The sequence below is a fragment of the Litchfieldia sinesaloumensis genome, assembly GCF_900156865.1.
GTDB classification, from domain to species: Bacteria; Bacillota; Bacilli; order Bacillales; family Bacillaceae_L; genus Ferdinandcohnia; species Ferdinandcohnia sinesaloumensis.
The window spans coordinates 4,199,506-4,257,176 of the sequence record NZ_LT732529.1; the positions used below are offsets into that span (position 1 = coordinate 4,199,506).

At 37.7% G+C, this 57,671-nt stretch carries 51 protein-coding genes and 1 pseudogene (1 of these 52 running past the window's edge); 35 read left to right on the forward strand and 17 right to left on the reverse strand.

The genetic code is table 11. The annotated features are described in order from the left end of the window. Positions 1 to 185: 185 nt before the first annotated feature. Entirely contained in the window at positions 186 to 347 is a 162-nt protein-coding gene (locus CZ490_RS22435; RefSeq protein ID WP_159439996.1) for a hypothetical protein, read from the forward strand. 388 nt (positions 348 to 735) lie between these two features. Here CZ490_RS22435 and CZ490_RS20575 read toward each other — a convergent pair whose 3' ends face one another. Then, positions 736 to 1,104, reverse strand: coding sequence for an ArsR/SmtB family transcription factor (locus CZ490_RS20575; protein WP_077620610.1), 369 nt, complete (start codon positions 1,102 to 1,104; stop codon positions 736 to 738). Beyond that, positions 1,104 to 1,520 carry an SRPBCC family protein gene (locus CZ490_RS20580; RefSeq protein ID WP_077620611.1) on the reverse strand — a complete coding sequence of 139 codons (417 nt, stop codon included), beginning with the start codon at positions 1,518 to 1,520 and terminating at the stop codon, positions 1,104 to 1,106. Before CZ490_RS20580 ends, CZ490_RS20575 begins: the two co-directional genes overlap by 1 nt. A 251-nt stretch (positions 1,521 to 1,771) precedes the next feature. On the opposite strand from CZ490_RS20580, the gene CZ490_RS20585 reads away from it, so the two are divergent. Further along, positions 1,772 to 2,494 carry a TerC family protein gene (locus CZ490_RS20585; RefSeq protein ID WP_077620612.1) on the forward strand — a complete coding sequence of 241 codons (723 nt, stop codon included), beginning with the start codon at positions 1,772 to 1,774 and terminating at the stop codon, positions 2,492 to 2,494. Between the two features lie 36 nt (positions 2,495 to 2,530). On the opposite strand, the pseudogene CZ490_RS20590 reads toward CZ490_RS20585, so the two are convergent. The 3 genes and pseudogenes from CZ490_RS20590 to CZ490_RS20600 all read right to left on the reverse strand — a co-directional run. Further along, a pseudogene (locus tag CZ490_RS20590) lies at positions 2,531 to 3,106 on the reverse strand (rod shape-determining protein); the annotation flags it as partial. 314 nt (positions 3,107 to 3,420) lie between these two features. After that, positions 3,421 to 3,789 carry an ArsR/SmtB family transcription factor gene (locus CZ490_RS20595; RefSeq protein WP_077620610.1) on the reverse strand — a complete coding sequence of 123 codons (369 nt, stop codon included), beginning with the start codon at positions 3,787 to 3,789 and terminating at the stop codon, positions 3,421 to 3,423. Beyond that, a complete protein-coding gene (locus tag CZ490_RS20600; protein ID WP_077620611.1) occupies positions 3,789 to 4,205 on the reverse strand; it encodes an SRPBCC family protein in 417 nt (138 codons plus the stop codon). Before CZ490_RS20600 ends, CZ490_RS20595 begins: the two co-directional genes overlap by 1 nt. 251 nt (positions 4,206 to 4,456) lie before the next feature. Between CZ490_RS20600 and CZ490_RS20605 the strand changes: the two genes are divergently transcribed. Continuing rightward, complete coding sequence (locus CZ490_RS20605) at positions 4,457 to 5,179, forward strand: TerC family protein (protein ID WP_077620612.1); 723 nt, start codon at positions 4,457 to 4,459, stop codon at positions 5,177 to 5,179. Positions 5,180 to 5,215: 36 nt separating this feature from the next. Here CZ490_RS20605 and mreBH read toward each other — a convergent pair whose 3' ends face one another. After that, positions 5,216 to 6,223 carry a rod-share determining protein MreBH gene (mreBH, locus tag CZ490_RS20610; protein ID WP_077620613.1) on the reverse strand — a complete coding sequence of 336 codons (1,008 nt, stop codon included), beginning with the start codon at positions 6,221 to 6,223 and terminating at the stop codon, positions 5,216 to 5,218. A 275-nt stretch (positions 6,224 to 6,498) separates the two neighbouring features. Between mreBH and CZ490_RS20615 the strand changes: the two genes are divergently transcribed. The 3 genes from CZ490_RS20615 to treC all read left to right on the forward strand — a co-directional run bounded on the left by CZ490_RS20615 (position 6,499) and on the right by treC (position 9,321). Beyond that, positions 6,499 to 6,870: a DnaJ family domain-containing protein gene (locus tag CZ490_RS20615; protein WP_077620614.1), complete on the forward strand. Its 372-nt coding sequence runs from the start codon at positions 6,499 to 6,501 to the stop codon at positions 6,868 to 6,870. Between the two features lie 61 nt (positions 6,871 to 6,931). Further along, positions 6,932 to 7,315 carry a DUF488 domain-containing protein gene (locus CZ490_RS20620; protein WP_077620615.1) on the forward strand — a complete coding sequence of 128 codons (384 nt, stop codon included), beginning with the start codon at positions 6,932 to 6,934 and terminating at the stop codon, positions 7,313 to 7,315. 314 nt (positions 7,316 to 7,629) lie between these two features. Further along, the gene (treC, locus tag CZ490_RS20625) at positions 7,630 to 9,321 is read left to right on the forward strand and encodes an alpha,alpha-phosphotrehalase (protein WP_077620616.1); all 1,692 of its coding nucleotides are present in this window, start codon (positions 7,630 to 7,632) and stop codon (positions 9,319 to 9,321) included. An 85-nt stretch (positions 9,322 to 9,406) separates the two neighbouring features. Here the strand turns inward: treC and CZ490_RS22440 are convergent, their stop codons facing one another. Further along, complete coding sequence (locus CZ490_RS22440; protein WP_159439997.1) at positions 9,407 to 9,547, reverse strand: hypothetical protein; 141 nt, start codon at positions 9,545 to 9,547, stop codon at positions 9,407 to 9,409. A gap of 186 nt (positions 9,548 to 9,733) precedes the next feature. Then, the gene (locus tag CZ490_RS20630) at positions 9,734 to 9,961 is read right to left on the reverse strand and encodes a DUF1128 domain-containing protein (RefSeq protein ID WP_077620617.1); all 228 of its coding nucleotides are present in this window, start codon (positions 9,959 to 9,961) and stop codon (positions 9,734 to 9,736) included. Positions 9,962 to 10,057: 96 nt separating this feature from the next. Here CZ490_RS20630 and CZ490_RS20635 point away from each other — a divergent pair, with 96 nt between their 5' ends. Genes CZ490_RS20635 through CZ490_RS20645 form a run of 3 tightly spaced genes read left to right on the forward strand, consistent with a single transcriptional unit; the run spans position 10,058 to position 11,737 of the window. Next, the gene (locus tag CZ490_RS20635) at positions 10,058 to 10,543 is read left to right on the forward strand and encodes a low molecular weight protein-tyrosine-phosphatase (RefSeq protein WP_077620618.1); all 486 of its coding nucleotides are present in this window, start codon (positions 10,058 to 10,060) and stop codon (positions 10,541 to 10,543) included. Next, a complete protein-coding gene (locus CZ490_RS20640; RefSeq protein ID WP_077620619.1) occupies positions 10,543 to 10,896 on the forward strand; it encodes a YtxH domain-containing protein in 354 nt (117 codons plus the stop codon). Before CZ490_RS20635 ends, CZ490_RS20640 begins: the two co-directional genes overlap by 1 nt. A gap of 4 nt (positions 10,897 to 10,900) precedes the next feature. Next, entirely contained in the window at positions 10,901 to 11,737 is an 837-nt protein-coding gene (locus tag CZ490_RS20645; RefSeq protein WP_077620620.1) for a YihY/virulence factor BrkB family protein, read from the forward strand. A gap of 274 nt (positions 11,738 to 12,011) precedes the next feature. Here CZ490_RS20645 and CZ490_RS20650 read toward each other — a convergent pair whose 3' ends face one another. From CZ490_RS20650 to CZ490_RS20660, 3 genes are all read right to left on the reverse strand, one after another. Next, positions 12,012 to 13,946, reverse strand: a complete 1,935-nt coding sequence (locus CZ490_RS20650; protein ID WP_077620621.1) for a heavy metal translocating P-type ATPase — start codon at positions 13,944 to 13,946, stop codon at positions 12,012 to 12,014. Positions 13,947 to 14,240: 294 nt separating this feature from the next. Next, positions 14,241 to 14,387, reverse strand: a complete 147-nt coding sequence (locus CZ490_RS20655) for a BH0509 family protein (protein ID WP_077620622.1) — start codon at positions 14,385 to 14,387, stop codon at positions 14,241 to 14,243. A 145-nt stretch (positions 14,388 to 14,532) separates the two neighbouring features. Continuing rightward, positions 14,533 to 15,696 carry an MFS transporter gene (locus CZ490_RS20660; RefSeq protein WP_077620623.1) on the reverse strand — a complete coding sequence of 388 codons (1,164 nt, stop codon included), beginning with the start codon at positions 15,694 to 15,696 and terminating at the stop codon, positions 14,533 to 14,535. A gap of 98 nt (positions 15,697 to 15,794) precedes the next feature. Between CZ490_RS20660 and CZ490_RS20665 the strand changes: the two genes are divergently transcribed. The 3 genes from CZ490_RS20665 to CZ490_RS20675 all read left to right on the forward strand — a co-directional run bounded on the left by CZ490_RS20665 (position 15,795) and on the right by CZ490_RS20675 (position 18,147). Next, positions 15,795 to 16,220: an OsmC family protein gene (locus CZ490_RS20665; RefSeq protein WP_472924290.1), complete on the forward strand. Its 426-nt coding sequence runs from the start codon at positions 15,795 to 15,797 to the stop codon at positions 16,218 to 16,220. Between the two features lie 334 nt (positions 16,221 to 16,554). After that, on the forward strand, positions 16,555 to 17,175 hold the full coding sequence (locus CZ490_RS20670; protein ID WP_077620625.1) for a YczE/YyaS/YitT family protein: 621 nt from the start codon (positions 16,555 to 16,557) through the stop codon (positions 17,173 to 17,175). 153 nt (positions 17,176 to 17,328) lie between these two features. Continuing rightward, the gene (locus tag CZ490_RS20675) at positions 17,329 to 18,147 is read left to right on the forward strand and encodes a YfkD famly protein (protein WP_077620626.1); all 819 of its coding nucleotides are present in this window, start codon (positions 17,329 to 17,331) and stop codon (positions 18,145 to 18,147) included. 43 nt (positions 18,148 to 18,190) lie between these two features. On the opposite strand, the gene yfkAB is transcribed toward CZ490_RS20675, so the two are convergent. Further along, positions 18,191 to 19,312 (reverse strand): radical SAM/CxCxxxxC motif protein YfkAB, encoded by a 1,122-nt coding sequence (yfkAB, locus tag CZ490_RS20680; RefSeq protein ID WP_077620627.1) that lies wholly within the window; start codon positions 19,310 to 19,312, stop codon positions 18,191 to 18,193. Between the two features lie 133 nt (positions 19,313 to 19,445). Here yfkAB and CZ490_RS20685 point away from each other — a divergent pair, with 133 nt between their 5' ends. Continuing rightward, a complete protein-coding gene (locus CZ490_RS20685) occupies positions 19,446 to 19,634 on the forward strand; it encodes an SE1561 family protein (protein WP_077620628.1) in 189 nt (62 codons plus the stop codon). A gap of 108 nt (positions 19,635 to 19,742) precedes the next feature. Here CZ490_RS20685 and CZ490_RS20690 read toward each other — a convergent pair whose 3' ends face one another. After that, complete coding sequence (locus CZ490_RS20690; protein WP_077620629.1) at positions 19,743 to 20,942, reverse strand: DUF4317 domain-containing protein; 1,200 nt, start codon at positions 20,940 to 20,942, stop codon at positions 19,743 to 19,745. A gap of 136 nt (positions 20,943 to 21,078) precedes the next feature. On the opposite strand from CZ490_RS20690, the gene CZ490_RS20695 reads away from it, so the two are divergent. The 3 genes from CZ490_RS20695 to pdaA all read left to right on the forward strand — a co-directional run bounded on the left by CZ490_RS20695 (position 21,079) and on the right by pdaA (position 25,104). After that, complete coding sequence (locus tag CZ490_RS20695; RefSeq protein ID WP_077620630.1) at positions 21,079 to 22,317, forward strand: MFS transporter; 1,239 nt, start codon at positions 21,079 to 21,081, stop codon at positions 22,315 to 22,317. A 108-nt stretch (positions 22,318 to 22,425) separates the two neighbouring features. Beyond that, a complete protein-coding gene (locus CZ490_RS20700; protein WP_077621126.1) occupies positions 22,426 to 23,958 on the forward strand; it encodes a fumarate hydratase in 1,533 nt (510 codons plus the stop codon). A gap of 354 nt (positions 23,959 to 24,312) precedes the next feature. Continuing rightward, positions 24,313 to 25,104, forward strand: a complete 792-nt coding sequence (pdaA, locus tag CZ490_RS20705) for a delta-lactam-biosynthetic de-N-acetylase (protein WP_077621127.1) — start codon at positions 24,313 to 24,315, stop codon at positions 25,102 to 25,104. Between the two features lie 37 nt (positions 25,105 to 25,141). Here the strand turns inward: pdaA and CZ490_RS20710 are convergent, their stop codons facing one another. Then, a complete protein-coding gene (locus tag CZ490_RS20710; RefSeq protein ID WP_077620631.1) occupies positions 25,142 to 25,744 on the reverse strand; it encodes a lysozyme inhibitor LprI family protein in 603 nt (200 codons plus the stop codon). Positions 25,745 to 25,901: 157 nt separating this feature from the next. Between CZ490_RS20710 and CZ490_RS20715 the strand changes: the two genes are divergently transcribed. The 4 genes from CZ490_RS20715 to rlmD all read left to right on the forward strand — a co-directional run bounded on the left by CZ490_RS20715 (position 25,902) and on the right by rlmD (position 28,444). Further along, positions 25,902 to 26,225: a DMT family transporter gene (locus CZ490_RS20715; RefSeq protein WP_077620632.1), complete on the forward strand. Its 324-nt coding sequence runs from the start codon at positions 25,902 to 25,904 to the stop codon at positions 26,223 to 26,225. Next, positions 26,225 to 26,584 (forward strand): DMT family transporter, encoded by a 360-nt coding sequence (locus tag CZ490_RS20720; protein ID WP_077620633.1) that lies wholly within the window; start codon positions 26,225 to 26,227, stop codon positions 26,582 to 26,584. Before CZ490_RS20715 ends, CZ490_RS20720 begins: the two co-directional genes overlap by 1 nt. Positions 26,585 to 26,639: 55 nt before the next feature. Next, a complete protein-coding gene (locus tag CZ490_RS20725) occupies positions 26,640 to 26,951 on the forward strand; it encodes a cupin domain-containing protein (RefSeq protein WP_077620634.1) in 312 nt (103 codons plus the stop codon). A 95-nt stretch (positions 26,952 to 27,046) separates the two neighbouring features. Beyond that, the gene (gene rlmD / locus CZ490_RS20730) at positions 27,047 to 28,444 is read left to right on the forward strand and encodes a 23S rRNA (uracil(1939)-C(5))-methyltransferase RlmD (protein ID WP_077621128.1); all 1,398 of its coding nucleotides are present in this window, start codon (positions 27,047 to 27,049) and stop codon (positions 28,442 to 28,444) included. A 26-nt stretch (positions 28,445 to 28,470) separates the two neighbouring features. On the opposite strand, the gene CZ490_RS22205 is transcribed toward rlmD, so the two are convergent. Further along, entirely contained in the window at positions 28,471 to 28,650 is a 180-nt protein-coding gene (locus CZ490_RS22205) for a hypothetical protein (protein ID WP_142255408.1), read from the reverse strand. Positions 28,651 to 29,367: 717 nt separating this feature from the next. On the opposite strand from CZ490_RS22205, the gene CZ490_RS20735 reads away from it, so the two are divergent. From CZ490_RS20735 to CZ490_RS20745, 3 genes are all read left to right on the forward strand, one after another. Continuing rightward, complete coding sequence (locus CZ490_RS20735) at positions 29,368 to 30,531, forward strand: serine hydrolase domain-containing protein (protein ID WP_234987269.1); 1,164 nt, start codon at positions 29,368 to 29,370, stop codon at positions 30,529 to 30,531. Between the two features lie 573 nt (positions 30,532 to 31,104). Beyond that, positions 31,105 to 31,341, forward strand: a complete 237-nt coding sequence (locus tag CZ490_RS20740; RefSeq protein WP_077620635.1) for a hypothetical protein — start codon at positions 31,105 to 31,107, stop codon at positions 31,339 to 31,341. Between the two features lie 292 nt (positions 31,342 to 31,633). Then, entirely contained in the window at positions 31,634 to 32,677 is a 1,044-nt protein-coding gene (locus CZ490_RS20745; RefSeq protein WP_159439998.1) for a GGDEF domain-containing protein, read from the forward strand. 56 nt (positions 32,678 to 32,733) lie between these two features. Here CZ490_RS20745 and CZ490_RS20750 read toward each other — a convergent pair whose 3' ends face one another. Beyond that, complete coding sequence (locus CZ490_RS20750) at positions 32,734 to 33,972, reverse strand: helix-turn-helix domain-containing protein (protein WP_077620637.1); 1,239 nt, start codon at positions 33,970 to 33,972, stop codon at positions 32,734 to 32,736. A 192-nt stretch (positions 33,973 to 34,164) separates the two neighbouring features. On the opposite strand from CZ490_RS20750, the gene CZ490_RS20755 reads away from it, so the two are divergent. The 5 genes from CZ490_RS20755 (at position 34,165) to CZ490_RS20775 (ending at position 43,912) form a co-directional block, all read left to right on the forward strand. Next, the gene (locus CZ490_RS20755; RefSeq protein ID WP_200801612.1) at positions 34,165 to 36,945 is read left to right on the forward strand and encodes a glycoside hydrolase family 78 protein; all 2,781 of its coding nucleotides are present in this window, start codon (positions 34,165 to 34,167) and stop codon (positions 36,943 to 36,945) included. Between the two features lie 78 nt (positions 36,946 to 37,023). Continuing rightward, the gene (locus CZ490_RS20760; RefSeq protein ID WP_077620639.1) at positions 37,024 to 38,460 is read left to right on the forward strand and encodes an MFS transporter; all 1,437 of its coding nucleotides are present in this window, start codon (positions 37,024 to 37,026) and stop codon (positions 38,458 to 38,460) included. A 35-nt stretch (positions 38,461 to 38,495) separates the two neighbouring features. After that, a complete protein-coding gene (locus CZ490_RS20765; protein ID WP_077620640.1) occupies positions 38,496 to 40,763 on the forward strand; it encodes a glycoside hydrolase family 3 C-terminal domain-containing protein in 2,268 nt (755 codons plus the stop codon). 494 nt (positions 40,764 to 41,257) lie between these two features. Next, a complete protein-coding gene (locus CZ490_RS20770; protein WP_077620641.1) occupies positions 41,258 to 43,192 on the forward strand; it encodes a fructose-1,6-bisphosphatase in 1,935 nt (644 codons plus the stop codon). 117 nt (positions 43,193 to 43,309) lie between these two features. Next, entirely contained in the window at positions 43,310 to 43,912 is a 603-nt protein-coding gene (locus CZ490_RS20775; RefSeq protein ID WP_077620642.1) for a histidine phosphatase family protein, read from the forward strand. A 584-nt stretch (positions 43,913 to 44,496) separates the two neighbouring features. Here the strand turns inward: CZ490_RS20775 and CZ490_RS20780 are convergent. Further along, a complete protein-coding gene (locus tag CZ490_RS20780) occupies positions 44,497 to 45,735 on the reverse strand; it encodes a helix-turn-helix domain-containing protein (protein ID WP_077620643.1) in 1,239 nt (412 codons plus the stop codon). 391 nt (positions 45,736 to 46,126) lie between these two features. On the opposite strand from CZ490_RS20780, the gene CZ490_RS20785 reads away from it, so the two are divergent. From CZ490_RS20785 to CZ490_RS20815, 7 genes are all read left to right on the forward strand, one after another. After that, the gene (locus CZ490_RS20785) at positions 46,127 to 47,923 is read left to right on the forward strand and encodes a family 43 glycosylhydrolase (RefSeq protein ID WP_077620644.1); all 1,797 of its coding nucleotides are present in this window, start codon (positions 46,127 to 46,129) and stop codon (positions 47,921 to 47,923) included. Between the two features lie 111 nt (positions 47,924 to 48,034). After that, positions 48,035 to 49,759, forward strand: a complete 1,725-nt coding sequence (locus tag CZ490_RS20790; protein ID WP_077620645.1) for an ABC transporter ATP-binding protein — start codon at positions 48,035 to 48,037, stop codon at positions 49,757 to 49,759. Next, a complete protein-coding gene (locus tag CZ490_RS20795) occupies positions 49,756 to 51,576 on the forward strand; it encodes an ABC transporter ATP-binding protein (RefSeq protein WP_077620646.1) in 1,821 nt (606 codons plus the stop codon). The genes CZ490_RS20790 and CZ490_RS20795 overlap by 4 nt, the downstream gene beginning before the upstream one ends. A 422-nt stretch (positions 51,577 to 51,998) precedes the next feature. After that, on the forward strand, positions 51,999 to 53,294 hold the full coding sequence (locus CZ490_RS20800) for a glycoside hydrolase family 1 protein (protein ID WP_077620647.1): 1,296 nt from the start codon (positions 51,999 to 52,001) through the stop codon (positions 53,292 to 53,294). Positions 53,295 to 53,378: 84 nt separating this feature from the next. Continuing rightward, positions 53,379 to 54,167 (forward strand): SDR family NAD(P)-dependent oxidoreductase, encoded by a 789-nt coding sequence (locus tag CZ490_RS20805; RefSeq protein ID WP_268762199.1) that lies wholly within the window; start codon positions 53,379 to 53,381, stop codon positions 54,165 to 54,167. 78 nt (positions 54,168 to 54,245) lie between these two features. Further along, positions 54,246 to 55,055: an SDR family NAD(P)-dependent oxidoreductase gene (locus CZ490_RS20810; protein WP_077620649.1), complete on the forward strand. Its 810-nt coding sequence runs from the start codon at positions 54,246 to 54,248 to the stop codon at positions 55,053 to 55,055. A gap of 73 nt (positions 55,056 to 55,128) precedes the next feature. Beyond that, positions 55,129 to 57,671: the 5' portion of a glycosylhydrolase-like jelly roll fold domain-containing protein gene (locus CZ490_RS20815; protein ID WP_077620650.1), read on the forward strand. Its footprint extends 94 nt past the window's final position; only the first 2,543 of its 2,637 coding nucleotides appear in the window; the start codon lies at positions 55,129 to 55,131; its stop codon lies off the right edge, out of view.

A 57,671-nucleotide genomic window follows, 5' to 3' on the forward strand; every position in this document is an offset into this window, starting at 1 on the left:
TGAGCAAAGAACATGTCATCATCGAAAGGATGAAGGCATGAATAGAAGTGTAGGAGTAAAGAACATGTCATCATCGAGCGGATGAAGACACGAATAGAGGTGTAGGAGCAAAGAACATGTCATCATCGATAGGATGAAGACATGAATAGAAGTGTAGGAGCAAAGAACCTGTCATCATCGAGCGGATGAAGACACGAATAGAGGTGTCTGAGCAAAGAACATGTCATCATCGAAACGATGAAGACACGAATAGAGGTGTAGGAGCAAAGAACACATGTCATCATCGTCCGGATGAAGACATGAATAGAAGTGTAGGAGCAAAGAACCTGTCATCATCGAGCGGATGAAGACACGAATAGAAGTGTAGGAGCAAAGAACATGTCATCATCGAAACGATGAAGACACGAATAGAGGTGTAGGAGCAAAGAACATGTCATCATCGAAAGGATGAAGACATGAATAGAAGTGTAGGAGCAAAGAACATGTCATCATCGAGCGGATGAAGACACGAATAGAGGTGTCTGAGCAAAGAACATGTCATCATCGAAAGGATGAAGACACGAATAGAGGTGTAGGAGCAAAGAACATGTCATCATCGAAAGGATGAAGACATGAATAGAAGTGTAGGAGCAAAGAACATGTCGTCATCGAAAGGATGAAGACATGAATAAAGACGTGAGAGCCAAAATAGGGTCTTCATCAACTTGATGAAGACCTTCTCTCAAATAAACGAAACTACTTGTCATTAGGTTCAGATAACTTAACCGTTTTAAGCTCATCACCTGAGCCGTTCTCAGCAATATACTTCAACACTGAAAGCTTGTTGTTCCAGAACTGATCGAAATATGAGAGCCATTCGTGCAACTCTGAAAAGGACTCTGGTTGTAGACGATAGCGTTTTTCTCTCCCCACTTTTTTGCCACTAATTAATTTCGCTTCTGCAAGGATTTGAAGATGCTTCGCCACAGCTGTACGACTCATGGGAAATTGTTTCGATATTTCCGAAATAGGTAATTCCTCTTTTGATAACAGCCGAAGCAATTCTCTGCGCGTCGGGTCAGCAATTGCCTGAAAGACATCATACTTCTGAGCAGGATTTGCCACTAGCTGACTGCCACCTGACTAAGTTTCTCAATGATGCTTGTCCAACCGTTATTCATTGTTTCACGAATCTCTGCAGCTGTACGATTTGCTTTTCCGATGATTTCCTCCGAATCCTTCCAACCACCATGAATGAGTGTGAATTCTGTTTTTCCATCAATTTCTTTTAATAGGAACTCAACGATCCATCCATCTGTATCCCAAGAAAACGTTAGGCGGTGGGGCGGGTCAACCTCGAGCACTCTACAAGGTGAAGGTCCGAATGGGGACTGGATATGGAACTCGTGTCCTTCTGAAGGGACGAGATTATTTGGCATGAACCAAGAACCTATACCCTCCCCGGTTGATACAAGGTCCCAAACCTTTTGGATGGGTGCTTCGATTAATATAGTTTGTTTTATATCTGGTACATTTGCCATGACATCAATCTCCTTTTTATTTTTAAAATAAAACCATTTGGTTTCACTTTCGTTATTATATGAAACCAAAAGGTGTTATGTCAACGAATAACATTCGTAGTATTAACTTGATACTGCTGGTTAATTCTGGCTAAGTTTCATAAAAGATTCATGGAGCAAATATTGAATATGAAAAAAAATAGGAGTATGCTAATTTATGAGATGAAAAATTTACTATATTAATATACTTTTATTCGAGGGGGAATTCCCATATGGATATGTTAACGATTCTTGGATTAGCGATATCTTCGGGGGCAACACTTGCTTTATTAAAAATCGTTGCGATTGATATTATTCTATCTGGTGATAATGCTGTCGTGATTGCGATGGCAACTAGAAATCTACCAAAAGAACAACAAAATAAGGCAATCTTTTGGGGCACAGGTGGAGCTGTTATATTACGTATCTTATTCGCAGCGATCATTGTGTACTTATTAAAAATTCCTTTTGTGAACCTTATCGGTGGTGCTTTGCTTCTTTACATTGCTTACAAGGTATTGGTTCAGGGGGAAGAAGAAGGACATGTTAAGTCTTCAACCGGTTTTATGGCAGCGATTGGTACAATTATCATGGCAGATGTGGTGATGAGTCTTGATAATGTTGTTGCAGTGGCTGGGGCAGCAGATGGTCATATAGGTATGGTGGCACTGGGTGTCGCGATTAGTATCCCAATTATGATTTTTGGTTCTAAGTTTATTGTAAAAGCTATGAATAGATATTCTTGGATAGCTTACGTTGGTGCTGGTATCCTCGCGTGGACAGCTGGAGAAATGTTAATGAAGGACAAAGGATTAACAAATTTTCTACACCTTGAACATGGTCCAGTAACGTACTTAATCACTATTGTTTTAGTAATTCTTGTATTAGGATTAGGTTACATGCAAAACAAAAAAACGACAACGGTAAAAGAAACTCAACAACAAAAATCAGCATAAAAGATGGCCAAATCGAAACTCGATTTGGCCTTTTTTCTACTTAGCGATTTTATGCAATTTATTAATAATACTTAAAGAGCGTCCTGTTCCTATTGCAACTGCTTCAAGTGGGTTAGGGGCAAGATGAACCGGAACAAAAATCTCCTCGCTTAACCAATCTTGCATGCCATTTAATAGAGCTCCACCACCTGTTAAGATAACCCCGCGGTCAACAATATCACCACTTAGTTCAGGAGGGCAGTCCTCTAAGGTAGCGCGAATTGCTTCTAAAATATGAAGAAGAGACTCTTTTAATGTTTCTTGAACTTCAATTGAACGTAAGGTAATCGTCTTTGGAAGTCCAGTGACAAGGTCACGCCCACGAATCTCCATGGTTTTTACGTCATGCTTAATAAGGGCATATCCAATTTCTATTTTAACTTGCTCAGCGGTGTGCTCACCAATCAGCACATTATATTTTTTACGAACATATTGAATGATGTCCTCGTCGAACTGGTCCCCGCCAATTCGAACGGAGTTGCATGTTACAACGCCGCCAAAGGAAATAATCGCAACTTCGGTATTACCCCCGCCGATATCAACAACAACGTTTGCGACAGGTTCGTCAACAGGNCAAAGAACATGTCATCATCGAAAGGATGAAGACATGAATAGAAGTGTAGGAGCAAAGAACATGTCATCATCGAGCGGATGAAGACACGAATAGAGGTGTCTGAGCAAAGAACATGTCATCATCGAAAGGATGAAGACACGAATAGAGGTGTAGGAGCAAAGAACATGTCATCATCGAAAGGATGAAGACATGAATAGAAGTGTAGGAGCAAAGAACATGTCGTCATCGAAAGGATGAAGACATGAATAAAGACGTGAGAGCCAAAATAGGGTCTTCATCAACTTGATGAAGACCTTCTCTCAAATAAACGAAACTACTTGTCATTAGGTTCAGATAACTTAACCGTTTTAAGCTCATCACCTGAGCCGTTCTCAGCAATATACTTCAACACTGAAAGCTTGTTGTTCCAGAACTGATCGAAATATGAGAGCCATTCGTGCAACTCTGAAAAGGACTCTGGTTGTAGACGATAGCGTTTTTCTCTCCCCACTTTTTTGCCACTAATTAATTTCGCTTCTGCAAGGATTTGAAGATGCTTCGCCACAGCTGTACGACTCATGGGAAATTGTTTCGATATTTCCGAAATAGGTAATTCCTCTTTTGATAACAGCCGAAGCAATTCTCTGCGCGTCGGGTCAGCAATTGCCTGAAAGACATCATACTTCTGAGCAGGATTTGCCACTAGCTGACTGCCACCTGACTAAGTTTCTCAATGATGCTTGTCCAACCGTTATTCATTGTTTCACGAATCTCTGCAGCTGTACGATTTGCTTTTCCGATGATTTCCTCCGAATCCTTCCAACCACCATGAATGAGTGTGAATTCTGTTTTTCCATCAATTTCTTTTAATAGGAACTCAACGATCCATCCATCTGTATCCCAAGAAAACGTTAGGCGGTGGGGCGGGTCAACCTCGAGCACTCTACAAGGTGAAGGTCCGAATGGGGACTGGATATGGAACTCGTGTCCTTCTGAAGGGACGAGATTATTTGGCATGAACCAAGAACCTATACCCTCCCCGGTTGATACAAGGTCCCAAACCTTTTGGATGGGTGCTTCGATTAATATAGTTTGTTTTATATCTGGTACATTTGCCATGACATCAATCTCCTTTTTATTTTTAAAATAAAACCATTTGGTTTCACTTTCGTTATTATATGAAACCAAAAGGTGTTATGTCAACGAATAACATTCGTAGTATTAACTTGATACTGCTGGTTAATTCTGGCTAAGTTTCATAAAAGATTCATGGAGCAAATATTGAATATGAAAAAAAATAGGAGTATGCTAATTTATGAGATGAAAAATTTACTATATTAATATACTTTTATTCGAGGGGGAATTCCCATATGGATATGTTAACGATTCTTGGATTAGCGATATCTTCGGGGGCAACACTTGCTTTATTAAAAATCGTTGCGATTGATATTATTCTATCTGGTGATAATGCTGTCGTGATTGCGATGGCAACTAGAAATCTACCAAAAGAACAACAAAATAAGGCAATCTTTTGGGGCACAGGTGGAGCTGTTATATTACGTATCTTATTCGCAGCGATCATTGTGTACTTATTAAAAATTCCTTTTGTGAACCTTATCGGTGGTGCTTTGCTTCTTTACATTGCTTACAAGGTATTGGTTCAGGGGGAAGAAGAAGGACATGTTAAGTCTTCAACCGGTTTTATGGCAGCGATTGGTACAATTATCATGGCAGATGTGGTGATGAGTCTTGATAATGTTGTTGCAGTGGCTGGGGCAGCAGATGGTCATATAGGTATGGTGGCACTGGGTGTCGCGATTAGTATCCCAATTATGATTTTTGGTTCTAAGTTTATTGTAAAAGCTATGAATAGATATTCTTGGATAGCTTACGTTGGTGCTGGTATCCTCGCGTGGACAGCTGGAGAAATGTTAATGAAGGACAAAGGATTAACAAATTTTCTACACCTTGAACATGGTCCAGTAACGTACTTAATCACTATTGTTTTAGTAATTCTTGTATTAGGATTAGGTTACATGCAAAACAAAAAAACGACAACGGTAAAAGAAACTCAACAACAAAAATCAGCATAAAAGATGGCCAAATCGAAACTCGATTTGGCCTTTTTTCTACTTAGCGATTTTATGCAATTTATTAATAATACTTAAAGAGCGTCCTGTTCCTATTGCAACTGCTTCAAGTGGGTTAGGGGCAAGATGAACCGGAACAAAAATCTCCTCGCTTAACCAATCTTGCATGCCATTTAATAGAGCTCCACCACCTGTTAAGATAACCCCGCGGTCAACAATATCACCACTTAGTTCAGGAGGGCAGTCCTCTAAGGTAGCGCGAATTGCTTCTAAAATATGAAGAAGAGACTCTTTTAATGTTTCTTGAACTTCAATTGAACGTAAGGTAATCGTCTTTGGAAGTCCAGTGACAAGGTCACGCCCACGAATCTCCATGGTTTTTACGTCATGCTTAATAAGGGCATATCCAATTTCTATTTTAACTTGCTCAGCGGTGTGCTCACCAATCAGCACATTATATTTTTTACGAACATATTGAATGATGTCCTCGTCGAACTGGTCCCCGCCAATTCGAACGGAGTTGCATGTTACAACGCCGCCAAAGGAAATAATCGCAACTTCGGTATTACCCCCGCCGATATCAACAACAACGTTTGCGACAGGTTCGTCAACAGGTAAATCAGAGCCGACAGCGGCAGCAACTGGTTCTTCTATTAAATAAACCTGTTTTGCGCCACAATTTCTAACAGCATCCTGAATTGCACGACGTTCTACCGAGGTCGAACCTGTAGGTGTACAAACAACGACATTCGGTTTTCGTAACGAATACCCAAGCTTTTGGCTAACCTTCTTCATGATATAGCGAAGCATATCGGAAGTAACGTTAAAGTCCGCGATGACTCCTTTATGAAGAGGTCGGATTGCAACTATTTTTCCAGGTGTTTTCCCAATCATTCTTTTTGCATCCGATCCAACAGCCACGACTTTATTTGTCTCAGTATCAATGGCAACAACTGATGGCTCATTAATAATAATCCCTTTATTCTTACTGTATACTAATATATTTGCAGTTCCTAGATCGATTCCGATTTCTACATTTGAAAACATTGTATCTCCATCCTTCTCAGAGTTTGATGTTATATGTCTAATAGCCTAATAATGCTTGTCCAGAACATTTTTCATTACTAACTATCGCGTAGTAAGAGTAGTCAATTTACCCCACTTCACCCTATAGTCATTCACGATTGCATGTCGATTTTTGGGGGTTGTTGTCAGATTGTAAAAAATGAAATATAGGAGAAATATATGAGGAGAATGGAAATAAGTTCAAAAAACACGTAAAATAGTAATAGAAGGTACACTCCAAAAGGGAGGGCGTTATTATGGATTTTTCTAGTATTGTTTCTGAGGATAAGATTCGCAAAGCCTATAGGGATGGAGAGTTTGATAATTTACCAGGATACGGGAAACCACTTAAACTCGATGATGATTCTTCAATTCCAGAGGATCTTCGGATGGCGTATCGTGTGATGAAGAATTCCGGTTTTATTAATGAAGAAACTGAAATTAAAAAAGAATTACTCACAATTGAGAATTTGCTGGATCAATGTGAGAACGAAGAACAACGCGTCATATACCAGCAAAAACTAAATGAAAAACAATTTCGTCTAAACCAAATCCTAAAAAATAGAAAGACATCACATTCAGCGGTATTTAAGGATTATCAAATGCAATTGTACAACAAATTTAAATAAAACGGTGTAAGGGGACAAAACACTTCTGTTTTTGTCCTTTTCTATTGGAGGAAAGAGAGAAATGATTGAGAATTTGGTGTTGAAACGTATTTATGAAGAAGTAGATGCGAATGATGGCAACCGAATATTAGTTGATCGGATTTGGCCACGAGGTATTTCAAAGGATGTAGCACGGCTGGATTTGTGGATGAAGGAAATCGCCCCAAGCACGGCGCTACGTAAAGAATTTAATCACAGACCTGAAAGGTTTGAAGAATTTAAAGGGCTTTACATAAATGAATTAATGGTAGATGAAGAGAAGATGGCTGCGATTGAGGAGCTACTGGGAAAAATAGAGATAGGGAAAGTTACGCTTCTATACGGTGCAAGGGACGAGGTGCATAACCATGCTGTGGTTTTAATGGAAGTGTTAAAGAGGGAATTGGACAAGCGCCAAAACGACTAGTGATAGTAGTTATTAAAAAATAGTGACGTAAATTTGGTTAGTGACAGTATTTTTGATATAGCGATAGTATTTTTAGAATAGTGACAGTATTTCCGATTTAGTGACAGTATTTCCAAATTAGCGACAGTATTTCAGAAAAAGCACCGATCTTATTGGACATTTTCGATACACCACAACAAGGAGATTCTACTCACCGATTCAGCAGGGGCAATCATTTGACTAACTTGTATATACAAGTTAAACTACAACTACAAATAAGTTTGTTTTACTTAAGAAATACTACAAACATAATGACATAAATGGTGGTGTAGCAGTTGAAGAAACAGCCTTGGTGGAAAAAGTCTGTCGTTTATCAAATTTATCCGAAGAGTTTTAATGATACAACTGGAAATGGTGTAGGTGATATACAAGGTATTATCGAGAAGCTGGATTACTTAAAGACATTAGGTGTCGATGTTATATGGTTAACACCTATCTACAAATCTCCGCAGCGCGATAATGGATACGATATTAGTGATTATTTTTCAATTCAAGAAGAATACGGTACGATGGAGGATTTTGACCGCTTGCTTGAAGAAGCCCATACCCGCGGCATCAAAATCATTATGGATATCGTAGTCAATCACACCTCTACTGAAAATGAATGGTTTAAGCAATCGAGACAATCTAAGGACAATCCTTACCGAGATTTTTATATCTGGAAAGATCCAAAAAATGGTCATGAGCCAACGAATTGGGAATCAAAATTTGGCGGGAATGCCTGGGAGTATGATGAAAAAACTGGTCAGTACTACCTTCACCTTTTTGATGTGACCCAAGCAGACCTCAATTGGGAAAATGAAGAAGTTCGTAAAAAGGTCTACGACATGATGACATTTTGGTTCGAAAAAGGGGTAGACGGTTTCCGTTTAGATGTTATCAATCTTATCTCAAAAGACCAGCGCTTTCCTGATGATGACGGATCAGTCCCTCCGGGGGATGGCCGTAAATTTTATACAGATGGCCCAAGAGTCCATGAGTTCATGCACGAAATGAATCAAAATGTCTTTTCAAAATACGACAGTATGACGGTTGGGGAAATGTCATCTACAACAATTGAGGATTGTATCAAATATTCAAATCCTGATCGTGAAGAACTTAGTATGACGTTCAACTTTCATCATTTAAAGGTTGATTATCCGAACGGCGATAAGTGGACGGTGGCTGATTTTGATTTCCAAGAGTTAAAAAGGATCCTCTCAACCTGGCAGGTGAAAATGCATGAGGGTGGAGGCTGGAATGCGTTGTTCTGGTGTAACCATGACCAACCGCGTATTGTTTCTAGGTATGGTGACGATGAAAAATATCCAATTGAATCCGCGAAAATGCTAGCAACTACGATTCATATGATGCAAGGCACGCCTTATATCTACCAAGGTGAAGAGTTTGGAATGACCAATCCGAAGTTTGATGATATCTCTGAATACCGTGATGTCGAATCACTGAATATCTATAAAATAAAAAAAGAGCAGGGTATGAGTAACGACGAAATTATTGAGATTTTAAAACATAAATCACGTGATAATTCCCGTACTCCTGTGCAGTGGGACGATAGTGAACATGCAGGTTTCACAAGTGGAACCCCGTGGATTAATGTCGCTCGTAACTACCCAACAATAAATGCAGAACGTGCATTAAAAGAGAAAGACTCAGTTTTTTATCATTATCAAAAGTTAATTAAGCTTCGTAAGGAATACGATATTATTACGTATGGTGATTACGAGCTATTACTTGAGGAAGACCCTCAACTTTTTGCATATGTTCGAAATGGTGATAATGAGAAACTACTTGTCGTTAATAACTTTTATGGGAAGGAAGCTAGCTTTGAAGTTCCTACAACTGTTGGGATTGAAAACTACACTTCGGATTTACTTATTTCAAACTATGGTGATGCTGAAACGGATCTTTCGAAAGAGGTCAAGTTACGACCTTATGAATCGGTTGTGTATCATTTAACCAAAAAATAAAAAAGTGCAGGCATTGAGCCTACACTGTCTGAGCCATACCTGTATAGGGTGTGGCTTTTTAATCTTATGTTTCAATAAATTTGAGTTAGTCTCGATCTGTGGGTAGCGGGTCAATTTTTTTGGAATCGTCGTTGTCCATTGCTGTTTTGACAAAATAAAACCAGAATCCAGTGGAGATAAAATATAAGACAGAAATACCAATTAGCGTCAGCCATAGTCCTAGCAACTGTATTCCCCCCTTAGATTGGGCATCGCACGAATAGGAATGAACAATGAAGTCCGCTGGGACAATGTACCTGTCCCTCTGTCTAAAAATTTGCCCTTTCTATACGTATATGCGAGGTGCAGGAGTTATTGACTGAATTTACAAAAAAAGGTGACCGTATTCGGCCACCTTCAGGTTATTATGTATTTATCTATTTTTGCGCAAACTCCCAAGCTCTTCAACAAGTGCTTGCATTTCGTTTGGGCTGAATGAATTCTTTTTCATGGTGAGGTCGTAGATGTCTTTTAATTCCTCGTACATTTCTTCATCGAAATGGGAAGGCTTGATAGCACCTAAGTTTAGAACCTTAAGTTTTTCTTTGATTTTTTCTATCATAAACTCAACATTCTCGACCGACTTTTGTGTGAGATCCATGTTTTCACCCTTTCGTTTTTCAGTGTATTCTTATTGTAACACGTTTCTGCTATTATTTAACTAATATGAAAAATTAACACTAAGGAGAACGTACATATGATAAAAGTTTTATTTGTTTGTTTAGGCAATATTTGCAGGTCACCTATGGCAGAAGCCATTTTTCGTGACCTCGTAAAAAAGGAAGGTCTTGTTGATCAAATCGAGGTTGATTCTGCTGGAACGGGTGATTGGCATATTGGAAGACCGCCACACGAAGGTACCCAAAAAATTCTTACAAAAAATAATATATCATTTGAAGGAATGAAGGCACGCCAAGTAATTGCTAATGACCTTGAGAACTTTGATTATATTATTGCAATGGATTCCAGTAACGTAGGGAATTTAAATAAGATATTTATGAATGAAAAAACGGGGAAAGTTCAAAGGCTACTTGATCTTGTTGATGGAAGCAAGATTTTGGATGTGCCCGACCCTTATTACACAGGGAATTTTGATGAAGTGTACGAGCTTGTGAGTAACGGTTGTCAACGTCTATTAGACGTCATAAAAAAGGAAAATCTACTTGTAAAGGGTGAGATTTAATGGCAAAACGTAATAAGATGGTCGAAGGTATGGTTATAGGTGCTGTTGTTGGTGCAGCGATTTCTTTAATAGATAAGGAAACAAGAGAACAATTTTTACATACTAGTAAAAGAGTTAGTAAAAAAGCATTAGATGTGATGAAAAATCCACAGGGCTACACAGAACTAGTAAAGGACCAGTTCAACGCGGTTCGTACAACTGTAGAGCAGGTGGCAGAAGACGTTCGCATTGTAACCTCGAAGGTGAATGAAATTGTTGAAACAACCCCAGAAATCGTCGAAGCAGTTAAGGAAACAAAGGACGTAATTACTAATAAAACGAAAGGTTTAAGGGACGATAATATAGAGAGGTGAAAAGATGGTCCAAAATCGAACGCTTGATTTGCGGTTATTAAAGGAATTATTTTTACGATATAAGGAAGATGAAGTAGGTAGTCTCTCAGCAGAGCTTGCTTACTTTTTCTTACTTTCTCTATTCCCATTTTTAATCTTCTTAGTAACCCTTATTGGGTATTTACCAATTTCCCAAATAGATGTGTTGGACTTCGTGAGACAGTACGCACCAGAAGGTACTGTTGATATGATTGAAACAAACCTGAATGTCATTGTTGGATCACAAAAAGGTGGTCTGTTATCAGTAGGTATTATTGGTACGATTTGGTCTGCTTCGAATGGAATTAATGCTGTTGTTCGTGCTTTTAACAAGGCATATGATGTGAAGGAAACCAGAAATTTCTTTATCACAAGAGGAATTTCAGTCCTATTAACATTTGGGATGATTTTCGTTATCATCATCGCGTTGTTATTACCTGTGTTTGGAAAGCAAATTGGGATTTTTATGTTTTCTTCCTTTGGCTTGTCTGATGAATTTTTAGATATATGGAATGGGATTCGGTGGATATTAAGTGCTGCGATACTCTTTATCGTGTTTACCTTTTTATACTGGGTCGCACCAAACCGCCGGTTAAAGTTTAGAGAAATCATTTCTGGAGCATTTTTTGCGACATTTGGATGGATGTTCGTATCTCTTGCCTTTTCCTATTATGTAAATAGCTTTGGCCATTATTCTACAACATATGGCAGTTTAGGGGCCATTATTGTTCTGATGATTTGGTTCTATTTATCAGCGATGATCATCATCATCGGTGGAGAAATTAATGCCATCTTAAATTGCAAACGGATAAGACAAAGGTGAACTTTTACCGTAAGTTACCTTCATGGAAAGTCTTCTAGCGAGAAATAATAGTACATGTAAGTACAATCCAAGGAGGTTTATTTATATGTCTAAAAAAGACGGCGGTACAAAGCAAAAGGGAAAGAAAAATAGCCCGAAACAAAAAACGAGCGGTTCTGCAAACGGCAGTAACGGCTATCATTAGAACCGATAAATTAGATTGGCTTGTGACATGAGCCTATAATTTCTTTATATTAATAAAGGACTTGACCGATGGGGGTCAAGTCCTTTCCTTTTATGACTTCAACAATCGAAGTCCGTTAAGTATAACAAGAATGGTGCTTCCTTCGTGGCCAATCACGCCAAATGGAAGGTCGATGATTTGAAAAAAGTTAGATAGAATCAACAGGGTAATCACACTGATTGAGAACACAATATTTTGTTTGATAATTCGATTCATGCGTCTTGAAAGCTTTACGGCCTCCGCGATGCGAGGTAGGTCATTTTTCATTAAAACAACATCAGCTGTTTCAAGCGCAACATCTGTGCCTTGCCCCATAGCAATACCAACATTTGCAGTAGCTAATGCAGGGGCATCATTAATTCCATCTCCGACCATAGCCACTGTCTCATATTTTGAAATGAGTCCTTTTATATGATTGACCTTCGTTTCTGGTAAGCATTCAGCAATATGCTGATCAATATGGCTTTCTTTTGCAATGGCCTCAGCGGTTTTCTCACCGTCTCCTGTTAACATAACGGTATAAATGCCTAGATTCTTGAGGTCAGATATAGCGGAAACTGTGTCTTCACGGACAACATCCATTAGAGCAAGAATCCCAACAATATCTTCATTTGCCTTCACATAAACAATCGTTTTTCCTTCAGAAGCCAATTGTTTCGCTACACCATTTTGAAAAGCAAGTGCCTCATCTTTTCCAACAAAATCAGATTTTCCAACTAACCATTGTACATCTCCAACTGTTGCTTTTACACCAAATCCAGGCTTATCCTCAATACCATCGATTGATATGAACTCCTGTCCATTTGATTTTGCATGTGCAACGATGGACTGTGCAAGTGGATGAGTAGATTGATTTTCAATTGACGCTACAACCTGTAAAAACTGTTGAATATCAATTGAATCTGTAACAATAACATCGGTCACTACAGGTTTTCCTTTCGTCAGGGTTCCCGTTTTATCAAAGGCAATCGCTTTTAAGTTTCCGAGTTGTTCTAAGTGCACGCCGCCTTTAAAAAGGATTCCTCGTCCCGCGCCATTTGAAATCGCTGATAAAGTTGCGGGCATAATTGAAGCAACCAGTGCGCAAGGGGAAGCAACAACTAATAAGATCATTGAACGGTAAAAGGTTTCAGTCCAAGACCACCCCAGTAAGAAGTGGGGAAGGAACATCATTAAGCCGACTGCAATTAAAACAAATTTAACATAACGACCTTCAAACTTTTCAATAAATAGCTGAGATGGTGACTTTTCACTTTGTGCAGATTGAACGAGATTGATGATTTTTTGGAACAATGTATCCTCATTTAGTTTTGTAACTTCAATCGTAATAGAACCACGTAGATTCACAGTTCCGGCATAAACTTCATCGCCTAAAGTTTTATGAACAGGCATTGATTCGCCCGTAATAGCTGCTTGGTCAATGTTTGTATCACCTTTTAAAAGTTTTCCGTCTGCTGGAATTCGTTCTCCTGGTTTGACTAGGATGGTATCTCCAATTTGCAAGGAGGAAACATGGACAATTCTCTCAATCCCATGTTGGATAAGAGTTGCTTCTTCAGGTTGAAGACCCATAAGCGATGAGATTTCCTTGCGGCTTTTATTCATCGTATAGGTTTCAAGAGCTCCACTCAATGCAAAGATGAAGATTAAAATGGCCCCTTCATTCCAGTAACCGATAATGGCTGACCCAATGGCTGCAAAGATCATAAGCATTTCAACATTTAACTCTTTTTCAGCGAGTGTATCCATAATGCCTTCCTTCGCTTTTGCATATCCACCAATAATAAATGCAAGAAGGTACATCACGATGGAGGAGGTGCTGTATTCGAAGTGACCTAACCCCCACGCAACCAAAATTAATACCCCACTAGTTAAGGCTGCAATCAATTCTCCGTGTAGCTTGATTTTTTCAACGAATGGAGAAGGTTCGTTATCTTGCGTATATACATGCCGTGATTTTGGAACAGATTTAACTTCTGTACTCATTTTATTCGCCTCCAATTTCTAATTGAGAAAAATAATCATTTTTAATGTCCTAATTGAGAATCAAAATCAATGTTTATAATCTAATTGAGAAGGGTAATCACAATCAATAAGCCATTTAAACAGAAAAACTGCAATCTTTTTGATAGCAGTAGTACGTTTTATTAATTTTTACTTTATAATTATTATTAATTATAACATGTTTCCCGAAATTTAAAAGTGTTTTTTAGAATTATTTTAAATAAGCTGGATGAGGCCATAAAAAAACCCACCTTATAAAAAGGCGGGTGTCCATTCCTATTCAACAGTCTCTACATAATGAAAGTAAGTGGTGTCATAGATATGCTCGATGTCTGCATCAGTCATATACATTAGCTCCAATTTATCAATGCCTTTAACCTTTTCAATGAACTCCATCATGTTTTTACGTTCTTGTCTGCTCACCTTACTCATCTCCCTATCATTATTAAATTCATATTCTGTTTTAATACAGTTTATTTAAGTTATTTGTATTATATAACAGTTTTAGAAAATACGTCAACAAAATTCTGAAAAATAGGCCGATAAAAAAAGACTTCCATCGGGGAAGTCAGTTTTCAGCGGTTTTGGGAGCTGTTCTCGTACCAAAAACGGAGATGACAAGAAGAATTACGAATAAAATTGTTCCGATGACATTAAAAAAACTAATGTTATCAACGTATTGGATAAACAAACCTCCGACAAATGGACCGATTAGACTTCCAATACTGAAGAAAATACCACATAAAAGATTACCTGTTGGTAGTAAATTCTTTGGCATCAAGTCTGTCATATAAGAGATGCCAAGTGAAAATGTAGATCCAACAGCCATCCCTGCGAAAGTAATACAGATCCATAGTCCTACATGAGAGTGTTCAAGGAAGCTTGCGATGCTAAAGCTTAAGAAACCTAAAAACAACACAATCATTAAGATATTTCGTCGTCCAAATTTATCACTCATGATTCCTAAAGGGAGCTGAGTGATGATACTTCCAAGTGCAAATGAAGTGAGTAAGATGGAGACGAACGTGACATCAAGGTCAATCCGTAATCCGTATACAGGGAAACTTCCGTTTAGCGATGATTCTAAAAATCCATAAGCAAGGGGTGGTAAAAATGCGACCCATGCATACTTCCATGCTTTTGAAAAACGATGTAGTGTCTCTCGAAACGAATTCACACCAAGCTCTTGTTCAGGGAATTCATTTTTTAACAAGAATAAAAAGAACCAGCCAATTAAACAAAGAACTGAGGATAGAATAAAAGGTAGTGCCTCATTGATATTTACTAACGGTGTCATCATAGGACCTGTTGCAAAGCCAAGTCCAAAGAACAATCCATATAAGGAGATGTTTCGACCGCGTTTGTTTTCTGGAGAAAAAGATGTAATCCATGTTTGTGTTCCGAAATGTAATGCATGATCTCCAATCCCAATTAAAAGCCGTAAGATAAACCAAAACCAAAACGTCTTCCATAAAGGAAATAACGCGAGTGATAGTACAACGAGTAGCCCACCAAACAGTATGACGGGTTTATAACCATATTTACGCAACGGGTACTCCATAAATGGAGAAACAAATAAGATTCCAATATAGAGGGCGGTTGCATTAAGACCATTTAAGGTAGATGACAGTCCACTGTTTTCAAAGATAACAGCAATTAATGGTAACAGCATGCCTTGACTAAAACCTGATATCGAGACAATGCTTACTAAAATCCAAAAGCGCAATTTCATGTTGTTATTCCCCCACTTCAATTTCCTATCTAATCATACAAAATTACAGGTAGATTGAAAATGGAAAAGATCGAATCTCTTTTCATCTGGGGCGGAAAATGAGTAAACTAGAATTAATAATAGGAACTGGGGGAATTTCTGTGATTTTTAAAATGAAGGAAGTTGGATTTAGTACAGATTTGGAATTTGGAGAATTGCATGTTGCAGGGGATGAGGCTTATGGATTTCGCCCTTATCAGCTTTTAGTGTCATCTATTGCAGCTTGTAGTGGAGGTACGCTTCGCAAAATTCTTGAAAAAAAGAGAATGACTATCGAGGATATCACGATTAAAGCTGAAGTAGAGCGAAACGAGGCTCATGCGAATCGGGTCGAGAAAGTTTTGCTTCATTACGTAATCAAAGGCAATGATTTGGATGAGCAAAAAATTGAGCGTTCAATCGAAGTAGCTCATCGAAATTGTCCAATTGCGCAATCGGTGAAGGGGAGCATTGATATTATTGAAACGTTTGAAATCATAAAATAATGATGCCAAGATTTTGAGTTCAAGACAAAAAACAACTCTGTGCAGATGGTGATCCACACAGAGTTGTTTGTTTTTTCTTCTAAGTACTTGTTAAGGGATAATTTTCACAGGTGTACTCTCCGTCAGCCAATTCGATAGCATACCCCCTCATTTTAAAGGTATGGTCTCCTTATCCCTCCTTCAATTAAGGTATACTTTATATTATTTACCTAACATTAAAAATATTCAGGTAAATTTAAAAAATCTCGCTAATTTTTTAATAATTGATTATAATAAGCTACATTGTTTAACCTAATTGTAATAAAAATTTAGCTTGAGGGAGCTTGGGCACATCATGATTGTACGACGGATACTATTTTTCTCGATAGGACTTTTTATTTTAGCACTAGGAATTAGTTTGATGATCATTGCGAATATAGGGGCCGGTGCTTGGGATGCACTCAATGTTGGACTTTCAGAGACAATCGGTTTAACGGTTGGAAATTGGGTCATACTTGTTGGGATTCTATTAATGTTTGTAAATGCATTTTTATTGAAGGAACGTCCAGCTTTTTTAGCGATTGGGACAATCATCGTAATTGGATTCTTCGTTGATTTTTGGTTATTAATTGCGTTGGATGAGTGGACCCCTAGTGGATTAATGATTAAGATTCTCGCATTAGTAGGAGGATTAGTGATTGCATCACTTGGAATTGCGATATACCTACAAGCAAAGTTTCCACTCTCCCCAATCGATAATCTGATGCTGGCAATCAGTAAGCGATTTAAACTAAGGTACGGGGTTTCAAAAACGATTGCGGAAGCAACGGGGCTGATTTTGGCGCTATTGTTCGGAGGACCAATTGGTATCGGGACATTGGTCGTTACATTTGCGATTGGACCGTTTGTACAACTTTTCTTTCCATATTTTGAAAGGTTGATGCAAAAAGGAACAGGGGGCTATTCAGAAACCTAAACAACTCAATTTTTTTAAAACGGAATTGCTGGTCCCATGCCGGCATTTCTTTTTTTATATGCAAATACCTAATAATTTCCTGCTCAAAGGATGGATATTCTCTAAAACCTTCGAAAACACTATACACAAAGCCAATGAAAGGAGTACCGACCTATGAAACGGAATTTTCTTTTTATAGTTGCCGTCGTGTTTTTGCTTCATTTTGTAGCAGGAACCGCCATGGCGGAAGGTACCGAAAAAACGAAGGGTGAAAAAGCAGATAAATTCAAAATTCCTAGTTCCGTTTTGGACATCTCGCAGGATAACACGTATCCGAACCCAACACAGGATTTGCCGTATCTCCAGCCAAGCAAACTTACACAAGAGCTAATTGATAGTGCTGAAGTGCCCATCGAAAATCCGAATCTCATTCGTATTTTAAATGAATCAGCCATTCAAACAACACCACTTGCTGTTGGCTATCGAGCGACTATTTATTTGGGGCAATGGCCACTGAACTATGAATCATCTGAAACAAGTGCGAATTGGGAATATGAAAAAATCAATACGAATTATTATGACAATCGTGGTGGAAAAGCTCCATACAAAATCCATTACAAACAGGAAGTGCAAAAAATCGTCAGAGGTGGATTAACAGCTGAAATTCAAGATGCTGACGACGTAAAGAAAATGATGTTAATAGAAGCGGCAAATAAATCAAAGCTTCCTTTGTCATTTACAACGATTATAGGTGGAGGAACGAAAAAGGACCAAATCTATAATGTACCTCCCAAGAAGCTTGGATACTTGTATGCTTATGCGCCGGCTGTCAATGAAAAAGGGAAGGTTACATACGGTGAAGTCTACCTTGTGCTAAAAGGGAGCAAAAAATCCATCGTTGTAAAGAACGTAACTCACCAAGGTATCGGTGCTTGGATTCCAGTCCAAGACCATGTATCTTACGGATTCCTCGTATCAGACACTCCGAGATAATGATAGAAAAAAGAATTCGGGCGCTAAAGGTACGCCCGATTTTTTATATATTTGCTTGCCGTTTTGTAAAGTCGTCTTCTTTATAATAGGCATCTTTTACGAGAATATTTGGACCAAGACATTTTACAGCTGGACAATGACAGCTAATTTCTTTTGCGATTTTGGTTCCAGCCCAATTATCATAAGCATCCTGTAGCGATGTATCGAGAATATTACCAAGTGGGGGAGTATCGCCAAAATCGGTCACGATAATATCGCCATTAAAAATGTTCACATTTAGTCTTGAACGCCCATCTGGGTCATTACGGACGGTCACATTTTTACTTTTATAAAGACGCTTTAATAAAGTAAGATCCTCATCGTTGCTACTGCACGCATAAAATGGGAGTGTACCAAACAACATCCAGATATCTTCATTGCGAATATCAAGTAGATGATGAATGGCACCCCTGATGTCTTCTAGTGACAACACCTCAAGATTGCTTGCAAAATCACTTGGGTACATAGGATGCACCTCATGCCTTCCACATTCCATTTCTTCTACTATTTGTTTGTGAATTTTTTCTAAATACGGAAGCGTTCGTTTGTTCAACATGGTTTCCGCTGCAACCAAAACTCCAGCCCTTGAAAGAGCCTTACTATTTTCAATCATTCGGGTAAAATAACGTTCGCGCTGCTCGAATGTTGGCTTCTTCTCCATCATCGCAAAGCCACCCTCGACAAATTCGTCGACTGTTCCCCAGTTGTGTGAAATATGAAGCACATCCAAATAGGGAACGATTTTCTCATAACGAGCTAAATCAAGGGTGAGATTTGAGTTGATTTGAGTACGAACCCCTCTATCATGGGTATACTTAAGAAGAGGGACGACATAATTGTCAACCGATTTTGTGGAAAGCATAGGCTCGCCACCTGTAATACTTAACGAACGAAGCTTTGGGATTTCATCGAGGCGCTTAAGCAATAAATCGATTGGAAGGCCTTTAGGATCCTTTGGCTGAAGTGTGTAGCCAACTGCACAATGCTCGCATCTCATGTTACATAGATAGGTGGTTGTAAATTCTATATTGGTAAGTTGCATTGAGCCATACTGCTCAACATCTAAATAAGCCTCCCACGGATCATGAGCGGGAGAAATTCGTATAGAAGATTGTAAATTTGTCATTATGTAGCTCCTTTGTTGGATTTGGTGAACCACAAATCCCATAGGCATTGTATTGAAAAGAATAAAGGTTGTCAATGTATACAACATCAACTAAGATAAAAAAAGAATTCGAATAGGAAAGGAACGTTGTCATTTGGGAAACGCGATTCATGATAAGGACTTACAGATAACCTATTTAAAAAATCGCCTAAATATGTTTTTAGAAGTGATTGATTCAATGGACCCTGAATCAACTGATCTTGAAGATATCGACCGTCTCATCGGAATGCTCGATGACCTAGAAGGAAAGTACGAACGATTCAAGAAGGATTGGAAAGAGTAAAAGATGTGGGACGCTCAGCTGCTGTTGGGCGTTTTAGTATAAGAGTTGCTAGGTCACAGCTCGAAAAACAAAAAAAACAGTGGATTTCAATGAATCCACTGTTTTGCTTTAAAAGGAACCAGTAGAACTGTCCCCGTTATCTCCTGGGTTCTTTGTCTCTAGGGTTAGTCCCTCAACAATGACGTCTTCATCGATTTCTAGTAGGAGGCAGCGCTTGCCTTGGTACATGATGTATTTGACGTGTCGTAGGTCTTTTGGGCCAAGTGTGAGCTTGGCAACTTTGGTGTTGATTTTGATTGATTTTGGAACAAGGTTTGTTGCTTTGAATTCATGTCGTTCATCATCAACTACACTTTTAAAAGCATGCTCAACCTTTACAGTATCCACATTTTCAACGCCACTTACTTTCAAGATACGCTCAACGTCTTGGTAGTTGATCATCGGTGGTTCGCTGTCTTCCTGCTCATCTTCTTCTTTTTCCTGAACAAAGCGGTCAATTTCTTCATAGACGTTTGAAATAACATCGGACTCTACCGTGTCCCCAATTACATTTTTCAGGATCATCTCGAAGCCAATCTTATCATCTTCTGCTGTCATGATATCTTCACAGTTTAATACATCGAGAATGAACGTATAGCTTGGCTCATTTGACTTTCCAGCTGAATAAAGAACATGATTTACATCTGCCGCATTGTCATTAAAGGCTGGAAAAAGGAAACCAGTCAACGGAGCACTCAGATTTATCACTGGATCAAGTTCAGTGTTTGGTTTAAAGGTTCTTTCGATATAATCAAAAACCAACGTCTTCTTCGGTTGGTCAATTTTATTTAGGCTACAAAGAATGAGAGGACTATAATAAACCTCATCCGAGCCGCCCATTTCAGATTCAGGGTCACGTTTTCGTGTGGGTTTACGGTATTCAGCACGTATGAACGTTACCACTGTGTCAAACTCATAGACCTTAGTAGCATACATTTTCTCTACGATTTGAAGCATTTGCTCTAGCCAATCCTCGGTATCTTCCATTTGTAGCCCATCATAAAGTAGGTCTCGTGTGCTATTTTCAACGCCATGTTGGAACTTTAATTCAAAAAGCTTTATATCTAGCTGACCAGTCAGAGTCTTCTTAAAGTTATCTAAAAATAACTCCTGTGCTTCTTGTTCAAGCAACTCAAATGGCTGACATATATGATGGTAAATCTCATTGGATTCTTTTTTCACATATACATTAAAAATCTCTTTAATTTTCAAGTATTGATTATCTAATTTAAATTGTTTGCGGATGTTTGCGACGTCTTTTTTATTCATTGATCTCAACTCCCATTGTTAGATTATACATGCTGTGATGAAAAATTGTAATGATTGATTTTTTAACATATGTCTGAGCACTACTGCTGCAAAAATCCATATACATACTGTAAAAAGCAAACAGGAGTAGATAACAATGAACAAACAAAATAGTTATTTCAGATGGGTTATTTTTGCTTCTGTTTTATTTACGTATGTAGTCATGTCAAGTCAACGCACTGCCCCTGGATTAATTACAGACCAATTGATGACGGACTTTCAAGTCACTGCAACAACAATAGGACTACTAACTAGCATTCAATTTCTCGTGTATACAGGTTTGCAAATGCCGATGGGAATTTTGGCAGATCGATATGGACCTAATTTTTTTCTTATATTTGGCGCAATCCTAACGGGTGTCGGGACCATTATTTATAGCGTAGGAACCCATGAGTTCATCCTCTTTTTTGCACGGATTTTAACAGGAATAGGGGATGCGACCATTTGGGTGAATCTAGTCCTCATACTAAGTAGATGGTTTAACGAAAAGGAATTTACGCGTCTAATTGGTGTGGCAGGAATGACTGGAAGTCTCGGATTTCTATTGGCCACGGTTCCTTTTTCTGCATTAATCGTTCTTTTAGGTTGGCGAGGAGCATTCCTTTCAGGAGGAATCCTCTTATGTTTGTGTGGGACCTTTCTCTATTTTGTGCTAGTGAAAAAGCCTGGCCATTCTCTTATTGAGAGAAAAGAAGTTCAACGTGAAAAAACACAGGTTTTACTGCGTCGGACCTTTTCAAGTCGTCAAGCATGGGCCTTGTTTCTATGCCATTTTGGTCTTGTCGGTGGTTATTTAGGGTTTATCGGTTCATGGGCTGTGCCATATGGAATCGAATTTTATGGGCTCACGCGTATGGAAGCAAGTCAGTTCATTATGATTAGTTTAATCGGGGCTCTAATTGGCGCTCCCTTGATTGGTTGGATTTCTAGTCGATTAGGAAAAATCAAACGACCTTATCTCTTTTTTCATATCGTAACAGTCCTATGTTGGTCAGCTTTTCTACTATTTGTTGAAGGACCACCATTATTCTTGCTCATTTCTCTTTTCTTTATCATTGGATTTGCGTTTGGCTCTAACTCTTTAACCTTTGCTGTCGCTCGAAAAACCTTTCCAACAAGTGAAGCGGGCATGGTGACAGGGTTTGCGAATACGGGAGGATTTTTAAGCGCGGTTTTACTTCCCGCCTTTTTCGGATTCGTATTGGACCATTTCCATGCAGGCTACTATTTTGGTTTCATCATTCCCCTCGTATTTTCCATCTTTGGATTGATTGGAGTGAATCTTATCAAAGAGAAAACCCAGGTCACGAACGTTACGTTACCATCAAATGAATAAAATCTGGAATCGCTTGCAAATCCCTTTCCGAAAAAAATAGATAGGAGTATAATGAAAATTGTGATTACAATGTATAAAATCGGGGATATAAGGGAAAGGGGAATACAGATGGAAAAACTACAGCAAAGTATGTACAAACTAATTGTAGAGACATCAACAAGACTTCCAAAGGATGTACGTAGAGCAGTTGCTCGCGCAAAAGCAAGTGAAAGTGCCGGTACGCGTGCTGCTATGTCTCTTTCAACCATCACCAACAATATTTCAATGGCAGATGTAAATGTATCTCCAATCTGTCAGGATACAGGTTTACCAACCTTCAAAGTGAAAACTCCTGTTGGAGTGAACCAATTAAAAATCAAAGCGGCAATTCGTGAAGCAATTGTTGAAGCTACTAAAGATGGAAAACTCCGTCCGAACTCAGTTGATTCATTGACTGGAAAAAACAGTGGGGACAACCTGGGTGAAGGAGTTCCTGTAATTAAATTTGAACAATGGGAAAAAGATTACATCGATGTCCGCTTAATTTTAAAAGGTGGCGGATGTGAAAATAAAAACATTCAATATAGCTTACCGTGTGAGCTAGAGGGACTTGGTCGTGCGGGTCGTGACCTAGATGGAATTCGTAAGTGTATCATGCACTCTGTCTACCAAGCGCAAGGGCAAGGCTGTAGTGCTGGATTCATTGGCGTTGGAATCGGAGGAGACCGCACTTCTGGTTATGAGTTAGCAAAAGAACAGCTTTTCCGCTCTGTTGAAGATGAGAATCCAAACGAAGATCTTCGCAAACTTGAAGAATACGTAATGGAAAATGCGAACAAGCTTGGTATTGGTACGATGGGCTTTGGTGGTGAAACAACGCTACTTGGTTGTAAAGTTGGTGTGATGCACCGTATCCCTGCTAGCTTCTTTGTTTCTGTTGCCTACAACTGCTGGGCGTATCGCCGTCTAGGTGTCACTCTTGATGCAGAATCTGGTGACATCAAAGACTGGTTATACCAGGATGGGGAAGAAATCGACTTCTCTAAAGAACAAGAAGAGGTTGAAGTGAAATCTGAGACTCGTGAGGTTGTGCTACAAGCACCAATCACTGAAGAGCAGATTCGTGAACTAAAAGTTGGTGATGTGGTTAAAATCAACGGCCGTATGTTTACTGGCCGTGACGCAATCCACAAGCATCTTTCTGAAAATGATGCACCGGTTGATTTAGACGGTCAAATTATTTATCACTGTGGTCCGGTTATGCTTAAGGATGAAGATGGAAACTGGCATGTGAAAGCTGCCGGCCCAACAACAAGTATTCGTGAGGAGCCTTACCAAGGTGACATCATGAAAAAGTTCGGCATCCGCGCTGTAATCGGTAAAGGTGGAATGGGACCAAAAACACTTGCGGCACTTAAAGAGCATGGTGGCGTGTACCTAAATGCAATCGGTGGAGCTGCACAATACTATGCAGACTGCATCAAGTCAGTTGATGGTGTCGATCTCATGGAGTTTGGTATCCCTGAAGCAATGTGGCATCTATCCGTAGAAGGCTTCACAGCCGTTGTCACAATGGACTCTCACGGCAATAGCTTACACGAGGACGTCGACAAATCATCACTAGAAAAATTAGAACAATTCAAAGAGCGAGTATTCGCTTAATATATAGTTTCGGTGAGCCCGTTACGGTTATGCGTAGCGGGTTTTTCTGTTAATCGATTTTTAGCATATTTATAGGCCAGGGCATAAAAAATTTCGAGTACGGCGCAATTATTGAAAGATGGGGAACAATCAATTGGAGTTAGGGCACAATTATTGAAATATATGGCACAATTAGTTTAAGGTAGGGCAGATAAAGTCGAGTTTAGGTACTAATCCCCACACCCCATTTATATACCTCCACCTCACAAAATCTTTTTGGTAAACTATTCCCTGCATGAACTCCCTAAATGTGGTAAAAACTAACCCTACTACTAACGGAGTTTGGGAGGTTTTATTTTGAAAAGGCTTTGTGGCATACTTCTTCTTTTAACAGTTACCTTTTCATTCGCTGGTGCCCACCAAGCGGCAGCAGCCTATTCGAACGCACCTATACATTGGGGCTTCAAAAAGAGCAAAAATCATGAACCAGCCTCAGCAGGCGATGCGTATGAAAAACTACTCGCAAAATATGGATCATATTATATTGGAGACACAACAAAAAAAGATATCTACCTTACTTTTGACAACGGGTATGAAAATGGCTATACCGGACAAGTTCTTGATGTGTTAAAAGAAAAAAAGGTCCCTGCGACTTTCTTTGTAACGGGGCACTATCTAAAAGACCAAGCCGACCTTGTTAAACGAATGGCAAAGGAAGGCCATATCGTTGGAAATCATTCATGGTATCATCCGGATTTAACACGAGTAAGTGACGAGCGTTTACGAAAAGAATTGGATTCAGTTCGCGAAGAAGTAAAGGAGCTGACCGGGCAAGACGTAACCTATCTTCGTCCACCACGTGGCATATTCAGTGAGCGAACATTAGCTCTATCGAACAACCTTGGCTATCAAAATGTGTTCTGGTCGCTAGCTTTTGTAGATTGGCATATCAACAATCAACTTGGATGGGAATATTCCTACAATAATATCATGAGGCAAATTCATCCTGGTGCGATACTCTTACTGCATACCGTTTCAAGAGATAATGCGGAAGCACTTGGAAAAGCGATTGATGATTTACGGAAAGAAGGCTATACCTTCCGTAGCTTAGACCATCTCATGGCGGAAAAGTCGATCAAAGAAGGGCTGTTGTTTGACTTAGACTAAAAGAAAGAAGGACTTAGAATATACCTAAGTCCTTTTATCAATTCATATATTTTTCAACCAATTCATAGCATCGTTCCCTAGTGAACTCTGCTTGTGCACTTATTTTAACTAAAGACTCCATTGTCCCGCCTTCATGCAGGGCAGCTTCTTCACTCGCCACTCGATATTTTTCTTTAATCCAACGGCGCTGTTCTTCCCGTAGCTTATCCATTTGTTCAGTAGGTAGCTGTTCTTCTAAAGTAGCAAAAATTTTATTTAATGCATCATCCCACGCTTTATAGGTTAATGATGCAATTTCATCCATCTCAATTTGAGTCTCCCCTTGGGGTTGGTTTTCCAATTCTACTACAATTGCATCGAGTTCAGTAAGGAATTGTTCCTTAAGAGGGTTTTCTTCTGATGGAATCTCTTCTGAAGCCCCATTTTCATTGACTTCTTGTGTATTTTCTTCACTATCAACTGAAGCTGGTTCTTCATTCTTTTCTTCTGAAACCTCAACTTCATTTGACTCGGCTGTTTCAGGTGATTCATCTTCAACGCTTTTAAAGGGTTCATCCTTAGGCAAACTTGCCTCCTGCTCGGCATTTCCGCAAGCGACCAAACTTACCGATAAAACAGTAAATAATAAAAACTTTTTCATTGAAAAAAACTCCTTATGAATATATATTACATAGGAATCTATATGTAGTAGCTAGATCATTATGTATGTTTCTCTAAGTATAAAAGTGGATAGTCGAAACATCAACAAAAAAGGTAAAATGGTAAAAGGTACTGTTTGAATGTAGGGAGGAATCATCATGAATGCATATACTCTTCTAATCCTTGCGATTATTAGTGAAGTATTCGGCAGCTCGATGTTAAAAGCAACAGAAGGTTTTAAACGATTTCTACCTACTTTTGGGGTAATCATTGGATATGGCCTAGCATTCTATGCGCTATCACTCTCATTAAACACCTTGCCACTTGGGCTAGCCTATGCCATTTGGGCAGGAGTTGGGACGGCACTGACTGCGGTAGTAGGAATCATCGTCTATAAAGAGAGTGTCGATATGAAAAAAATTCTCGGATTCCTTTTAATTATCGGGGGAGTCGTTTTATTAAATGTGGGAGGGGGTCACTAATGAGAGGGTATTTGGCGTTATCCATTTCAATAGTAGGTGAAATTTTTGCAACAACCATGTTAAAAATGTCAGAAGGATTCACAGTTCTGTATCCGTCCATTGGTGTCATTATTGGATATGGTCTAGCATTCTATTGCCTAGCCCTATGCTTAAAAACCCTGCCGCTGAGTTTGGCTTATGCGATTTGGTCTGGTGTAGGAACAGCTCTAACTGCAGTCATTGGCGCACTTATGTGGGGCGAGGTGTTTGACATTCTTAAATTAGCAGGTATCGCCTTAATCATTGGTGGCGTGATTTTATTAAATTCTTCGAAGAATGAAGATGTAGAAAAGGAGTCACCAAAAGCAAAGGCACTATGATTAATACGTAAACCTTATTATAATGAAAGGGAATACATAATAAGGGGGAGTAGAAATGGTTGGAGAATGGGAAAATGCAGAACCAGGGGTAAAACGAAAAATATTCCCACCGGGTGAATCGGTGATGATGATGGAAGTTCACTTTGAAAAAGGTGCAGAAGGGTATCAACACAGTCACCCACATGAGCAACTCACGTACGTAATGAAGGGAAGCTTTCAGTTCACAATTGAAGGGGAGCAAACAACGGTATCTCAAGGAGAAACCATTTTTATCCCAGGGAACCATAAACATGGCGTTTTTGCATTAGAAGAAGGTATCTTACTCGATACGTTCACACCACTTCGTGAAGATCTACTAAAGAGGTAAATTAAGGAATCCCCTTGCTTGCAGGGGGATTTTTTTACTGTCCAAATGGTATAATGTGTACTAACACGTATGAATCGAATAGAAAGTTGTGTGTAATGATGAAACAACAAAAAGAAAACCAAGCAAAGTTAGAGGTGGGACAAACATTCCCCCTTACAATAAAACGACTCGGAATTAATGGAGAAGGCGTTGGATATTTTAAACGGCAGGTTGTCTTCGTACCGGGTGCACTTCCAGGTGAAGAGGTAGTGGTGGAAGCAACAAAGGTTCATCCGAAATTCTCTGAAGGTCGAGTTAAAAAGATTCGTAAAAAGTCAGAGCATCGTGTAAAACCACCATGTCCAATCTATGATCAGTGTGGCGGATGCCAACTTCAGCACTTGGATTACCGTCAGCAATTGAAAGAGAAGCGGGACATTGTTGTTCAAGCCTTTGAACGATACGGTAAGACACCAATTGAAAAGCTCAATATAAAGGACACAATTGGAATGGACAATCCATGGAGCTACCGAAACAAAAGTCAGTTCCAAGTAGGACTAGATAAACAAAAAGTGATTGCGGGACTTTACGGCTTAAATTCTCACAAGCTAATCGATATCGCTGATTGCATGATTCAGCATCCAGCAACGAGCAAGGTTACTCAAACTGTTAAAATGATACTCCAGGATCTAAAAATATCCATTTACAACGAGCGAAAACGAAAAGGATTAGTGCGTACAATCGTTACTAGAGTAGGCGTTCAGACCGGAGAAGTACAACTAGTCTTAATCACAGCCCAAAAAGAAATCCCAAGAAAAGCACTATTAATAGAAGAAATCACAAAAAGGTTACCAGAAGTAAAATCAATCATCCAAAACATCAACGGACAAAAGACGTCCCTTATTTTTGGTGACGAGTCGATTCACTTACACGGAAACGAAGTCATTCAAGAAACACTTGGAGACCTTTCATTTGAGTTATCAGCTAGAGCCTTCTTCCAATTGAACCCAGAACAGACCGTCAAACTATACGATGAAGTAAAAAAAGCAGCACAATTAACCGGTAAGGAAAAAATCGTCGATGCGTACTGTGGAGTTGGAACAATCGGACTGTGGCTAGCAGATGGGGCAGCCGAAATCCGTGGAATTGAAATTATCCCAGAAGCCATTGAAGATGCGAAAAAAAATGCTAAAAAACACGGCTTCAAAAACGCTACCTATGCAGTAGGAAAAGCAGAAAACCTCCTGCCAAAATGGGTAAAAGAAGGCTGGCGACCAGACGTCATCGTCGTTGACCCACCACGTACCGGGTGTGACGATCAATTCCTACAAACGGTCTTAAAAGTAAAACCGAAGAAAATGGTGTACGTGTCTTGTAATCCATCTACCTTGGCAAAGGATATTCAAGTTTTGTCGAAGCTTTATAAGGTGGAATATGTGCAGCCGGTGGATATGTTTCCGCATACGGCGCACGTTGAGTGCGTCTCGCAACTCATTTTAAGAGAAGGCAACTAACCTTATGGGGCGTTGCCTTTGCCTTTTTAATTCTCTTGAAGCGGATTAACAAAACTATAGTGAATATGGACATCACCATTAGGGCTACAAGTTATTTTCTCAACTAATGAGTGCAAAATTTGTGGTGTTAATTCCTTAAGAGCTAACACATCTTTTAACTTATTTCCTAAATGTATTGCATAATCTTCATTTTCGCAATCCTGCATTTTTTCATTAAGTTGACTTTTCTTTAACTGAAGGGACTTGATTTTGTTATCCGTTAAATCTCGATACTCTACTAATTCGACTCTTGTAATGACTATGCTTTGCGATTTGGAAGTATGTATGATTAGCTTGCCTTGATGTAAAGAGATAGGGAACTGCTGAAAAGTTCAGTTTTAGGTAATTACCGCCAAAATTAAAGCCCAAGAATGATAAAATTATACCATTCTTGGGTTTTTTTTATTAAAGTTTTTTTGCCTCTTAAATAACCACGGTGAACCGTATCATAAGTAAATGATGTTTTTAGACAAGTACCTCCCCTAAAGGTTGGGGAGGCTGGTTATTTCCCAACGGAAGTAAAAATGATAAAAAAAGTATTGTCGAATTATAAAGAGAATGGAATTACAAATTTTAGAATTCTATTAAACTAAAAATGTTCTACCATCAAATTTTTTAGCTGCTGCTCTACCCCTCTTTAGTTGCTTTAATTTCTCCAATTTAAGCCTCCATTAAACTTCTTTTTTTACTCGCATTAATACTCACTTTATTGAACGATCTTTCTGAAGTACTAATTTAAGTGTCCAGTACATCCAGTAGGAAACCAGTGCGCTGAAGTTTTAGCGGTGCGGGGTTCAAGCACTGGCCAGAATTTTATCATAAAGGATTTCCATTAGTGAATAGAGAATTGTACTATTGTCATGAAAATTCAAGGAGTGAGGGTATTGAATCATTTACAAGAAAAGCTACAGTCTCTTTTGAGAAGCTTTGTTGAAAGAGGTCCTGTTGGATGTGCATTAGCGGTACATCGTGAAGGAGAAAGACTGTTTGAGGATTATGTCGGATATGCAGATCTTGAAACAAAGAAGGAAATTACATCCGATACAATTTACCGTATTTATTCGATGACAAAGGTTGTAACTTGTACAGCAGCACTCATGTTATATGAGAAAGGTCTGTTTTTACTTAATGATCCACTAGAAGAATATTTGCCTGAATTCAAAAATCCACTCGTGTATAGGGAAACGGAGTCAGGAGAAATCTACACCACTAAAGCATCAAGGTCAATAACGGTAAAAGATTTATTTACAATGACTTCAGGGCTAACCTATCCTGGAGAAGGGAATGAAACCGAACGACAAGTAGCAAGAGTTCTAAAGGAAATGGACCAAAGAGGAGAAAGAAGGACAACGCGTCAATTATCTCAGGCTTTAGCTAGCCTTCCATTAGCCTTTGATCCAGGAACGAGATGGCATTATGGATTAAGTCATGATGTACTAGGTGCATTAATTGAGGTTCTAACCGGTAAAAGCTTTGGGGGATTTTTACAGGAAGAGATTTTTGAACCTTTGAAGATGGAGGATACCTTTTTCCGCATTCCGGAATCAAAAAAGGATCGTCTTTGCTCCTTCTATAATCGTGATGGTCAAGGGGATTTTATAAAGAACACAACAATGGATGGGAATATTCAAGCCGATGCGAAATTTGAGAGTGGAGGCGGTGGTTTACTGTCTACACTTCATGATTACAGTCGCTTTGCTCAAATGCTGGCAAATGGCGGGACTCTTGATGGTGAGCGAATCATTGGTCGAAAGACAATCGATTTAATGGCAACCGATCATCTTCGCCAAGATAATCGAGAAAACTATAATTGGGACTACCTCTCAGGATACGGGTATGGCTTAGGTGTAAGAGTCATGGTTGATCAGGCATTAGGGGGAGCGAATAGTTCAGTTGGAGAATTTGGTTGGTCAGGTTTGTTAGGTACATGGGTGTCTATTGACCCAAAAGAAAAAATCTCAGCTGTCTATATGCAGCAAATGTTACCTAACCTAGAAAGCTATCACCAACCGAGATTGCGATCTATCATTTATGGTGCACTTGATTAATAATGTGGGAAAGGGTTGGGGTAGGACATCTAAGAAGTGTCCTTGTAAATCACCAGCACCCCATGTGTTGCCAATTACACTCCACACACGTTGAAGCTGTCACGCAGATAATTTTTAAAGAAGAAGCAGGATCCCGATAAGGGAAAAACCTGCTTCTATTTACATGTTCGGATATAAAGAAAAACACACAGCTTGAAACTATGTTTAAAGAAAGTGAAGAACAATACAAGGAAGGACTTGGAATGACCACAAATAGTTTCAAAGTCACCACTCAAACCAAATTGGTGAAGTATCCACAGATGATTTCAATAATGTAAAACAATGAAATACACTCTTCCAAATAATAAACATTTCCGATTTCAATTCTGATTCACTATCAACCCCGGTTTTTCCTCATTAGGAACCCGGGCCTTTTTCTGTTATAATTCTATAGGAAATTAATAAAACTTCAATGTTTTTATCTTAGTGAACACTTACCAATCAGTCCTTAATCAATAATTTTGCTCGGCAATTTATTCACAAGGAGATACTTTCAATATATAAGTTAAATTCAATTACAGGAGGGAAACAGTAATGCAAAACGTAAAAATGAAATCTAAAATTCTAGAAATTGTTGATAATCAAATTAAAATAAATGATCCAAAAAGCACAAAGGAAACGTTGGAACGTTTGGTGACCTCAGGTCTCACTGAAATGGAGTCTAAAGAAATGATAGGTAGGGTACTTGTTGAAGAAATGTACGATATGCTAAAGAATCAGGTTCCATTTGATGAAAAGAGATACGATCAGAAATTGTCTATGCTTCCGTAGTTCCCGACCTAAGAGTAAGGATAAGAATAAATCTGTACTAATCAGCTATATTCTTAAAAACCCATTTTCAAACAAACGTTTGTTTAATGGGTTTTTCCTGTTATACCAACGACTTGCAAATTTAATCAAACGTTTGATTGAATAAAATGGGGCATAATGAAAGTGAGGAAAACGGGGCTGTACTAGTCCATTTTTGTTTATAGGCATGATCCCCTTAGGCTGTTTGCGAATCTAGTATGGATAAAAAATAACGATAGCTTGAATGTTTAAATATAGACCGAGGAGGGGAACTATGAAATTACCATATGAAAATCTGTCGCAACTAAGAAGGGCAATCTACCTATGGATTTTGCCATTTTTTATTTTGACGATACTTATTAGTTTCCTTATTGGGCACCAATTGGATCAAGTAAATAAGGACTTTTTAGTCCTTACCGTCCCTCTGTTTGTCTGGTTTACAATATGTTGGTTCGCTATTTACAAGCGTTTTTTTATGCTACTATTTGAGTATATTAATTTGGTATTCACCGGTTTTTATCATTTAATGGTGTTTAACGGATCGATTGTGAGCCAAATGATACCAGGGTTTGATTATGACTTTGGTGTTTTTATTGTTTGGCTGCCATTATATATTATTATCATTTTTATTACCTTACAGAATTGGCATCGTTTGTTTTTTTCAGCAGGGTTTATTGGAATTACAATTTGTATTGCACTTTACTATTGGGAGGAACTCCCGGCAGGAGCTTTCCCACCTATTATCCAATATATTGTGGCACAAGTTGTGTATGTGATTGTCTTGTATTTTATTCAATACATTTTGAAGGCTTTTGTTGAAAGAGACATCCTTTATAAAAGTGCATACACAGATGCGCTGACAGGAATCGCGAATCGCCTTCAATTCAACAGATGGCTTGAGAATCAAATGAAAAGGGCTGAACAACAAAATACTACCTCTTCTATTATCTTTTTTGATATTGATCACTTTAAAAAGATTAATGATACCTTTGGTCATAAGGTTGGTGATTTAGTACTCATTGAACTTGCTGAATTGGTGAAAGAAAATGTATCCGAGAGCGATTTCTTTGCACGCTGGGGTGGTGAAGAATTCATCATTCTGACAACACGTGCGGGTGAGGAGGCTTTCGGATTGGCTGAACAGATTAGAGAGAAGATTGAATACCATCAATTTACAACGGTCGTTCATGTAACAGCGAGCTTTGGTGTTACTGTATTTCGCAGAGGAGAAACCATGGATTCGGTGTTAATTCGTGCGGATAAAGGGCTTTACTTATCAAAACAAAAGGGAAGAAATCAAGTATACCTAATGGATTAATTTAATTGAATTATATTATATGGTCATACAGTTAGTTAAGTAAATGAAGCGCCTTGTCAAGGCGCTTTTATATTTCTTTCCTTATATTGCTTCGGGGTAATCCCTTCAAATTTTTTAAATACCTTTGTAAAATAGCTTTGGTCGGTAAAATGGAGCAACGAACTTATTTCCGAAAGCGGTGTGTCCGTATACATAATGAGGTTTTTTGCTTCTTCAATTTTTATCTTGCTAATATAATCACTTACTGAAATTCCAACTTCCTTTTTAAACAAACTAGACAAATAACTTTGACTTAATTGCACTTTTATTGCTATATCCTCATGTGTTACTTTTTCATATCGATTGGTATAAATATAGTTTTTGCAGGTAGAAATTGTTTTGCTGTAGTTTTCTTCTTTTACTTCAGAAACCTTTTTTGTGAATGTAAATAGTGCTTCCGTTAGAAGGTTGTCGATATCCTTCGCAGTAGACAAGTCCTCTAGACGCTGTATGTAATTATCACTTAATGAAAAGGCGATTTCTGGATGTAATCCACCATCAATGGCAGCCCTAGTTGCAATTGAAATTCCAATAATACCGATATTTTTCTTTGAACGAATATGACTTGATTTCGATAATACCCCTGTTACCTCCTCCTCTAACTTTGTGAATTTCTTCAACTCCTCGACACGTCCTTCTTTGATTATCATAAGTAGTTGTTTTTCAAGTAGAGGATCATGATGGGTTGTATTCCATTGGTCCATTCTTGTAGTGACTAAATTAGTTGGTTCCATTTTTTCAGGCATATGGTTAAGAATGGTATTCTGATATGCGACCGCTTCAGTAGAAAGTAGAATTTGATTAATCATATAATAACTCGCCACGCTGATATCTAGTAACTTCTCTTTAGTGATTACAGGTACCGTTTGATAGTAATTAAAGACTTGTTCTCTATTGGCGAACGAATGAAAGTCATTGATAATCCCATGGATTTTCTGTTCGAATAAGACATATGGGAGAGTCGGCCCAATGATTACGGTGCCTATGAATGTATCATCGTGTAGTACGCTAATAAGAATATAATTTTCGAAAAAATAGGTCCTTTTAATAATGGGAATATGATATTGCGTATTTGGTTCGAGATCTAATAGAGAAAATAGATTCTCCTTATCATTTAGATAGAGAGGATTTAAAATCCGACCATCAATACACTCGAAGGCGATATCCCCAGATGTTGTGACAAAGAATATGGATACATCATGGATATCAGATAGTAGTTTACATAATTGCCTATATTTTTTCATATGTGCTGACATAAATACACTGCCCCCCCCAACAAAATTCTAAATATAAAACAATTTACCGTAGTACTAAGTTGAAAAAGACTGAGTAGGTTATCACAGAAAATTGATGACCTCTTTTGTAAACGCTTAATTTTTTTGTTGTTAATAATTAAAATACCAAAAGTAATTTTAAAATACCAGAACTAAATATAAAAACGAGATAGAATGAGAACAACAAGAAAGACAATAAGGAAAGGACGGGACGATATGAAGGTAGCTGATTTACGAGTTGAATACGCAACCAATCCAGTAGGGATTGATTTGGAACAGCCACGATTTTCTTGGAAAATTGAGTCAAATGAGCAAAATGTAAAGCAAACAGGTTACCAAATTGTAATAACTAACAAGGACGAATTGGTTTGGGATACTGGAAAAATAGAAAGTGATTCATCTGTTTTAATTGAGTACGAAGGGGTAAATCTAAAACCTTGTTCTATATATAAGGTCCAAGTAAAAGTTTGGGATAACAAAGACAATCAGTCTACTATTGATGGAAGCTTTGAAACAGGGCTATTAAATGGGACGAATTTTCAAGGAGAATGGATCACACATCAACTTCCCGATGAAGAAACAGCCAGCCCAATTTTTGTAAGGGATTTTATTGTAAAGAAAGAGATTGAGAGAGTTCGAATCTACGCTACCTCATTAGGTGTATATGAGATAAAAATGAATGGAGAAAAAGTAGGAGATACTTTTTTTGCCCCAGGCTGGACCAATTATAAAAAGCGCCTCCAGTATCAAACATATCTTGTTGATGGATTGTACCAAGGTCAAAATAAAATTGAAATTTCAGTGGGGAATGGTTGGTATAAAGGGATTTTTGGTTTTACATGCACACCAAATCATTATGGGGATAGGGTTGCAGCGCTTGCGGAGATTCATATTACCTATACTGACGGGACAAAGGAGATCATTGCAACAGATGAAAACTGGAAGGTAACAACAGGATCTATTCGTTACAGTGAAATCTATATGGGGGAAACGATTGATTCTACATTCGAGGAGAAGAATCTTTCAGATGTTGTGGTAACTTCCTTTGATAAAAATCGGTTAGTTGCACAGGAAAGTGAACCTGTTCGAATTACTCAAAAGCTGTCAGCAAAGGAATTGATTGTTACTCCAAAAGGTGAAAAGGTAATCGACTTTGGCCAAAATCTCACTGGATTTGTGGAGATGAAAGTTCATGGTAAAGCGGGACAAAAAATAATAATACGTCATGCAGAGGTCTTGGATAAAGACGGAAACTTTTATCCAGAGACATTAAGACAAGCAATCTCTGTTGATACTTTTATTTGTAATGGACAAGAACAAACCTTCCTACCAAGTTTTACTTTCCATGGTTTTCGATATATCAGTATTGAAGGCCTTGAGGAGATTAATCTTGAAAATTTTACAGCGTGTGTACTACACACGCATATGGAGGAGACCGGAACTTTTACAACCTCTAATCCGTTAATAAACCAACTCCAAAGCAATATCCAGTGGAGCCAGCGAGGCAATTTCTTAGACATTCCAACTGACTGTCCACAAAGAGATGAAAGGCTTGGCTGGACAGGGGATGCACAGGTGTTTGCAGGAACGGCAGCTTATAACCATCATGTAGCATTGTTCTTTAAGAAATGGTTAAGAGATTTAGCCTCTGAACAATCGAAAGAGTATGGAGTACCACACGTTGTTCCGAATATTTTAGGAGACCAGGATGGTGCTGCTGCATGGAGTGATGCCGCTGTCATTATTCCATGGGTGGTGTATCAGACATATGGGGATGTGAGAGTTTTAGAGGAGCAATATGAAAGTATGACAGGCTGGATTGAATATATATCATCACGTTGTGGTAGCAATGGTTTATGGCAAACGGGGTTTCAATATGGGGATTGGCTCGCATTAGACAAAGAAGAGGGTGCTGATCGAACAGGAGCTACTGATAAGTACTTGGTTGCTAATGCTTACTATGCATACTCAACAGATATTGTAAGGAAAACAGCGGAAATCCTTAATAAAACGGCAGATTTCGAAAAATATAATATGCTTTATGAAAAGGTAAAGAAAGCTTTTAATGAAGAGTATATCACCAAAACTGGAAGACTAGTGAGTGAAACACAGACAGGCTGTGTATTAGCCTTACACTTTGATTTGGCCGAAGAAAAATATAGAAATCGAATTCTAGATTCTTTAACGACTAATATTGCGAACCATAAAAACCACCTTACGACTGGGTTCGTGGGTACACCCTATTTATGCCATACTTTGACAGATAATGATGAACATGACTTAGCAGGAACTCTATTATTAAAAGAAGATTATCCTTCTTGGTTATATGCTGTTAAGAAAGGAGCTACAACGATTTGGGAACGCTGGAACTCCATTTTACCTAACGGTGACTTCGATGAGTCAGGTATGAATTCGTTAAACCACTATGCATATGGTTCGATTGGAGAATGGATGTACAGAAAGCTAGCAGGTATCAATCAACTTGAACCAGGATATAAGAAAATTTTAATCAAACCACAATTTATAAAAGGAATTACTTCTGTAGAGGCCAGCTATCAATCCGTTTATGGAGAGATTAAAAGTGCATGGTCATGTAAAGATGGAAAAATTGAGATACAGGTTGTGGTTCCAGCTAATACAACTGCTGTTATTTACTTGCCTGAAAAAGAAGAGCAAATTGAAGTTGGGTCTGGTTCCTACTTCTTTGAATATGAATCAGAAACAAATTTAGACCATGAACGATTTTCAATGGACTCTACTTTAAAGGAAATTCTAGATGAACCAATAGCTTTAAAAATGTTTAATCAATATGCACCGGAAATAATGAACCATCCGATGATTGAGTTTGCTTATCAATTATCAATAAGTGAAATAGTAGCTAATGCACCAAAAGAAACAGAAGGCTTATTTAAAATGGTAATTGATCAGCTTAATCAAACCAAAATAACAGTTTAGAGGTATATAGGGACTAAAGGGATAAAGCTTTAGTTCCCTCCTAAATCTATTTTCTAGCATAAATAAGGGGGAAGAAGAATGAAGGTCGAGAATGAAATTGTAAACCAACACTTAAATGGTCCGCAGAAGAAAAAGAGAAAAGAGCTTGGCCTCGATGCTCAGGGGATTCAAAAAACAATGAGAATTCATCACTATCTTGGGGATGGAGCGGGTCAAATCGCATTAAATTCGATTACAGGTCTCGTCGGAATGCTAACATATTTTTATACTGACAAGGTAGGTTTAGCGGCAGGGACAGTTGGTACCATTTTGCTTTTATCGAGAATATTGGATGCGTTTACAGACCTCTATATGGGGAGATTGGTGGATGGGACAAAATCTAAATATGGTAAAGCACGTCCATGGTTATTATGGATGACTATACCTGCATTAGTAGCCATCGTTTTACTTTTTACCATTCCTGCAAACGCTTCACCTATGATTAAAAATATATATGCCTTCCTAACCGTAACGTTTGCAACAGGTATTGTATATACAGCGATTGTTATTCCTTATGGCAGTTTGATGGCAATGCGTACACGCAGCTCAGAAGAACGTGGAAAGATGGGTATTAGCCGTGCTGTTTTTGGATACGCGGTTGGTATGGTAATAGCCATATTAATAATACCAATTACGAACATGTTAGGCGGCGATCAGAAAGCATGGATAATTGTAGGAGTAGTTCTAGCTGTTTTATCAAGTATTTCTTTATACTTAACATTCGTCGTATCTAAGGAAGATAATGATGTAGCTAAAAATGAGGTAGATGAAAAAGTTTCACTATTGGAAAGTCTGAAATTATTATTCAAAAACAAATACTGGGTCATTATGCTATTCGTTATGTTTATGTTAAATATAATGCTAACACTAAATGGTTCAACAGGGGTTTATTACACAAAGTATATATTAGGCGATGAAAATTTGGTTGCAATTATGGGTGGTGTAGGATTAATTCCAATTATTATTGGGTTTGCAGTAGTAGGGCCAATGATAAAAAAGTTTGGCCTTGCAAGGACAGCTCAAATTGGATTATTTCTAGGAATAATTGCAACAGGAATCCGCCTTTTTATGCCTTATAGTTTTATGGCGGCATTAGTATTCGGAGGAATTGCAACATTTGCCACGATCCCAATGATGGCAATCGGAGGAGTACTCGTAAACAATACAGTAGAATACGGTGAATGGCAGTCCGGAAAACGTCTCGTTGGGATGGTAAATAGTGCAAGTAGTTTTGGTATAAAAATAGGAAGTGGTCTTGGCGCGGCTATGATTGGGTGGACACTAGCCCTCGGAAACTATGATGGAACATTAGCTACGCAACCCGATTCAGCAATCACTAGTATTTTAGTTCTTACAGTATATTTGCCATTTGCTTTGTTCGTCGCATGCTATCTAATCCTTCGTAAATATGATTTAGACCAAAAGTATCCACAGATTGTCAAAGAATTAGAGAATCGAAAAAACATAAATAATTGAAACGTGATTTTTTAACTAGGTGAGGGAATAAAAACATGAGAAATATTAAAGATATTAAAGATTTAATTAATCAAATGACATTGGAAGAAAAAGCAGGTATTTGTTCGGGTCACGATTTTTGGAATACAAAATCAATTGAAAGACTTGGGATACCGTCTATCATGATGACAGATGGTCCCCATGGTCTTCGAAAACAAGCTGGTGAAACAGATCATCTTGGTATAAATAAAAGTGTGCCGTCAACTTGCTTTCCGTCAGCTGCAGGTCTTGCTTGCTCATGGGATAAAGATTTGGTGAATAAGATGGGAGTTGCGATTGGGGAAGAAGCACAAGCAAATGGCGTTTCGATTGTACTAGGACCAGGTGCAAACATCAAACGATCTCCACTGTGCGGTCGAAACTTCGAGTATTTCTCAGAAGATCCATATTTATCAAGCCATTTGGCAGCCAGCTATATAAAAGGGGTTCAGAGCCAAGGAGTTGGTACATCCTTAAAGCACTTTGCTGTGAATAACCAAGAATATAAACGAATGTCGGTTGATGTTATCGTTGATGAACGTACACTACGGGAAATCTATTTAGCTAGTTTTGAAGAGGCTGTAAGGGAAGCACAACCTTGGACAGTAATGGCAGCCTACAATAAGGTTAACGGAGATTTTTGTTCTGAAAATAAAAATCTATTGACGGAAATTCTTAAAGATGAATGGGGATTTGAGGGCTTCGTTGTGACTGATTGGGGAGCGGCGAACGAACTCGATGATGGAATTGCTGCTGGGCTTGAACTTGAAATGCCTTCGAGTGGAGGTCAAGGTGAAAAGAAGATTGTCGAGGCAGTAAAAGCTGGTAAGCTATCAATTGAAACACTTGACCAAGCAGTAGAGAGAATCTTAAATGTGGTCTTTCAAGCTGTCAATAATAAGAAAAAAGACGCTCGTTATAGTAAAAATGAACATCACAGGATAGCTAGAGAAGTAGCACAAGAAAGTATGGTATTACTGAAAAATGAGAAACAGATATTGCCGATAAAAGAGGTAGAATCAATTGCTGTAATTGGGGCATTTGCAAAAAATCCAAGATTCCAAGGTGGGGGTAGTTCTCATATTAATCCGACCATGGTTGATACTATTTTCGAAGAGATGGAAAAGGTTGCAGGACCTACTACTTCACTCCAATATGCTAAAGGGTATTCACTTGAAAGTGATGATGTAAATGAAGATTTAATTTTAGAGGCTGTTGAGGTTGCTAAGAAAGCAGAGGTTGCAGTTATCTTTGCAGGATTGCCGGAACGATATGAATCGGAGGGATTTGACCGCAAGCATTTAGGTATTCCAGAAAATCATATAGTACTAATTGAAGAGATTGCTAAAGTGCAAAGTAATGTAATAGTTGTATTAAGCAACGGGGCACCTGTTGAGATGCCGTGGCTAAGTAAGGTCAAGGCTGTGCTAGAGACTTATCTTGGTGGTCAAGCGTTAGGTGGTGCAGTTTCTGATTTGCTATTTGGTCTTGCAAACCCGAGTGGTAAGTTAGCGGAGACGTTTCCTAAAAAACTTGCTCATAATCCTTCCTACTTAAACTTCCCAGGAGATGGGGAAACTGTTGAATATCGTGAAGGAGTATTTGTCGGTTATAGACATTATGATACAAGAGATGTCGATCCATTATTCCCATTTGGCTACGGGTTAAGCTATACCAGCTTTGAATATAGTGATATTCGTGTTAATCGTAAAGAAATACAGGATACTGATACTGTTACTGTGTCGGTAAAAGTAAAAAATACGGGTAGCGTGGCAGGAAAAGAGATTGTACAGCTATATGTAAGGGATGTAGATAGTACGGTTCCTCGGCCAGAAAAGGAACTAAAAGGATTCGATAAGGTTTACTTGCAACCAGGTGAAGAAAAAACAGTGACCTTCGAGTTAGGAAAAAGAGCATTTGCTTACTATAATGCAAAGCTAAAAGATTGGCATGTGGAGTCTGGTGCATTTGATATTCTAGTTGGTTCATCTTCTCGTGATATTTTACAAAGAGAGACAGTATATGTACAATCTACTGTGAAAATCGAAAAAGTAATTACGAGATATTCTACCTTTGGTGAATTAATGGAGCATCCTGTCGGTGCGGAAATTTTGAAAGCCATGCAATTACAAGTAGGTCAAAGTGATATAGATCATGGCCTAGGAGCAGGTATGCAGGAAATGATTTTGGGAACAACCTTGCATAACGCAAGTATGATGAGCAATGGGGCCTTTACGGAGGAAATGCTTCAGGGAATATTGCAGACTGTTAACAGCTCAAAATAAATAAGAAAAAAGAAGATTATAGCTGTTATTGAGACCTCATTAGCTATAATCTTCTTTTTTTGAAAACGTAACCTTTAAACACAAGTAGCATTGATTTAATATGCAGATGCCATAATAATTAAATCTATGATTAATAGGTAATAAAAACCTATAGTGGTGGTTCTTCACTAAATAATTATGGATTTAATAGTGTTTAGCATAAAAACACCATTTGGGGGTGTTTTTTTATTTTGAACATCTATTGAATTAGAAACACAAAAACGTCCCTACAAATTATGTTCGGCCTGAGTCCCAACAAAAGTAGTAACCATCTCCCGTCACTATCTGAGGACCTGCACGCGATTCCATTCCCATATGTCCAGAGGGACACCACATTTTTAGGCTAATTTATTAAAAAATAAACAGATGGACTAGATAGATATTCTAATTTTCTGTATTATTATAAGATTAAGAGATAATCAGAAAAGGCCCTAATATATGGGAGGTACTTCACTTTGGATAAAAAATACTTAGATTTGCTGGCCGAAAAATATGATAGCGAAGAAAAAGTGGTTACGGAAATAATAAATTTGGAAGCGATTCTTAATCTACCAAAAGGAACAGAACATTTTGTAAGTGATTTACATGGTGAATACCAGTCTTTTCAACATGTACTAAGAAATGGGTCTGGGAGAGTAAAAGAGAAAGTAGAAGAACTTTTTAAGGATGTATTATCTGAGAAGGCTATCAATGAATTGACGACATTGGTTTATTATCCTGAGGAAAAATTACAATTAATTAAGAACAGCTTTGAAAATAAGCGAGAATTAAACCGTTGGTATGCTGAAACCATAAATCAAATGATTAAGCTTATTTCTTTTGCCTCTTCCAAATATACACGCTCTAAATTACGAAAAGCATTGCCTGAGCAATTTGTATATATTATAGAAGAATTGTTATACAAAACGGAGGAAGAATCCACAAATAAAAAACCTTATTACACAAAAATTGTTCAGCAAATAATTTCTCTTAATCAAGCTGATAAGCTAATTATTGGCCTTGCATATTGTACGCAGAGATTAGTAGTGGATCATCTTCATGTGGTAGGGGACATTTATGACCGTGGACCTGAGCCTCATAAAATTATGGATACACTCATTAATTACCACTCTGTTGATATACAATGGGGAAATCATGATGTGTTATGGCTAGGTGCGTATGCTGGTTCCAAGGTTTGTCTAGCTAATATACTCCGTATCTGTGCTCGGTATAATAATTTAGATATTATCGAAGATGTGTATGGAATCAATTTAAGACCTCTTCTAAATTTAGCAGAGAAATACTATAAAGATAATCCGGCTTTTAGACCGAAGAAAGCTTCTGGAAATAATCTATCAGAGGAAGAAGAATTACAAATTACAAAAATTCATCAAGCAATTGCCATGATTCAGTTCAAACTTGAAATTCCTATTATTAAGAGACGACCATTCTTTAATATGTCGGGAAGGGTATTACTTGAGAAAATTAATTATGATAAAAACGAAATCGTGATTCATGGAAAGACATATTCACTGGAAAATACTTGCTTTGCAACTGTGAATCCAAAAAAACCAAGTGAGTTGTTAGAGGAAGAACAACAGGTAATCGATAAATTATTATTTTCTGTGCAGCATTCGGAAAAGTTGGCTAGACATATGAACTTCCTTATGAAGAAAGGCAGCCTATATTTGAAATACAATGGTAACTTATTGATACATGGCTGTATCCCTTTAGATGACCATGGAAAAATGGAAAAAATGGTGATCGAAAATACAACATATGAGGGACGAGATTTATTGGATGTTTTTGAACATCATTTACGATACGCTTTTGCGCATCCAGAAAAAAATGATGATCTATCGACAGATATGGTCTGGTATTTATGGACAGGCGAATATTCATCACTTTTTGGTAAAAGGGCAATGACAACCTTTGAAAGGTATTTTATTAAAGATAAAGAGACTCATAAAGAGAAAAAGAATCCCTATTACTATTTGCGAGAAAAAGAAGAAATCTGCCGTAAGATTCTACTAGAATTTAATCTAGATCCCGATCATGGTCATATCATAAATGGGCATACCCCTGTTAAAGAAATTGAAGGGGAAGACCCAATTAAAGCAAATGGAAAAATGATTGTGATTGACGGTGGCTTCTCAAAGGCCTATCAATCAACTACTGGTATTGCTGGATATACTCTATTATATAATTCATTCGGGATGAAATTGGTTGCCCATAAACATTTTAATTCCAAAGAAAATGTCTTACATAATGGCATGGATGTATTATCCGTGAAAAGATTAGTAGACAAAGTGGTAGAAAGAAAAATGGTACTGGAAACCAATGTAGGGGAGGAACTATTAGAGGAGGTTTCTGCTCTGAAGAGTTTGTTGGAGTATCGTTATATGAAGTAAATTAGATGTCTTAACTAAAATTCTATAAGATAATAGCAGAAAATGATGGAAAAATGAGGAGCTATATTCGTAATTTAGTATATTAAGGTTAATAAATATGATTATGGAGGGCTTATAATGGAATTATTGGTAATAAGACATGGACAATCAGAAGCGGATTTGTTGGGAGTTCATGAAGGAAGAGCTGATTTTCCTTTGACTGAACTAGGAGTGTTACAAGCGAATAAGATGGCAACATTTGTAGCCGAAAATTTCCCTCCTAATCTTATATTATCAAGCCCGTTAAAAAGAGCTAATAGAACAGCCGAAATATTACAGGAAGCAATAGGATGTGAGTTATTGCTGGAACATGATTTAATGGAATTTAATAATGGTGTTTTGGCAGGGGTATCAAGGGAAGAAGCATCTATTAAGTATCCTCTACCTAAGAATGGGAGACCAGTTCATGAAGCAATACAAGATGGTGAATCAGAGCTAGAATTTCGATTCCGAGCTGAAAGAGTATTTCAAAAAAATATTTTTGATTATCAAGATTACCAGAGAGTTGCAATAGTATCTCATGGGGGACTTATCTCGAATCTGATAAAATCATTTCTTAGTCAAGCTAATAATAAGGAATATGCATTTATAACAGGTGATACAGGAATTCATTTGCTTGAAATAAAAAATAATTTACGAATAATAAGGTTTCTAAATAAACAAGAACATCTCCTCAATTAATTAGTCTGCCCCCATTGTACTAAAGTGTTAGCGCACTGGGGGTTGACCATGTGTTTTTTCACTATAAGCTGTTTATTTTTAGTAACGGCACCCTATGCTACAGGCACCAAAGTCACTTGAGATTTGATAAAACAAGTGATTTTGGACATAACAAAAAGAACCTCCTGAGCGTTGCTTGTCCAATGGATGCTTTCACCTGGGAGATTCCTTTTGCTTCTGAGAAAAGCGAGCGGCGGATTTTTCACTAATCCTCCCTTTTGTCCGTTTTCTACTATGAAGTTAACCTTTTCTTTCCGCCATCGTTAGTTGTCCAATCGACTTTCTCAGTGACCATTAGCACCACCGAGGAGAAATGGTAAAATATCTAATTGAATTATCCATTAATACAAATCTTAAATAAAATGGTTAACCACTATCCTTGCGGTTAACATATTTATTTTACCTGCTAATGATGGTTAAAAATCAAAATTATACTTTTTTTAGCAGAATATCTATTTGAACCTAGAATTCTATGTACCTTAAATTGGTCCTCTATCTGTTATTGCGAAATCCTTATAGAATTTATTAACTAAGACTGTTTATACTTATTTCTCTAAAAGATGATGTCTTTCCCTATATAGTTTTGGTGTAACCCCAGCGACTTTTTTAAAAACTTTAGTAAAATAACTTTGGTCATTGAAGTTTAATAAAGTACAAATCTCAGAAATGGGGGTTTTACTATAAGCAAGTAACTTTTTAGCCTCATTAATTTTAGTTTCTTGAATATAGTCACTAACGGATTGACCAACTTCTTTTTTAAACAAAGCAGACAGATATTTAGGACTAAGTTCAACAGAATTAGCAATGTCTTCATGTCTAAGATCATCATAAATATGCTTATAAATATAGTCTTTACAGGTTGTAATTGTTTTTGAATACTGCTCTCCTTTTGCCTGTTGTACTTTTCTACTAAATGTATAGATAACCTCTCTTGCTAATTCCCTAGTCTCATCAATTCGATCCACTTCTTCTACTTGTTGGATAAACTGATCATGTAAACTAAATGCGATTTCATCATGCAATCCCCCTTCAATAGCAGCTCTAGATGCTAAGGTAATGAGAGTTATAATATGATTTTTTACTGACCGAATAAAACTTGACTTTGATAAAATACTTGATTCTTCTTCCTCTTTATAGGGAAGATTTTTTATTTCTTCCACTCTTCCTTCTTTAACAATCTCCAACATCTTTCTTTCAAAGATGCGTTCATGAAACGTGTTCGTCTGTAAATTTTTCGAAACTGCCAAATTTACTTTTTCAATTTTTTCTTTTTGGTCAGTTATCTCACCATTTCTATCACTGACTGTTTTTGTAGAAAGTAATATATGGTTAAACAAATTAAAAGCTATCGTACTAATATTAATTAGTTGTTTATTTTCTATAACAGGGAGAGATTTATAATATTGAAAAACTTTATCTCGATAAAAAAAAGCACGTGTATCATTAATAATTCCATTGATTCTCTCGTCTGATAAGGGATAGGAAAGTGACGGACCAATTAACACAGTTCCTTCAAAAGATTTATTATTATAGACACTTAATAAGATAAACTTTTCTGAAAATGCCGATTTGCTAATGACCGGAAAGTCGTATTCTCTTCCAGGATCAAAGCGCAACGGATTAAAGAATTTTTGTTTATGATTCTCATAAAGTGGATTTAGCACACGCTTTTTTAGACTTTCATACATAATGCTCCCCATGGGATCAATAAAGATGACAGGTAAAGTAAATGTCTCTGAAACGAGGTCAGAGATATTCTGAATTGTTTCGATATACGGGCTCATTTGCACACTCCTTTTTATCGCAATGAAAAATTTAGAAAATTATAATGATTAATCTTATATTACAAAAAAAAGTACATAAACACCATAAAGATTTAATGCAGAGTGCTATGATTGATTTAATTAATAACAATAGAAGCATTCTAATCAAATGAAGGAAGCGATATGAATTGGTAAACAGTGCACCTAAGAGTTACAAAATAACTTGTACAAAGGAGCTTATTCCAGTAACTATTAGTAAATAGCTAACTTGGTCTTTTTATCATTCAATTGGTTGAAAAGTTAGAGTGATGTAATTGTAGGTGATGCATGCTTTTGGAACATATCAATTAATAGATAATTAATATACTGAACCAATAATAGTAAAAATTATTAGATATAGGAGGAACCAACTATGAATTATGTATGTAATCCTATCAATATGGAGTATAAGTATCAGTTTCTTGCTCTTCAAGGTGGGGGCCTGACTGTTGCGAGAGAAGCAGCAGATCCTTCCCTGATTTTGTTTAAAGGGAAATATTATCTGTTTCCTTCAATGACTACAGGATTCCTTAGTAGTGATAATCTCATTGATTGGGAGTTTCACAAATTAATAGATCTACCGGTGTATGATTATGCTCCGGATGTTCGTGTGATTGGTGAGTATATTTATTTTTCTGCTTCAAAAAAAGATGAAAATTGTCCTTTCTATCGAACAAAGGACCCGATAAACGGTGATTTTGAGGAAATTGAGGGAACATTTCCGTTCTGGGATCCGAATCTATTCGTTGATGATGATGGTAAAATCTATTTCTATTGGGGGTGTTCAAATGTAACCCCTATTTATGGTGTAGAACTGCAACCAGATAATATGAAACCAAAGACCAGTCCAGTTGAGCTAATATTTGGCAATCCAAAGGAGCTGGGCTTTGAGAGAGTTGGAGAAAATCATGTCACACCTAAAATTTCGGAAGAAGAACTAGAGGCAAAGGTGAATTCCTATATTAGTAATATGCCAGGTATAACCGAAGAGCAGATTAGTACCCTCCGAATGTATTTGAGTAATGACAATCCTTATATTGAAGGCGCTTGGATGGATAAACATAACGGAAAATACTATCTGCAATATTCTTGTCCTGGAACACAGTATAATGTGTATGCAGATGGTGTATATGTTTCAGATCGTCCCCTTGGACCATTTTACTTGGCAAAGAATAATCCATATTCCTATAAACCAGGCGGTTTTATACCGGGAGCGGGACATGGCTCAACAATGGCAGATAAACACGGTAACCTGTGGCACACAGCAACCATGAGAATTTCAGTAAATCATCCATTTGAAAGACGATTAGGCTTATGGCCAGCAGGGTTCGATGAAGATGGAGAATTATTCTGCAACCAACGATATGGTGATTGGCCTATGAAAATTGAACAGTTAAAAATGGATCCGTGGAGCAATCCTGAGTGGATGCTACTTTCCTATCGAAAACCTGTGACAGTTTCATCTTTTGTAGAAAAAAATGATGCTTCAAATGCTACTGATGAAAACGTTCAAACTTGGTGGAAAGCAGCGACAAATAAATCTGGAGAATGGCTTGAAGTAGATCTCCAACAAATCTGTGATGTACGTGCAATTCAACTTAATTTTGCAGATGATAAATTAGAGTTGCTACTGCCTGATGGAGTAACTCCTAAAGATACGGGATCAATGTCACGCTATATTGAGGAACGCAAGTACTATACAAGATGGTTACTCGAAGGTTCCTTAGACGGCAAAGAATATTTCATAATTGAAAATAAAGAGGAAGCGGATACCGATTTATCTCATGACCTTATTGTTAAAGAAGACGGAATGAAACTAAGGTATATTAGATGCACTGTAAAGGAGCTCCCTTATGAGCAAAGTGCTTGTATTTCAGGTCTAAGAGTGTTTGGAAATGCAGAGTGTGAACTACCTCAGCAAGCAACTGATGTAACTTTTGAACTGAAAAGTGAACATGACCTATTAGTAGAATGGGAAGATGTTGGTGCAGTTGGTTACAATGTCCTTTGGGGATTTGCACCTGATAAGTTATACCATAGTTATATGGTTTTAGGAAGAAATGACATAAATATTGGCGCATTAATCAAAGGACAGCCGTTATTTGTACGAGTTGATACCTTTAATGAAAAGGGGATAACAGAAGGAGAAGTATTGAAGGTGCTTGGTTAATGTGAACACAAGAAAAAAACTATGAAACTTCAATGTGAAAATAGCTTAGAGGTTCTCAATAAACAAAAGGAAAGTTGTCTGAAAGTGCTAAGAAAAGAGTGGTTTTAAAGGATGAAGACATTACTTATATTTATTAAACCTTACAGATGGCCGATTCTTGGAATACTTGGATTAACATTAGTTGGTATCATGTTTGAGTTATACATTCCGACACTCATGGCAAACGTTGTAGATATCGGTATTGTGAATTCAGACATTCCTTATATCATTAAAACAGGTATTTGGATGATCTTGCTAAGTTTAATGAGTATAGTTGTAGCGATTGGCGGTATTTATTTGACATCCAAAGTGGCTGCTGGTTTTGCAAGAGATGTTCGACTTAAATTGTTTGTTAAGGTTGAAGGCTTCTCGTTGGAAGAACTGGATAGGGTTGGAACTGCTTCACTTATTACAAGAACAACGAATGATATTAAACAAATCCAAGAAGTCTTAAGTATAATCTTAGGGATGGCAACTAGGGCTCCCTTAATGCTTGTTGGGGGAATTTTCCTGGCTATCATGATGGAACCAAAATTAAGTTTAATCTTTATTATTGCATTACCAGTACTTGTATTGGTAATTGTATTAATTATTAAAAAGGCAATCCCACTTTTTAGTACGATACAAAAAAAGACGGACCGGTTAAATCTAGTTATTCGAGAAAGTCTGACAGGGATACGAGTCATTCGAGCATTTAATCAGGTGAGTCATGAAAAGAAACGGTTTGATGTCGCAAATGAAGATTTTAGAGATACTGCAATTAGGGTAAATAAAATAATGGCCCTGCTCTTCCCATTTATGGGAATTATAATTAGTTTTTCGAATGTGGCAATTGTTTGGTTTGGAGCAATTCAAATTGAACAAGGAGTGTTGCAAGTTGGGAACATGATGGCATTTTTACAATATGCATTAATGATTTTTATGGCGTTCATCATGCTTTCCATTGCGTTTATGATGATACCTCGTGCACAAGCATCTGCAAAGAGGATTGGCGAGGTATTACAAATGGAGGCAACTATTAAGGATCCGCTCAAAACAAATGGTCACGTAAATCAAGAAGGACGCATTCAATTAGAAAATGTTACATATCGATATGATGGAGCAGAAAAACCGGTGATTGAGAACATATCTTTTGAAGTGGAGCCAGGTCAAACAACAGCAATCCTTGGAAGCACCGGTGCTGGAAAAACAACTCTCATTCAGCTAATCCTCCGTTTTTATGATCCGGTAGATGGGAGAGTTCTTGTTGATGGAATCGATATACGTAAGATGTCGCAGAAAAAATTACGAGAGAAAATTGGTTATGTTCCGCAGAAAGTTTCTTTATTTACTGGAACAATCGAAGAGAATATAAGATTTGGTAAAACTGATGTAACCAAAGAGGAAATAATTCAAGCGCTTGAAGTTGCACATGCTATAGACTTTGTGCACGAAAAAGAAAATGGAATCAAGACGATGATAGATCAAGCAGGATCTAATTTATCTGGAGGCCAGAAGCAACGTCTATCGATAGCCCGAGCCATTGTTAGAAACCCGGGATTTTATATTTTTGATGATAGTTTTTCTGCTCTGGATTATAAAACCGAAGCGAGACTTAGGCAAATGCTGAAGGAAAAACTAAACGCGACTATAATCGTCGTTGGACAACGAATTAGCTCGATTAAGGATGCCAATCAAATCATTGTGCTAGATGAAGGGAAAATGGTGGGAAAAGGTACACATGAGTTCCTGTTAGAAACCAATAAAGTATATCAAGAAATTGTGTATTCACAGAGTATGGAGGGAGAAGTATCATGAGTAAAGATAAAGTGAAAACTTCCTCCAAACAACCAAAAGTAATGGAGAAGCCTAAAGATGTAAAAGCAACAATGCTACGTTTAGCTAGTTTTTTAAAACCAGAACGTAAAATTTTGATCCTCGTATTTATATTTAGTGTTTTTTCAACGCTATTTACTGTCTACAGTCCTAAAGTTTTAGGAGATGCAACAACTTCGATATTTGAAAGTGTAACATCTAATAGTCCTATTAACTTTGGATTTCTTGGAAAGTTAGCAATCTTTTTAATCGGACTTTATGTGCTCACTTCATTATTTTCATTTCTACAAATGTATTTAATGGCTGGAGTGTCTCAACGATCTGTTGCGACCCTTCGAAAAGAGGTTAATGAAAAATTAACAAGATTACCAATTAAATATTTTGATAAACATTCGTATGGTGATCTGTTAAGTAGAGCAGTAAATGATATTGATAATATAAATAATTCTTTTCAGCAGGCATTAACCCAAATCATATCGTCTGTTATTACTGTTGTAGGTATTATTGTGATGATGCTCGTTATTAGTCCAATCTTAACAGTTATAATTGCCATTACCGTCCCTTTAAGTTTCTTAGTTGTTCGAATCACTTTTTCTCGATCACAGAAATTTTTCAAACAACAACAAGATAGACTTGGAGCTGTAAATGGGCATGTGGAAGAAATGTTCTCAGGCCACCATGTCGTCAAGGCATTTGGTTATGAAGAAAAATCAATTCAACGTTTTCGTGATATGAACGAGAACTTATACAAGGTTAGTCAAAAAGCACAATTTATCTCAGGTATCATGAACCCAATGATGAGCTTTATCGGTAACTTAGGTTTTGTACTTGTAAGTATTATTGGGGGTATATTTGTTCTAAACGGAAGTTTGTTGATTGGAAATGTGCAAGCATTTCTTCAATACTCCAAGCAAATCACACAACCGATGATGCAGGTAGCTGGAATTGCTACGATGATTCAGAACGCCCTTGCTTCTGCAGAACGCGTTTTTGAAATATTGGATGAAGAAGAACTTGTAAGAGAGGAACATGCAAAGGTTGACCTAGATAAGTTAAACGCACGAGTGACATTTGAACATGTGAGTTTTGGTTATGAAGAAAACTCCATTTTAATGAAAGATATCAATCTGGACATAAAGGAAGGTCAAACCGTAGCTATTGTCGGACCAACTGGTGCGGGAAAATCAACCTTAATAAATTTACTTATGCGTTTCTATGGCCTAAATAGTGGCCGGATTCTAATAGATGGAGTAGATCTTAAGGTATTATCACGTGAGCAAGCTAGAAGTTTGTTTGCCATGGTACTTCAAGATACGTGGTTGTTCAGTGGAACAATTGCTGAAAATATCGCTTATGGTAAAAAAGGGGCAACTGATGAAGAAATTAAGGCAGCCGCTTATTCTGCCCACGCTGATGAATTTATTCGAAAACTTCCGGAAGGCTACGATACGATGCTAAACCAAGACGCATCGAATATATCTCATGGGCAGAAGCAGCTTTTAACAATCGCAAGAGCTATAATATCCAATCCGAAAATTTTAATCCTGGATGAGGCAACAAGTAGTGTTGATACACGAACAGAATTGAAAATTCAAAAAGCCATGAAAACACTCATGCAAAATCGAACTAGTTTTATTATTGCACACCGCCTTTCAACTATAAAAGATGCAGATGTCATTTTAGTCATGAACCATGGAGATATTATAGAACAAGGTACTCATCAAGAGTTACTTGTACAAGGAGGCTTCTATGCTGACCTGTATAATAGTCAATTTGAGATTGTTAGCCAAACATCTTAATAATAGGGAGATATACATAGAACCTAATACTGTGTATATCTTTTTTTTACTTAAAAAGTATTACTAAGAAACATATTTACAAAAACCTTAACAATAAACAAAATTCTTCTTTTATAAGTGAATATTACAAAAATACATACTAAAATACCATAATGTTAAATGTTGTAATGTTACTATTATATTGAAAGCGGATAACCTAATTTTCTGGCTATTTGTACTTTATATAAGATGGGATGTTTAACCGAAATGGTTTTAACAGCCTACAATCGAAATGATTGTGTATAAAGTACAAGACTACTAATTTGGAATCGACGTAAATCAATCCATTTCTTTGTAATGCCACCAAAGACTTTAATAACATCATGTATTTCTAAATCAAGCACTAGTAAATAAATTTAAATTAAATGAGGGGGAAGAATCAAATGAAACAGTTTGCCAATGATTTTATGATGGGAGCTGCTACTGCTGCACACCAAGTAGAAGGAAATAATATATATAGTGATTTCTGGACAATGGAGCAAGTTCCATACTCAATGTACAAAGAACCATCGTTAGAAGCAGTTGATCACTACAACAGATTTAAAGAAGATATTCAGTTATTAGTAGATGCAGGATTAAACACGTATAGGTTCTCAATAGAATGGGCTAGGATAGAGCCTACTAAAGGTAATTTTGAAAAAAGAGAAATCGAACATTATAGAGAAGTTTTGGAATTCTGTCAACAAAGGAATGTAACACCAATAGTTACATTACATCACTTTTCCTCACCAAAGTGGTTAATTACTGAGGGTGGATGGGAAAGTGAAGCAACAATTGATTACTTCAAAAACTATACCCGATACGTAGTTACGGAATTGGGTGATTTAATTCCATATATTTGCACAATTAATGAAGCGAATATGGGTAAGCAAATAGCAAAAATTATGAAAAGAATGACTGGAGCTAATGAGAAAAATGAAGCAGGGAAAAAGGGAGATATTCAAGTTGGACTTACTATCGATGTTAAGGAGAAAATGGAGAACTATTATCGAGCTCTAGGAGAGGCTTTTGGCATGGACCCTAGAAACATACAGACGTTTCATAGTCCTCGAACAGATAATGGAGAACGTATCATCATGGAATGTCATGAAAAAGCAAGAAATGTAATCAAAGAAGTACAACCAAAGATTAAGGTTGGAATCACTTTTTCCCTGTATGATCACCAAGCATTACCTGGAGGAGAAAAATTTGTAGAAAAAGAATATTACGAGGATTTTCTAAACTACCTCCCTTATCTTCAAGAGGATGACTTTTTAGGTGTTCAGAATTACTCTCGGAAAATCCACGGACCTGATGGTTATGTGAAATCGGATGAAAATACTAGGTTAACGAAGATGGGGTATGAATTTTATCCTGAAGCTTTAGGAAATGTAATACGATTTGTATCAAAACATTGGGATAAGCCAATCATTGTGACAGAAAACGGTCTATCTACCGATCATGATGAGGAAAGAGTAGAGTATATCGAACGAGCATTAACAGGTGTTCATCAATGTATAGAAGAAGGTATTAATGTACTTGGATATATGTACTGGTCATTATTAGATAATTTTGAATGGCAGTTGGGCTATGAACAAACCTTTGGACTGATTGCAGTTGAACGTACTACACAAACTAGATATCCAAAAGAAAGTTTATCTTTTTTAGGAAATATAAAAAAGGCTGGATTAAATGAGTAAAACAAATGCCCGAAAATAAGAAGTAGGTCATCCTTGATAAGGCTGACATTGGAGGCGATTTAAATAAAAGTTCTAGACAAAGTAATAGTTGTTACAGGAGCTGGGGGTGGAATCGGACGTGAGTTAGTCCTTAACCTCCTTTCCAAGGGAGCTAGCGTAGCTGCAGTAGATATTAACAGGGATGCACTTGAGGAAACTGTCAAGCAAGCAGGAGAAAAAGTCGACAAGCTATCCATACACGTCGTGAATTTAACAGATAGAGAAGCTGTTGAGGTATTACCGGAACAAGTCATTTCTTATCATGGTTCAGTAGATGGCATCATTAATAATGCTGGAATCATTCATGATTTTGTAAATATTCAAGACCTTGATTACGATAAAATCAAGTTAGTAATGGATATTAATTTTTACGGAACGCTGTATATGACAAAGTCGTTCCTTCCTTATTTATTGAAAAGACCCTTAGGGCATATTACAAACGTTTCTAGTATGGGGGGATTCCTGCCCGTCCCCGGTCAATCCATCTATGGAGCATCAAAGGCAGCTGTGAAACTTATGACTGAAGGACTGTACGCTGAGCTTCAGGGTACAAATGTTAGAGTAACGGTAGTATTCCCGGGTGGAGTAGGAACGGATATAATGAAAAACTCTGGTGTTGCAGGTGCTGAAAAAGCTAATGCAAGCGAACAAAATATGTCACAATTATTAACTCCAACAGAAGCAGCGGAAATCATTATCAATGGTATGGAAACGGATCAGTACCGAGTTCTTGCTGGTAAAGACTCGAAAATGATGGATAAGTTATATCGGTTGAGTCCAAAACGAGCAGTTGGGATTATCTCTAAACAAATGAAAAAGCTAATCAACAAGTGATAATCTTTTGAAAAAAACTTATTTAAATTTTATTCCAAATAATACAAACCTTATTTCGAGAAAAATAGGAGGTTATCTATGACTGATTTTCTAAGCGTGAAAGGAAAAGTTGTTATAATTACGGGTGCTGCAGATGGTTTAGGGAAAGCAATTGCTGAATGTTACAGTGAAAATGGAATGAAGGTTATTATATCAGATGTAAATGTTGAAAAAGGTATGCAAACTGTAGTTGAACTCCAAAATCAGGGAGGTTACGTAGAATTTTTTGCTGCAGATGTAAGTAAAGAGGAGCAAGTTAGGGAACTAATTGATTTTGCAATAATAACATATGGTCGACTAGATGGAATAGTTAATAATGCGGGTATCTCGGCTCAAAATAGACCAATTCATGAATTTTCATTAGAAGAATATGAACACTTAATGAGTATAAATTTAAAAGGTGCCTTCTTAGGGATGAAATATGGTATTGAAACTATATTAAAATCCAAGTCACCTTCGGGTTTTGTAGTAAATATTGCATCGATGGCAGGTATTGAAGGAAACAGTGCAATGGGAACTTATGTTGCATCTAAACATGGCGTTGTAGGTCTTACAAAAACAGCAGCACTAGATTACGCTAAATATAATATAACAGTTAATGCTATTTGCCCTGGGACGTTCCGTACTTCTATTTGGGGGGGAGCGTCAGAAGAAGTAATCCAGCAATACGCAAGTATTTTCTCGCCAAATGGTAGATTGGGAGACCCTAAGGAAGTGGGGTATCTAGCTTTATTTCTTGCATCAGATTTAGCTAGATATATAAGCGGTGCTGTCATTCCAATTGATGCAGGATCAGGTGTAGGTAAAGTAACCCCTGTAAAATGGGAACATCCAGAAATTCTAGAATAATAGATAAGAGAGATTATACTTTTTTACTTTTTCTGGTGCTAGGTTATCGGCAAAATAAAAACGAGGTGAAACAATGACAACTAGATTAAATGATGTCTTACAAGGTAACGAGGATAATTATATATTACCTTTTTTTTGGCAACATGGAGAAGAGGAAGAAGTGCTTCGAGAGGAAATGGCTCGCATACATGAGTCGAATATAAAGGCAGTGTGTGTAGAGGCACGGCCACATCCTGATTTTTTGGGTCCTAAATGGTGGAAAGACATGGATATTATTATGGAGGAAGCAAGAAAGCGTGACATGCGTGTATGGATACTTGATGATGATCATTTTCCCACTGGTCACGCAGCAGGTCAAATAAAGAATGCTCCTAAAGAGCTTCGTCGACTTTTTTTATCGGTCGATCATATTGATGCATTCGGACCACGACCAAATTCATCATTCATTGTCGAGCCTCCTCCGTACGTTCCAGGATATTACGACACTGGTGGAGGAACAATTATAGCTGTAATTGCTATTAAAAGGGATTCTGTAACAGGAGAGCTAACAGAAATAGCGGAGGATGTAACATCAAAAGTTGAGAACGGGAAGTTATACTGGGATGTTCCGGAAGGGTATTGGCGTATATTTACGTTAGTTGAAAATGAAAGAGGTGGGGATTTAAAGAAGAATGATTATTTAAATCCGATTGTTAAGGAATCGGTTAAAGTTCTTCTTGATACTGTACACGAGGCTTTTTATGAACGTTATCGTGAGGACTTCGGGAAAACTATCGCAGGTTTTTTTTCTGATGAGCCAGGATTCTATAATGACAGCGAAGGAGCTTATTACGATTCAAAACTCGGTAAACCAAAAGTTTCGCTTCCGTGGAGCCCAGAACTGTATCAAATATTTGAAAAGGACATGGGAATAGAATATAAAAAGTATTTACCACTTCTCTGGCATGAAGGCGGAAAGAGTATGTCGGAAATTCGCTATTATTATATGGACATAATTACTAAGTTGTATGCACGAAATTTTACAGATCAAATTGGTGATTGGTGTCGAGAGCGTGGTGTCGAGTACATTGGACATGTCCTAGAAGACAATAATGTGCATGCTCGACTCGGTAGTGGCGCAGGTCATTTTTTCAGAGCGCTAGGTGGACAGGATATGTCGGGACTTGATGTTGTACTCTGGCAGCTCAATCCAGGATTTGATGGAATTCCTTCACGGATGTTTGCAGGTGAAGCTGATAACGAGTTCTTCAATTACGGACTTGCTAAAATGGCAACGTCACTTGCGCATATTGATCCAAAAAAGAAAGGCCGTACTATGGCAGAAATCTTCGGGGCCTATGGCTGGGTTGAAGGGTTAAAATTAATGAAATGGATGACGGATCATATGCTAGTTCGCGGCGTGAATTATTTTGTACCGCATGCTTTTTCGCCAAAAGAATATCCGGATTACGATTGTCCGCCACATATGTACGCGAGAGGTAAAAATCCACAATATCGTTATTATAAATATCTAAATCAATATACGAATCGGATGAGCCATCTCTTATCTGGAGGTACGCATGTTGCCTCTGTGGCTGTCTTATACCATGCAGAAGCAGAATGGGCAGCGGGCGATTATATGTATTTCCAAAAACCAGTAAAAGAACTGATGAGAAGTCAAATAGACTGCGATATTCTTCCATGTGATTTCATTATAGAGGATGTAGAAGTCCAAAATGGGAAACTAGTTAGTCATAAGGAGACATTTGACTGTCTAATTATCCCTTATTCTGAAGCATTGCCAGTTAAAGCGATAAACCGATTAGCTGACTTAGCGAAAAAAGGTTTACCAATATTTTTTATAGATGGACTTCCTAAACGGTCATGTGAAGGTGAGTCTATCGATATTGCACTTGACATTTTGGTTTCAACTGAAAGAGTGGAAACTATATCATTAGCTGACCTTACAGAGACAATGAGAAGTGCTGGATACTTTGATATTCAAGTGAAAGAATATCAGCCATATTTACGCTATTATCATGTTAAGCAACAGGAAATGGATGTTTTCATGTTCTTCAATGAGCATCCATTGGATGAGATAGAGACGGAGGTTAAAATTCCGTTTACAGGGGAAATCTTCAACTATGATGCATATGAAAACAGGGTAAGGAAAGCTCGCGTGGTTCAAAAGGATGAGTATTCACTTGTTTCTATTAAGCTTGCTCCATTTGAAACTATAGTAGTTGTTGCTGGTCTAGAACATAGAGTATTTGAGCTTAGTCCTGTTGTTGAAAGGTTACAGCAGTCAGCAAATATAGAAGGACCTTGGTCACTTTCAACAGCAACCTCTGAGCAATATCCTGAATTTTCACCTTGGGGTGAACTTGAAGTATTAACTGATTTGAGTCGTATTGAGGGTCTACAAACGTTTTCCGGAACGATTAGGTATGAAAAAGAATTAACATGGATTCCAGATGGAAGGCGTGTGTTCATTGATCTAGGAGATGCATACGAAACAGTTGAGGTTTTTGTAAATGGCAAGTCTCTAGGAGTTCGGATTCAGGCTCCATACCAGTTTGAATTAAGTAACAATCTCCAGACGGGAGTAAATTCACTGCAGATTGAAGTTACTAATAC

Bases quoted from the DNA above. Each gene is read 5' to 3' on its own strand.
- CZ490_RS22435 (WP_159439996.1), top strand. From the start codon at position 186: ATGAAGACACGAATAGAGGTGTCTGAGCAAAGAACATGTCATCATCGA.
- CZ490_RS20580 (WP_077620611.1), bottom strand. From the start codon at position 1,520: ATGGCAAATGTACCAGATATAAAACAAACTATATTAATCGAAGCACCC.
- CZ490_RS20585 (WP_077620612.1), top strand. From the start codon at position 1,772: ATGGATATGTTAACGATTCTTGGATTAGCGATATCTTCGGGGGCAACA.
- CZ490_RS20600 (WP_077620611.1), bottom strand. From the start codon at position 4,205: ATGGCAAATGTACCAGATATAAAACAAACTATATTAATCGAAGCACCC.
- CZ490_RS20605 (WP_077620612.1), top strand. From the start codon at position 4,457: ATGGATATGTTAACGATTCTTGGATTAGCGATATCTTCGGGGGCAACA.
- mreBH (WP_077620613.1), bottom strand. From the start codon at position 6,223: ATGTTTTCAAATGTAGAAATCGGAATCGATCTAGGAACTGCAAATATA.
- CZ490_RS20615 (WP_077620614.1), top strand. From the start codon at position 6,499: ATGGATTTTTCTAGTATTGTTTCTGAGGATAAGATTCGCAAAGCCTAT.
- CZ490_RS20620 (WP_077620615.1), top strand. From the start codon at position 6,932: ATGATTGAGAATTTGGTGTTGAAACGTATTTATGAAGAAGTAGATGCG.
- CZ490_RS20630 (WP_077620617.1), bottom strand. From the start codon at position 9,961: ATGGATCTCACACAAAAGTCGGTCGAGAATGTTGAGTTTATGATAGAA.
- CZ490_RS20635 (WP_077620618.1), top strand. From the start codon at position 10,058: ATGATAAAAGTTTTATTTGTTTGTTTAGGCAATATTTGCAGGTCACCT.
- CZ490_RS20640 (WP_077620619.1), top strand. From the start codon at position 10,543: ATGGCAAAACGTAATAAGATGGTCGAAGGTATGGTTATAGGTGCTGTT.
- CZ490_RS20645 (WP_077620620.1), top strand. From the start codon at position 10,901: ATGGTCCAAAATCGAACGCTTGATTTGCGGTTATTAAAGGAATTATTT.
- CZ490_RS20650 (WP_077620621.1), bottom strand. From the start codon at position 13,946: ATGAGTACAGAAGTTAAATCTGTTCCAAAATCACGGCATGTATATACG.
- CZ490_RS20660 (WP_077620623.1), bottom strand. From the start codon at position 15,696: ATGAAATTGCGCTTTTGGATTTTAGTAAGCATTGTCTCGATATCAGGT.
- CZ490_RS20665 (WP_472924290.1), top strand. From the start codon at position 15,795: ATGAGTAAACTAGAATTAATAATAGGAACTGGGGGAATTTCTGTGATT.
- CZ490_RS20670 (WP_077620625.1), top strand. From the start codon at position 16,555: ATGATTGTACGACGGATACTATTTTTCTCGATAGGACTTTTTATTTTA.
- CZ490_RS20675 (WP_077620626.1), top strand. From the start codon at position 17,329: ATGAAACGGAATTTTCTTTTTATAGTTGCCGTCGTGTTTTTGCTTCAT.
- yfkAB (WP_077620627.1), bottom strand. From the start codon at position 19,312: ATGACAAATTTACAATCTTCTATACGAATTTCTCCCGCTCATGATCCG.
- CZ490_RS20690 (WP_077620629.1), bottom strand. From the start codon at position 20,942: ATGAATAAAAAAGACGTCGCAAACATCCGCAAACAATTTAAATTAGAT.
- CZ490_RS20695 (WP_077620630.1), top strand. From the start codon at position 21,079: ATGAACAAACAAAATAGTTATTTCAGATGGGTTATTTTTGCTTCTGTT.
- CZ490_RS20700 (WP_077621126.1), top strand. From the start codon at position 22,426: ATGGAAAAACTACAGCAAAGTATGTACAAACTAATTGTAGAGACATCA.
- CZ490_RS20710 (WP_077620631.1), bottom strand. From the start codon at position 25,744: ATGAAAAAGTTTTTATTATTTACTGTTTTATCGGTAAGTTTGGTCGCT.
- CZ490_RS20715 (WP_077620632.1), top strand. From the start codon at position 25,902: ATGAATGCATATACTCTTCTAATCCTTGCGATTATTAGTGAAGTATTC.
- CZ490_RS20720 (WP_077620633.1), top strand. From the start codon at position 26,225: ATGAGAGGGTATTTGGCGTTATCCATTTCAATAGTAGGTGAAATTTTT.
- CZ490_RS20725 (WP_077620634.1), top strand. From the start codon at position 26,640: ATGGTTGGAGAATGGGAAAATGCAGAACCAGGGGTAAAACGAAAAATA.
- rlmD (WP_077621128.1), top strand. From the start codon at position 27,047: ATGATGAAACAACAAAAAGAAAACCAAGCAAAGTTAGAGGTGGGACAA.
- CZ490_RS22205 (WP_142255408.1), bottom strand. From the start codon at position 28,650: ATGCAGGATTGCGAAAATGAAGATTATGCAATACATTTAGGAAATAAG.
- CZ490_RS20740 (WP_077620635.1), top strand. From the start codon at position 31,105: ATGCAAAACGTAAAAATGAAATCTAAAATTCTAGAAATTGTTGATAAT.
- CZ490_RS20745 (WP_159439998.1), top strand. From the start codon at position 31,634: ATGAAATTACCATATGAAAATCTGTCGCAACTAAGAAGGGCAATCTAC.
- CZ490_RS20750 (WP_077620637.1), bottom strand. From the start codon at position 33,972: ATGTCAGCACATATGAAAAAATATAGGCAATTATGTAAACTACTATCT.
- CZ490_RS20755 (WP_200801612.1), top strand. From the start codon at position 34,165: ATGAGAACAACAAGAAAGACAATAAGGAAAGGACGGGACGATATGAAG.
- CZ490_RS20760 (WP_077620639.1), top strand. From the start codon at position 37,024: ATGAAGGTCGAGAATGAAATTGTAAACCAACACTTAAATGGTCCGCAG.
- CZ490_RS20765 (WP_077620640.1), top strand. From the start codon at position 38,496: ATGAGAAATATTAAAGATATTAAAGATTTAATTAATCAAATGACATTG.
- CZ490_RS20775 (WP_077620642.1), top strand. From the start codon at position 43,310: ATGGAATTATTGGTAATAAGACATGGACAATCAGAAGCGGATTTGTTG.
- CZ490_RS20780 (WP_077620643.1), bottom strand. From the start codon at position 45,735: ATGAGCCCGTATATCGAAACAATTCAGAATATCTCTGACCTCGTTTCA.
- CZ490_RS20785 (WP_077620644.1), top strand. From the start codon at position 46,127: ATGAATTATGTATGTAATCCTATCAATATGGAGTATAAGTATCAGTTT.
- CZ490_RS20790 (WP_077620645.1), top strand. From the start codon at position 48,035: ATGAAGACATTACTTATATTTATTAAACCTTACAGATGGCCGATTCTT.
- CZ490_RS20795 (WP_077620646.1), top strand. From the start codon at position 49,756: ATGAGTAAAGATAAAGTGAAAACTTCCTCCAAACAACCAAAAGTAATG.
- CZ490_RS20800 (WP_077620647.1), top strand. From the start codon at position 51,999: ATGAAACAGTTTGCCAATGATTTTATGATGGGAGCTGCTACTGCTGCA.
- CZ490_RS20810 (WP_077620649.1), top strand. From the start codon at position 54,246: ATGACTGATTTTCTAAGCGTGAAAGGAAAAGTTGTTATAATTACGGGT.